The organism is Synechococcus sp. GFB01, assembly GCF_001039265.1.
In the GTDB taxonomy this organism is placed as follows: domain Bacteria; phylum Cyanobacteriota; class Cyanobacteriia; order PCC-6307; family Cyanobiaceae; genus NIES-981.
In genome coordinates this window covers 1-44,735 of record NZ_LFEK01000012.1, presented here as the reverse complement: position 1 = coordinate 44,735, position 44,735 = coordinate 1, and the positions used below count along the sequence as shown (strand labels likewise).

General features: G+C 68.3%; 48 protein-coding genes, 3 tRNA genes and 8 pseudogenes. 16 read left to right on the top strand and 43 right to left on the bottom strand.

Annotated elements, in window-relative coordinates:
• The 3 genes and pseudogenes from SYNGFB01_RS02615 to SYNGFB01_RS02605 form a co-directional block, all read right to left on the bottom strand.
• On the bottom strand, positions 1–998 hold a 998-nt coding region (locus SYNGFB01_RS02615), incomplete at its 3' end, for a histidine kinase (protein WP_048016802.1).
• 25 nt (positions 999–1,023) lie between these two features.
• Complete coding sequence (gene rodA, locus SYNGFB01_RS02610; RefSeq protein WP_048016801.1) at positions 1,024–2,301, bottom strand: rod shape-determining protein RodA; 1,278 nt, start codon at positions 2,299–2,301, stop codon at positions 1,024–1,026.
• A 5-nt stretch (positions 2,302–2,306) separates the two neighbouring features.
• Positions 2,307–3,412 (bottom strand): annotated as a pseudogene (locus tag SYNGFB01_RS02605) (P-loop NTPase).
• Positions 3,413–3,558: 146 nt separating this feature from the next.
• On the opposite strand from SYNGFB01_RS02605, the gene hemF reads away from it, so the two are divergent.
• Positions 3,559–4,596, top strand: coding sequence for an oxygen-dependent coproporphyrinogen oxidase (hemF, locus tag SYNGFB01_RS02600; protein WP_048016800.1), 1,038 nt, complete (start codon positions 3,559–3,561; stop codon positions 4,594–4,596).
• Here the strand turns inward: hemF and SYNGFB01_RS02595 are convergent.
• Together SYNGFB01_RS02595 and SYNGFB01_RS02590 are read right to left on the bottom strand one after the other, a co-directional pair.
• Positions 4,523–5,434, bottom strand: a complete 912-nt coding sequence (locus SYNGFB01_RS02595) for a dehydrogenase (protein ID WP_200900039.1) — start codon at positions 5,432–5,434, stop codon at positions 4,523–4,525. The two genes, hemF and SYNGFB01_RS02595, sit on opposite strands and share 74 nt — an antisense overlap.
• A gap of 4 nt (positions 5,435–5,438) precedes the next feature.
• Positions 5,439–5,990 carry a cofactor assembly of complex C subunit B gene (locus tag SYNGFB01_RS02590; RefSeq protein ID WP_048016810.1) on the bottom strand — a complete coding sequence of 184 codons (552 nt, stop codon included), beginning with the start codon at positions 5,988–5,990 and terminating at the stop codon, positions 5,439–5,441.
• Between the two features lie 48 nt (positions 5,991–6,038).
• Here SYNGFB01_RS02590 and SYNGFB01_RS02585 point away from each other — a divergent pair, with 48 nt between their 5' ends.
• Positions 6,039–6,713, top strand: a complete 675-nt coding sequence (locus SYNGFB01_RS02585) for a ribonuclease D (RefSeq protein WP_048016799.1) — start codon at positions 6,039–6,041, stop codon at positions 6,711–6,713.
• A gap of 25 nt (positions 6,714–6,738) precedes the next feature.
• Here SYNGFB01_RS02585 and SYNGFB01_RS02575 read toward each other — a convergent pair whose 3' ends face one another.
• Positions 6,739–8,286 (bottom strand): lipid-A-disaccharide synthase-related protein, encoded by a 1,548-nt coding sequence (locus SYNGFB01_RS02575; protein WP_369795462.1) that lies wholly within the window; start codon positions 8,284–8,286, stop codon positions 6,739–6,741.
• Positions 8,287–8,330: 44 nt separating this feature from the next.
• Between SYNGFB01_RS02575 and SYNGFB01_RS02570 the strand changes: the two genes are divergently transcribed.
• Positions 8,331–8,401: transfer RNA gene (locus SYNGFB01_RS02570), tRNA-Cys, on the top strand.
• A gap of 57 nt (positions 8,402–8,458) precedes the next feature.
• Here the strand turns inward: SYNGFB01_RS02570 and SYNGFB01_RS02565 are convergent.
• Positions 8,459–8,983 carry a hypothetical protein gene (locus tag SYNGFB01_RS02565; RefSeq protein WP_048016797.1) on the bottom strand — a complete coding sequence of 175 codons (525 nt, stop codon included), beginning with the start codon at positions 8,981–8,983 and terminating at the stop codon, positions 8,459–8,461.
• Between the two features lie 9 nt (positions 8,984–8,992).
• Complete coding sequence (locus SYNGFB01_RS14775; protein ID WP_048016796.1) at positions 8,993–9,184, bottom strand: hypothetical protein; 192 nt, start codon at positions 9,182–9,184, stop codon at positions 8,993–8,995.
• Between the two features lie 32 nt (positions 9,185–9,216).
• Here SYNGFB01_RS14775 and SYNGFB01_RS02555 point away from each other — a divergent pair, with 32 nt between their 5' ends.
• On the top strand, positions 9,217–10,179 hold the full coding sequence (locus SYNGFB01_RS02555; RefSeq protein WP_048016795.1) for an aldo/keto reductase: 963 nt from the start codon (positions 9,217–9,219) through the stop codon (positions 10,177–10,179).
• A gap of 32 nt (positions 10,180–10,211) precedes the next feature.
• Here the strand turns inward: SYNGFB01_RS02555 and SYNGFB01_RS02550 are convergent, their stop codons facing one another.
• A complete protein-coding gene (locus SYNGFB01_RS02550) occupies positions 10,212–10,865 on the bottom strand; it encodes a hypothetical protein (protein WP_048016794.1) in 654 nt (217 codons plus the stop codon).
• A 77-nt stretch (positions 10,866–10,942) separates the two neighbouring features.
• Positions 10,943–11,976 (bottom strand): annotated as a pseudogene (gene purM, locus SYNGFB01_RS02545) (phosphoribosylformylglycinamidine cyclo-ligase).
• A 481-nt stretch (positions 11,977–12,457) separates the two neighbouring features.
• Between purM and SYNGFB01_RS02540 the strand changes: the two are divergent.
• Together SYNGFB01_RS02540 and SYNGFB01_RS02535 are read left to right on the top strand one after the other, a co-directional pair.
• On the top strand, positions 12,458–12,949 hold the full coding sequence (locus SYNGFB01_RS02540) for a septal ring lytic transglycosylase RlpA family protein (protein WP_369795464.1): 492 nt from the start codon (positions 12,458–12,460) through the stop codon (positions 12,947–12,949).
• A gap of 92 nt (positions 12,950–13,041) precedes the next feature.
• Positions 13,042–14,604: a bifunctional pantoate--beta-alanine ligase/(d)CMP kinase gene (locus tag SYNGFB01_RS02535; RefSeq protein WP_048016793.1), complete on the top strand. Its 1,563-nt coding sequence runs from the start codon at positions 13,042–13,044 to the stop codon at positions 14,602–14,604.
• 48 nt (positions 14,605–14,652) lie between these two features.
• On the opposite strand, the gene SYNGFB01_RS02530 is transcribed toward SYNGFB01_RS02535, so the two are convergent.
• The 13 genes and pseudogenes from SYNGFB01_RS02530 to SYNGFB01_RS02465 form a co-directional block, all read right to left on the bottom strand.
• The gene (locus SYNGFB01_RS02530) at positions 14,653–15,165 is read right to left on the bottom strand and encodes a low molecular weight protein-tyrosine-phosphatase (RefSeq protein ID WP_048016792.1); all 513 of its coding nucleotides are present in this window, start codon (positions 15,163–15,165) and stop codon (positions 14,653–14,655) included.
• Entirely contained in the window at positions 15,162–15,818 is a 657-nt protein-coding gene (locus SYNGFB01_RS02525; protein ID WP_048016791.1) for a HEAT repeat domain-containing protein, read from the bottom strand. The genes SYNGFB01_RS02530 and SYNGFB01_RS02525 overlap by 4 nt, the downstream gene beginning before the upstream one ends.
• A 5-nt stretch (positions 15,819–15,823) precedes the next feature.
• A complete protein-coding gene (locus SYNGFB01_RS02520) occupies positions 15,824–16,648 on the bottom strand; it encodes a HEAT repeat domain-containing protein (protein ID WP_048016790.1) in 825 nt (274 codons plus the stop codon).
• Positions 16,649–16,733: 85 nt separating this feature from the next.
• Positions 16,734–17,222 carry a phycocyanin subunit alpha gene (cpcA, locus tag SYNGFB01_RS02515; RefSeq protein WP_048016787.1) on the bottom strand — a complete coding sequence of 163 codons (489 nt, stop codon included), beginning with the start codon at positions 17,220–17,222 and terminating at the stop codon, positions 16,734–16,736.
• A 60-nt stretch (positions 17,223–17,282) separates the two neighbouring features.
• Positions 17,283–17,800, bottom strand: a pseudogene (locus SYNGFB01_RS02510) (phycocyanin subunit beta).
• 253 nt (positions 17,801–18,053) lie between these two features.
• Positions 18,054–18,905 carry a phycobilisome rod-core linker polypeptide gene (locus SYNGFB01_RS02505; protein ID WP_048016788.1) on the bottom strand — a complete coding sequence of 284 codons (852 nt, stop codon included), beginning with the start codon at positions 18,903–18,905 and terminating at the stop codon, positions 18,054–18,056.
• 226 nt (positions 18,906–19,131) lie between these two features.
• Entirely contained in the window at positions 19,132–19,620 is a 489-nt protein-coding gene (cpcA, locus tag SYNGFB01_RS02500) for a phycocyanin subunit alpha (protein WP_048016787.1), read from the bottom strand.
• A 60-nt stretch (positions 19,621–19,680) separates the two neighbouring features.
• Positions 19,681–20,199, bottom strand: a complete 519-nt coding sequence (locus SYNGFB01_RS02495) for a phycocyanin subunit beta (protein ID WP_048016789.1) — start codon at positions 20,197–20,199, stop codon at positions 19,681–19,683.
• 253 nt (positions 20,200–20,452) lie between these two features.
• Positions 20,453–21,304 carry a phycobilisome rod-core linker polypeptide gene (locus SYNGFB01_RS02490; RefSeq protein WP_048016788.1) on the bottom strand — a complete coding sequence of 284 codons (852 nt, stop codon included), beginning with the start codon at positions 21,302–21,304 and terminating at the stop codon, positions 20,453–20,455.
• Positions 21,305–21,531: 227 nt separating this feature from the next.
• A complete protein-coding gene (gene cpcA / locus SYNGFB01_RS02485; RefSeq protein WP_048016787.1) occupies positions 21,532–22,020 on the bottom strand; it encodes a phycocyanin subunit alpha in 489 nt (162 codons plus the stop codon).
• Between the two features lie 60 nt (positions 22,021–22,080).
• Complete coding sequence (locus tag SYNGFB01_RS02480) at positions 22,081–22,599, bottom strand: phycocyanin subunit beta (protein ID WP_048016786.1); 519 nt, start codon at positions 22,597–22,599, stop codon at positions 22,081–22,083.
• A gap of 338 nt (positions 22,600–22,937) precedes the next feature.
• Complete coding sequence (locus tag SYNGFB01_RS02470; RefSeq protein WP_048016784.1) at positions 22,938–23,198, bottom strand: phycobilisome linker polypeptide; 261 nt, start codon at positions 23,196–23,198, stop codon at positions 22,938–22,940.
• Between the two features lie 52 nt (positions 23,199–23,250).
• Entirely contained in the window at positions 23,251–24,096 is an 846-nt protein-coding gene (locus tag SYNGFB01_RS02465) for a phycobilisome rod-core linker polypeptide (RefSeq protein ID WP_048016783.1), read from the bottom strand.
• A 255-nt stretch (positions 24,097–24,351) separates the two neighbouring features.
• On the opposite strand from SYNGFB01_RS02465, the gene SYNGFB01_RS02460 reads away from it, so the two are divergent.
• Positions 24,352–24,840: a hypothetical protein gene (locus SYNGFB01_RS02460; protein WP_152669474.1), complete on the top strand. Its 489-nt coding sequence runs from the start codon at positions 24,352–24,354 to the stop codon at positions 24,838–24,840.
• Here SYNGFB01_RS02460 and SYNGFB01_RS02455 read toward each other — a convergent pair.
• From SYNGFB01_RS02455 to psbB, 12 genes and pseudogenes are all read right to left on the bottom strand, one after another.
• A complete protein-coding gene (locus tag SYNGFB01_RS02455) occupies positions 24,830–25,432 on the bottom strand; it encodes a chromophore lyase CpcT/CpeT (protein WP_048016781.1) in 603 nt (200 codons plus the stop codon). The genes SYNGFB01_RS02460 and SYNGFB01_RS02455 overlap by 11 nt on opposite strands.
• Before the next feature lie 25 nt (positions 25,433–25,457).
• Complete coding sequence (locus tag SYNGFB01_RS02450) at positions 25,458–25,709, bottom strand: hypothetical protein (protein ID WP_048016809.1); 252 nt, start codon at positions 25,707–25,709, stop codon at positions 25,458–25,460.
• Between the two features lie 36 nt (positions 25,710–25,745).
• Positions 25,746–25,818: transfer RNA gene (locus SYNGFB01_RS02445), tRNA-Phe, on the bottom strand.
• A gap of 30 nt (positions 25,819–25,848) precedes the next feature.
• Positions 25,849–26,481 (bottom strand): ComF family protein, encoded by a 633-nt coding sequence (locus SYNGFB01_RS02440; RefSeq protein WP_235299874.1) that lies wholly within the window; start codon positions 26,479–26,481, stop codon positions 25,849–25,851.
• A 94-nt stretch (positions 26,482–26,575) separates the two neighbouring features.
• The gene (locus SYNGFB01_RS02435) at positions 26,576–26,842 is read right to left on the bottom strand and encodes a DUF2470 domain-containing protein (protein ID WP_048016807.1); all 267 of its coding nucleotides are present in this window, start codon (positions 26,840–26,842) and stop codon (positions 26,576–26,578) included.
• 152 nt (positions 26,843–26,994) lie between these two features.
• On the bottom strand, positions 26,995–28,266 hold the full coding sequence (locus SYNGFB01_RS02430) for an FGGY-family carbohydrate kinase (RefSeq protein WP_048016780.1): 1,272 nt from the start codon (positions 28,264–28,266) through the stop codon (positions 26,995–26,997).
• Between the two features lie 36 nt (positions 28,267–28,302).
• A pseudogene (metK, locus tag SYNGFB01_RS02425) lies at positions 28,303–29,552 on the bottom strand (methionine adenosyltransferase).
• A 103-nt stretch (positions 29,553–29,655) separates the two neighbouring features.
• Positions 29,656–30,447: an HAD family hydrolase gene (locus tag SYNGFB01_RS02420; RefSeq protein ID WP_048016779.1), complete on the bottom strand. Its 792-nt coding sequence runs from the start codon at positions 30,445–30,447 to the stop codon at positions 29,656–29,658.
• A gap of 10 nt (positions 30,448–30,457) precedes the next feature.
• Positions 30,458–31,513: a 30S ribosomal protein S1 gene (locus SYNGFB01_RS02415; protein WP_048016778.1), complete on the bottom strand. Its 1,056-nt coding sequence runs from the start codon at positions 31,511–31,513 to the stop codon at positions 30,458–30,460.
• Positions 31,514–31,635: 122 nt separating this feature from the next.
• A complete protein-coding gene (gene nrdR / locus SYNGFB01_RS02410; RefSeq protein WP_048016777.1) occupies positions 31,636–32,133 on the bottom strand; it encodes a transcriptional regulator NrdR in 498 nt (165 codons plus the stop codon).
• 132 nt (positions 32,134–32,265) lie between these two features.
• Positions 32,266–32,361 carry a photosystem II reaction center protein T gene (locus SYNGFB01_RS02405; RefSeq protein ID WP_006042122.1) on the bottom strand — a complete coding sequence of 32 codons (96 nt, stop codon included), beginning with the start codon at positions 32,359–32,361 and terminating at the stop codon, positions 32,266–32,268.
• 15 nt (positions 32,362–32,376) lie between these two features.
• Positions 32,377–33,936, bottom strand: coding sequence for a photosystem II chlorophyll-binding protein CP47 (psbB, locus tag SYNGFB01_RS02400; protein ID WP_048016776.1), 1,560 nt, complete (start codon positions 33,934–33,936; stop codon positions 32,377–32,379).
• Between the two features lie 116 nt (positions 33,937–34,052).
• Between psbB and SYNGFB01_RS02395 the strand changes: the two genes are divergently transcribed.
• On the top strand, positions 34,053–34,562 hold the full coding sequence (locus tag SYNGFB01_RS02395; protein ID WP_048016775.1) for a 2Fe-2S iron-sulfur cluster-binding protein: 510 nt from the start codon (positions 34,053–34,055) through the stop codon (positions 34,560–34,562).
• A 58-nt stretch (positions 34,563–34,620) separates the two neighbouring features.
• On the top strand, positions 34,621–34,728 hold the full coding sequence (psbM, locus tag SYNGFB01_RS02390; protein ID WP_048016774.1) for a photosystem II reaction center protein PsbM: 108 nt from the start codon (positions 34,621–34,623) through the stop codon (positions 34,726–34,728).
• Between the two features lie 10 nt (positions 34,729–34,738).
• Here psbM and SYNGFB01_RS02385 read toward each other — a convergent pair whose 3' ends face one another.
• Positions 34,739–35,587 carry a universal stress protein gene (locus tag SYNGFB01_RS02385; RefSeq protein ID WP_048016773.1) on the bottom strand — a complete coding sequence of 283 codons (849 nt, stop codon included), beginning with the start codon at positions 35,585–35,587 and terminating at the stop codon, positions 34,739–34,741.
• 141 nt (positions 35,588–35,728) lie between these two features.
• Between SYNGFB01_RS02385 and SYNGFB01_RS02380 the strand changes: the two genes are divergently transcribed.
• The 6 genes and pseudogenes from SYNGFB01_RS02380 (at position 35,729) to SYNGFB01_RS12860 (ending at position 39,656) form a co-directional block, all read left to right on the top strand.
• Positions 35,729–36,169: an acyl-CoA thioesterase gene (locus tag SYNGFB01_RS02380; RefSeq protein ID WP_235299873.1), complete on the top strand. Its 441-nt coding sequence runs from the start codon at positions 35,729–35,731 to the stop codon at positions 36,167–36,169.
• Between the two features lie 27 nt (positions 36,170–36,196).
• Positions 36,197–37,360 carry a DNA-processing protein DprA gene (locus tag SYNGFB01_RS02375; protein WP_082325814.1) on the top strand — a complete coding sequence of 388 codons (1,164 nt, stop codon included), beginning with the start codon at positions 36,197–36,199 and terminating at the stop codon, positions 37,358–37,360.
• A gap of 42 nt (positions 37,361–37,402) precedes the next feature.
• Positions 37,403–38,293, top strand: a complete 891-nt coding sequence (prmC, locus tag SYNGFB01_RS02370) for a peptide chain release factor N(5)-glutamine methyltransferase (protein ID WP_369795461.1) — start codon at positions 37,403–37,405, stop codon at positions 38,291–38,293.
• Positions 38,290–38,616 (top strand): annotated as a pseudogene (locus SYNGFB01_RS16110) (L-threonylcarbamoyladenylate synthase); the annotation flags it as partial. The gene prmC and the pseudogene SYNGFB01_RS16110, both read left to right, overlap by 4 nt.
• A 277-nt stretch (positions 38,617–38,893) precedes the next feature.
• Positions 38,894–39,061: a hypothetical protein gene (locus SYNGFB01_RS14770; RefSeq protein ID WP_200900038.1), complete on the top strand. Its 168-nt coding sequence runs from the start codon at positions 38,894–38,896 to the stop codon at positions 39,059–39,061.
• 328 nt (positions 39,062–39,389) lie between these two features.
• Complete coding sequence (locus SYNGFB01_RS12860) at positions 39,390–39,656, top strand: hypothetical protein (protein ID WP_152669473.1); 267 nt, start codon at positions 39,390–39,392, stop codon at positions 39,654–39,656.
• On the opposite strand, the gene SYNGFB01_RS02355 is transcribed toward SYNGFB01_RS12860, so the two are convergent.
• The 7 genes and pseudogenes from SYNGFB01_RS02355 to ctpZ all read right to left on the bottom strand — a co-directional run bounded on the left by SYNGFB01_RS02355 (position 39,647) and on the right by ctpZ (position 44,480).
• Positions 39,647–39,718 (bottom strand) — tRNA-Thr (locus SYNGFB01_RS02355). The two genes, SYNGFB01_RS12860 and SYNGFB01_RS02355, sit on opposite strands and share 10 nt — an antisense overlap.
• Before the next feature lie 13 nt (positions 39,719–39,731).
• The gene (locus SYNGFB01_RS02350; RefSeq protein ID WP_048016771.1) at positions 39,732–39,947 is read right to left on the bottom strand and encodes a response regulator transcription factor; all 216 of its coding nucleotides are present in this window, start codon (positions 39,945–39,947) and stop codon (positions 39,732–39,734) included.
• A gap of 59 nt (positions 39,948–40,006) precedes the next feature.
• On the bottom strand, positions 40,007–40,348 hold the full coding sequence (gene minE / locus SYNGFB01_RS02345; protein ID WP_048016770.1) for a cell division topological specificity factor MinE: 342 nt from the start codon (positions 40,346–40,348) through the stop codon (positions 40,007–40,009).
• Between the two features lie 4 nt (positions 40,349–40,352).
• A pseudogene (gene minD / locus SYNGFB01_RS02340) lies at positions 40,353–41,170 on the bottom strand (septum site-determining protein MinD).
• A 52-nt stretch (positions 41,171–41,222) separates the two neighbouring features.
• Positions 41,223–41,939 carry a septum site-determining protein MinC gene (minC, locus tag SYNGFB01_RS02335; protein WP_053068268.1) on the bottom strand — a complete coding sequence of 239 codons (717 nt, stop codon included), beginning with the start codon at positions 41,937–41,939 and terminating at the stop codon, positions 41,223–41,225.
• A 27-nt stretch (positions 41,940–41,966) separates the two neighbouring features.
• Positions 41,967–43,204 (bottom strand): annotated as a pseudogene (locus SYNGFB01_RS02330) (HD domain-containing protein).
• A 1-nt stretch (position 43,205) separates the two neighbouring features.
• The gene (gene ctpZ, locus SYNGFB01_RS02325) at positions 43,206–44,480 is read right to left on the bottom strand and encodes a carboxyl-terminal processing protease CtpZ (protein WP_048016769.1); all 1,275 of its coding nucleotides are present in this window, start codon (positions 44,478–44,480) and stop codon (positions 43,206–43,208) included.
• Between the two features lie 50 nt (positions 44,481–44,530).
• Between ctpZ and SYNGFB01_RS15140 the strand changes: the two are divergent.
• A pseudogene (locus tag SYNGFB01_RS15140) lies at positions 44,531–44,669 on the top strand (cytochrome b6); the annotation flags it as partial.
• Positions 44,670–44,735: the final 66 nt, after the last annotated feature.

The window sequence follows — 44,735 nt, the reverse complement described above, 5'->3', positions numbered from 1 at the left end:
TCGAAGCGCAGGCCGCGCCGCTCCAGCTGGCGCTGCCAAATGGGCTGCTGCCGGTGCAGCAGGGCACTGAGGTCGGTCTGGGCCAGTTGGCCCGGTGCCCCTCCCCTCGGCTCACCTGGGCGGCGCTGCAGCTCGGTGGCCAGGAAGATCAGACCGAAGCGGTCGATCTGCTCGCTGCACTCGGTATCGATCTGCTCCAGCCTGCTGCGCACCAGGGCCGGCAGATCCGTCCGGCGCAGCAGGGAGCGGATCAGGGTGCGGATCGTGGCCAGGGGGGTGCGGACCTCATGGGTGAGCGCTTCCAGCAGAGCCAGTTCATGGCTCGATGCCTGAGCCCCGGTCGGGGTGATCGGCTGCTCAACGGGCTGGAGGGTGAGGCTCGGGGCCATGGCCGACAGCCGCTCGGCCAGCCGCGGCCAGAACCGCAGCGCCGCGCCGTGGTCGCTGTGCAGGGGGCCGAGACGGGCCAGTTGGCCGCGCAGCCGCTCGGCGGCGGCCGGTGCCTGCGCCTCCAACCGCTCATGCACGAGGGCGAGCAGGTGCGACAGCACCTCGGCATCGAAGCGCACCACCAGGCGACGGCCGCGCGGCGGGCCGTCCAAGCAGAGGCCGACCTGCACGGTGGGGGTAATCACCACCAGCAGCGGGTCGAGGCCATCCTCGGCCTCCAGGGGCAGCCGTTCCAGGGGGGCGAGGTCGGTGGCTGGAGCGGTGAGCTGCTGCCCGGAGGGCAGCAGCGGTGGCGCACTGCGCAGCAGCTCCTCCAGCTCCGCCGGGGCCCAGATCCAGCCCTGCAGCCGGTTGAGCACCTGCGGCTCATGCAGGGCCGGCAGGGGGGCGGCCAGCCAGAGCCCCCGCAGGTTCTCCTGGGGCAGCAGCAGTTCGTTCTGCAGGNTCGACAGAGCTGCCCACCACTGGCGCCGCACGCTGTCGTCATCGCTGTGGCCGGGAGGCACCCCGTCGCTCAGGCAGTGGCGCAGATCATGCAGGCTCCGCATCGGTTGGTGCCTCCCGGGCCCCGCCTCACCAGTGGTTGTGGCGTAGGCGGCCCCGTCGGGCCACGGAGGCGCACAGCCCGATGGCGATCCAGTTCACCAGCATGGCCGAGCGGCCGTAGCTCAGCCAGGGCAGGGGGATGCCGGTGATCGGCCCGAGACCGATCGTCATGTTGATGTTCACCACCACCTGGAACATCACCATCGCGCCGATGCCCACCACCACCAGCGACTCCACATCGCTGCGGGCCCGGCCGGCGATCTGCAGCAGGTGCCAGATCCACACCACGAATGCCGCCACCACGAGCACCGAACCGATGAAGCCGGTCTCCTCGCCCAGGGCGCTGAAGATGAAATCGGTGTGCTGCTCGGGGATGAAGCGCAGCAGGGTGAGGTGGCCGCGCAGCAGGCCGGTGCCGAACACCCCCCCGGAGCCGATCCCCACCGTGCTCTGCAGGAGGTGATAGCCCCCGCCCAGTGGGTCCTTGGCGGGATCGAGAAACAGGGTGAGCCGATCGCGCTGGTGCGGTTGCAGCACGTTGTTCCAGAGCCAGGGGGTGGCCAGGGCGAACAGGCCCTGGATCGCCAGCACCATCGACAGGCCCACGGCTTTCCAGGGCAGGTTCTTCAGAGCCAGCCAGCCCATGGCCGGAATCCAGCCCAGCAGCAACCAGGGCAGCACCCCCGCCAGCACGGCGGTGATCACCGGCGAGATCAGCAGCACCACCCAGGCACCGGGCATCCCCGCCCAGAACAGCATCACCAGCAGAACAGCGCCGAACACCAGGGAGCTGCCCAGATCCGGCTGGATGAAGACCAGCAGCCAGGGCACGCTGATCAGGGCCACCGGACGGATCAGGTCCACAGGGCGCTCAACGGGGTGCCGGGCCAGCACCTGGGCCAGCAGCAGGATGGCCGCCACCTTGCAGAACTCCGACGGCTGCACGTTGAAGCCGGCGATGTTGATCCAGCTCTGGGCCCCGAGGNCGCTCACCCCCACGATCCGGACCGCGATCAGGCTGGCCACCATCGCTCCGTAGATGGGCCATTGCCAGCGGCAGAGCTGCTCCACGGGCAGCCTGGCCAGCAGCAGGGCGATTCCTGTGCCTACCGCAGCCGTGATCCAGTGCTGATACCAGTCGGCGTAGTCAGCCTGCCGCTGGGTGCTGGCGATCAGGATGCCGGCCACCAGCACCAGACCCCAGGGAATTCCCCAGAGCACCAGGTCCACATCGCCCAGCAGCCGGCGGCGGCCTCGACGCCGGCTGGAGAACAGGTTGCTGCGGCGCGGCCCGACCCCCAGCATCGGGATCAGGCCGGCACCCCGACCGGAGCCGCCAGCCGATCCGCCAGAGCCAGGAATGCCTGGGCCGTGAGCGACTCAGGGGCCCCGAGCACCACCGGCGTGCCGCTGTCGCCACCCTCCCGCACCGGCAGCTCCAGGGGCAGTTCGGCAAGCAGGGGCACGCCGGCTTCGGCCGCCAGGCTGGCACCGCCGCCGCTGCCGAAGATCGGATAGCGCTTGTCGGGGGCGTCGGGCGGGATGAAGCCGCTCATGTTCTCCACCACACCCAGCACCGGCACCCCCATCTGCACGAACATCGCCAGACCGCGGCGGGCATCGGCCAGGGAAACCTGCTGCGGCGTGGTCACGATCAGCACCCCGGCCATCGGCACGGCCTGAGCCAGAGTGAGCTGGGCGTCACCGGTGCCGGGGGGCAGATCCACCACCAGCACGTCCCGCTCTCCCCAGTCCACCTGATAGAGGAACTGGCGGATGATCCCGTTCAGCATGGGGCCGCGCCAGATCACGGGCTGGTCGGCATCGATCAGCAGACCCATCGACACCATGGCGATGCCGCAGCTCTCGATCGGGGTGAGCACCTGCTCGGCGCCCTCGCCGCGCACCACGGGGGTGCGATCGGCCACCCCCAGCATGGTGGGGGCATTGGGGCCGTAGATGTCGGCGTCGAGCAGACCCACCCGCAGGCCGCGGCGGGCCAGGCGCAGGCCAGGTTCACGGCGACGGTGCTCTTGCCCACACCGCCCTTGCCGCTGCTCACGGCGATCACCCGTTGCACACCGGCGATCGGCTGACGTGGCGGCAGCTGGCCGCCGGGGCCCGGCGCGGCGCCATGGCCGGCTCCGCCGATCGGCGCACCCTGATGGGCCGCTGCCGGCTGACCCACTTCGATCTGCACGTCGCGGATGCCGTCGATGGCCAGCAGACGCTCACGGGCTTCGGCTGCGATGCGGCTCTGCTGACTCTGCGCGAAGGAGGGCAGGCTGAGCCGGAACACCAGCCGTTCCCCCTGCAGGCGCGGCGGCTCGATCCAGCCCAGGTCGAGAAGGTCGCGACCGCTGCCGGCATCACGGATCGTGGCGAGGGCTGCGGTGGCCTGCTCCAGCGATGCCATCCACTCCGGTGTCGAGGAGGTTTGATCCTAGGGATCGCCCCCGACCCGGCCGGCTTGGCGGTGACAGTGGCTCTCGATCGCTTGTGCGGCGGCACGGCGGCCTGAAAGGGTGAGGGGGTTTCTGGCGTCCACGGGGCGCGGCAGCCATGGTTGAGGCCCTCGAGGCTCCCCCCACCGATTCCCGTCAGCGGGCGCGGGCCCTGCTGATGGGGCTGCAGGACTCGATCTGTGCGGGGCTCGAGCAACTGGATGGCGAGGGGCGTTTCCAGGAGGAGAGCTGGGAGCGGCCCGAGGGGGNTGGAGGCCGTTCGCGCGTGATCAAGGCCGGTCGGGTGTTCGAGCAGGGCGGCGTGAACTTCTCCGAGGTGGAGGGCGCCGAACTGCCTCCTTCGATCCTCGGCCAGAGGCCCGAGGCTCAGGGCCATCGCTGGTTTGCCACGGGCACGTCGATGGTGCTTCACCCGCGCAACCCCTATCTGCCCACGGTGCACCTCAATTACCGCTACTTCGAAGCGGGCCCCGTGTGGTGGTTCGGTGGTGGTGCCGATCTCACCCCCTACTACCCGTTCCTCAGCGACGCCCAGCATTTCCACCGCACCCTCAAGGCCGCCTGCGACAGCGTCCATCCGGCCTACTACGAGGTGTTCAAGCCCTGGTGCGACGAGTACTTCTTCCTGAGGCACCGCGGTGAGACCCGCGGCGTGGGCGGCATCTTCTACGACTACCAGGATCCCGCCGGGGTGCTCTACAAGGGCCAGGATCCCGCTGGTCCGGCGGCCGCGGCGAGCTCACGCATCGGTCCGATCCAGCAGAGCTGGGAGCAGCTGTTCCAGCTGGCCAGTGCCTGCGGCAATGCCTTCCTGCCCAGCTACGTGCCGATCGTGGAGCGGCGTCAGAGCACTGCCTGGGGCGAGCGGGAGCGCCAGTTCCAGCTCTACAGGCGCGGCCGCTATGTGGAGTTCAACCTGGTGTTCGACCGTGGCACGATCTTCGGCCTGCAGACCAATGGCCGCACCGAATCGATCCTGATGTCGCTGCCGCCGCTGGTGCGCTGGGACTACGGCTATCAACCCAAGGCCGGGAGCCGCGAGGCCCTGCTCACCGATCTGTTCACTCGCCCACAGAACTGGCTGGGCGACGAGGCACTCGCAGCCCGCTGCGCGCCACACCAGGCGGTGGACTGAGCGGGCTGAGGATGGCCGGGCCGGTCTCCTCGCCGCTTTCGGCTGCGGACGACTCCTGGGCCACGGCAGGCGTTCCGGCCTCGGGCGTTCGGCCCAGACCCCGCTCCAGAGCCTGCACCACCCGCGCGGCGATCGCGGCGATCGCCGCCTCACTGCGCCGGGGATCCCGCAGGGCTGACTCCAGAGGGCCTTCGAGCTTGCCGATCTCGAGGATGGCGATGCCGCGGCGCGGTGCCCCCAGACCATCGCGGTATTGAAGGGGATAGTCGCCGAAGGCGGCTGCCAGGCTCTCGTCGAGCCGGCTGGGTGGGCGGTGCAGCGGCGGGATGAGGCCCGAGCCCACCCCGTCGGGGCCGTAGGCGTCGTAGTGGATCTCCAGGGCGTAACCACCACCCTCCACATGGGCCTTGCCCACGCTCCAGTTGGTGCGGGGGTCGTCAGCGTCGTGGATGGTGCGCAGCGGCGGCTCGTAGAAGCGGATCGCCAGCCCCCGGCGCCGGCCCTGGTCCACCACGGCCCTGGCTGTGAGCAGGTTCCAGTGGAGCTCGTCGCGGATGCCGGCCTCCATCGGCGCGGCACCGAGCAGGTCCACGGCCTCGCCACCGGTGCCGGCACCGGCGATGCCCTGGGAATCGGCGTGGCCGGCGAGCACCAGGATCTCGGTGTCGGCGGGCAGAGGTCGCAGACCCAGCCAGTCGCGGCTGAGTCGGCTGCGGGGGCCGGTGAGGGGATCGATTCCGCCGGGAGCCGGGGTGCGGGCCGGCACGCCGGGCGTCAGGGTCACAGCGGCGGCCAGGCCGGTCGCTCCGAGCAGTTTCCACCAGAACGACAGGTCCATGGCGTCAGATGGGGGAGGCGAGCAGGTTGGCGTCGCTGAACAGGCCCAGCTGAGGTCCCAGCTCCAGTTCCAGGGCGATGAGCTCGTCGCGATGAGCCCGCAGCTTCACGGCGCTGCCGGTGGCGCTGTCGTGACTGATCAGCCGCAGTTCCACCGCCTCCTCCCGTTGGGCTCGTCGCCGGTAGAGCACACCGGCCAGGGGGCCCAGCAGGGCCAGCAGCAGCGGCCACCAGCTCAGCAGCGGCCAGAGCTGACGGAGCACAAGCCCCAGGCAGGCGGCACCCACGCTGCCCAGCAGCGAAAGCAGCAGGGCCAGGGCCGGGCTGGAGGCCACCGCCGCGCGGTACACCAGATGGCGCCGCTCCGGGTCGCCTCCGGCGGCTCGCCAGCCACGCTGTTCCAGCCAGGAGATCAGGGCCGGCAGCACCTCGAGCGCTGGTCGGGAACTTCGCACCTCCACCGTGGTGGTGCGGTCCTTGCTGGCGGCGCGTAGGAAGAAGAGCAGTCCCACGGCCAGGAGCAGGGTGAGCAGCAGGGTGGAACCGGAGCTGGCCATCGATTCATTCTGGCGGCCGGGCAGCATGGTCGCAGCGCACCCTGGCCGATGACCGCAACCCCCACCAGCAACCTGCCCGCTCCGGCCCGCTTCGCCGTGTTCGACGGCGACCTCGACGCCGAATGGGCCACCCTCTACGCCGGCGCACGCGCCCTGGCTATCGACACCGAGGCGATGGGGTTGATCCATGGTCGCGACCGGCTCTGTCTGGTGCAGATCTGTGATGACAACGACAACGTGTGCTGCATCCGCCTGGCCCGGGGCCAGAGGGAAGCGCCACGCCTGCGGGCGCTGCTGGAGAACCCTGCGATCGAGAAGGTGTTCCATTTCGCCCGCTTCGACGTGGCCGCCCTGGCGGAGAACCTCGGCATCACGGTGGCGCCGATCTTCTGCACCAAGGTGGCCAGCCGCCTGGGGCGCACCTACAGCCCCAGGCACGGTCTCAAGGAGGTGGTGCAGGAGCTTGTGGGAGTGGAGCTCGACAAGCAGGCCCAGAGTTCCGACTGGGGACGGGTTGAGGATCTCAGCGAGGTCCAGCTCGCCTATGCCGCCGGCGATGTGCGCTATCTGCTGCCGGCTCGCGACCGTCTGGAGCAGATGCTGCGGCGGGAGGACCGCTGGGAACTGACCCAGCGGTGCTTCGGCTGCATCCCCGTGATGGCCGAGCTCGACCGCAACCGCTTCCACCTGCTGTTCGAACACTCCAGCGGCGGCAACCGCTGAGGGGTGCTCCCCCTGGCCGCGGCGCTCAGTCTTCGGTCATGAAGTTCTCCTCGCTGCTCACCGCTTCCAGCAGCGAGGTCAGGAGGGCCTGTGTGCCGGCACTGTTGGCCTGGGCCTCGGCGAGCAGCTCCTCGGCCAGGGCGAGCTTGGCGGCGGTGTCACGCAGTCCCGCCTGGGCGGCCTTGATGTCGACCCGGCGGCGGGCTGCGGCCAGGCTCACTCCCAGTGCGGTGGCCAGCCGGCCGCAGGCGGTGTTGTAGGCCCGATCGGGAATGCCCGCCATTGCAGGTGCCATGCAGCTGTGCTGGGCATCATCCCAGCCGTGCTTCCAGCAGGCGCTGCTCCACCAGTGCCGCCAGCCGCTCGCTGCCGCCACACCGGCCCATGCGGCGACGGCCCCGTTCGCCCAGTTGGCGCCGCAGCGCCGGATCCCGCAGCAGCCGCCGCAACCGTTCAATGAGCTCGGCCGGGCTGTGACAAGGCTGCACGGCGCCCCCCAGCAGACGGTTCTGCCGCCGTGCAAAAGCGGCCGTGAACTGGGGCCCGGGCCCGGCAACGACAGGGCCGGGATGCCCAGCCCCACGACCTGTTCGGTGGCGGTGCCCGCGGTGGCCAGGGCCAGCTCGGCCCAGGCGGCCCAGCGGTCGAAGCAACCTGGCCCCAGCAGCAGTTCCAGCTCGCCCACTCCCCAGCAGCCTAGGGCCCCGACCGCCGCCGCGCCAGCGCTGAGGGGGCGAGGCTGCAGCCCGGCCTCCGCGATCAGCGTGCTCCAGCTCTCGACGCCGGGCCGGTGGCCGCAGGCCAGCAGCACGGTGGCGGGATCGTGCCAGCCCATCGCCTGGAGCGTCGCCAGCAGCCGACGGGCATTGCGCAGCAGCTCCGGCTGACGGCTGCCGGGCAGGAGCAGCAGGCGCCGGCGCCGCGCCATCCACTCCGGCACAGGTTCCAGGTGGAAGCCATCGGTCATGGGGTTGCCCGGCGCCAGGGCCGCCACCCCGTGGCGCCGGAGTCCGCGGGCGGTGAGCGGATCGCGCACCGCCACCAGACGGCAGCGGCGGCTGCCCATCAGCGCCCACTCCCATGGATCCCATTCGCTGCCTTTGCAGCGGTGGTAGCCGTCGGCCAGGGGAGTGCGGCCCCATCCGGGCGGTGCCGATGTGGCCCAGGTGTAGTCGCTCTTGGGTGTGCCGATGAAGCCGAAGCGGCTGCCGCTTCCCCAGGCCAGCAGCAGCGGCAGCAGATCGCCCACCGCCAGGAGCGGCAGCCCCTGGCGGCCCCAACGCTGCACCACAGCGGCCTGGCGGCAGCTGAGCCCGGCCACACCGGCAGCGAGATCCTGCAGCAAGCCGGTCAGGCTCTGGTTGCTGAAGCCGCCGCTGGGCAGAGCCCGCGTCGGCCCGATCCGCTGCACAGCCCCCGTCGCGACCGCAGCACTGAAGGCCTGCCCCTCCCCCACCAGCGGCAGCACGCTGATGGCCCGATCCGGCTGTCTGCGCCGCAGCGCCTCGACCACCCGCAGAGCGATCAGATCCTCGCCATGGCCGTTGCTCAGAACCAGCAGACCGGGGCCCATGGCATGGCTGATACGATCCGCTGCAGGGGAGTTTGATCCCCGATGGCGGCATGGCCAAGTGGTAAGGCAGAGGATTGCAAATCCTTTACCCCCAGTTCGAATCTGGGTGCCGCCTCTTCAACCCGCCCCGGCAGCGTCATGCCGACCAGCAGCGACATTCCATCCGGCCCCCTCAGGGTCTGAGTCGGGCCTCGGCAGACCACGGGGCTGCGTTCGGCTGCGGGGGTTCGAGCCGGGCATTGCAGCGGATCGTTTGTCGGTCGAGCAGGCACTGGCCCCGGGCCAGCCTGGCCAGCGGCAGCTCTTCCGCCAGCCCCCGGCCGTCGAAGCGGCTCCAGGCCACGCTTGTCAACCGCAGCTGCAGGGGGTGATCCGGCGGGAGGCAACGTCCGTCGGCGCCGCACCGCATCGGCTGCTGGCCCGCCCCAAGCAGACCCGAGAATGCCAGCTCCCGGCTGGCCAGAGGACCGCCCTGGCCGGGTCCCACGAAGCGGGCTGTAAGCAGACCCTCCTGATTCTGCTCCAGTTCCAGCTCAAGGCAGCGGTGCGTCCGACCGTTGGCCGTCATCGTGCAGTGCCGCACGGGCCCTTCCCAGCGGCCGAAGCCCTGGCCGGCAGCTGCCAGCGCGGCGAAGGCCAGAGTTCCAGCGGCTGCCTGAGCGGCCCGGATCGCAGCGTTGGAGGGGGCCAGGCCCATGCCTGGGTCTCAGTAGCCGGAGTCGGCCACGCAGTACCCCTCGCAGCTGATGCCGTTGCTGGCAGTTCGCCCGCAGTGCGAACACAGCACCGGATCCTGGGGCTGTGCTGCCGCTGCCCCGCTCACGGTGGCCTGGGCAGCTGGCGATGGGGCCGATGGCTCCAGCTGGCCGGGGCCGGGGATCATGGGGGGCTGCAACATGGGGCTGCCACGGCATCGGCAGGGGTTCCACCATGGCGCATCCAGGGATCGGCGTGGGGACGTGGGCCTGGGGCAATCAGCTGATCTGGGGTTATGACCCCCGCGCCGATGACGAGCTGGAGCTCACCTTCAGCCAGGCCGTGGCCTGCGGATTGCAGCTCTTTGACACCGCCGATTCCTATGGCACCGGCCGCTTCACCGGTCGCAGCGAGACCCTGCTCGGCCGTTTCGCAGCCACCCTTCCCAGGGAGCAGCGCCAGCGGCTCTGTCTGGCCACGAAGCTGGCCCCATTCCCCTGGCGCCTCGGACGCCGTGGGTTCGATCGGGCCCTGGCCGCCTCCGAGCAGCGCCTGGGAGGCCGTATCGACCGGGTGCAGCTGCATTGGAGCACCAGCNGTTACGCACCCTGGCAGGAGGGTCCGCTGCTCGATGGCCTGGCCGAGCAGGTGGTCGCTGGTCGGATCGCCGAGCTGGGCCTCTCCAACGTGGGTCCCGCCCGCCTGCGGCAGATCCATCGCCGTCTGCAGGCGCGGGGCATTCGGCTCACCAGCCTGCAGGTTCAGCTCTCGCTGCTGTGCCGCCAGGCCCTGGAGCCCGGCGGGGTGGCCGAGGTGTGCCGCGAGCTCGGGGTGGACCTGATTGCTTACAGCCCGCTGGCCCTGGGTCTGCTGGCCCGGATCGACACGTTGCAGACACTCCCAGTTGTCGGCCCACGACGGTGGCTGTTCCGGCGTCTGGCCCCTGCCCTGCCGCCGCTCCTGCAGCTGATGGCGGAGATCGGATCGGCCCACGGGGCCCCGCTGGCCGCGGTGGCTCTCAACTGGTGCCGCGCCCACGGGGCGATGCCGATCCCGGGGCTGCGTCGACCGGAGCAGGTGGCGGTTGTGGCCCAGGCCCTGACCTGGCAGCTGCAGGAGAGCGAACGCGAAGCCCTCGACCGCCAGGCCGGCCGCATCGCGGCGGCGATGCCGGCCAACCCGTTCCAGAGCGCCTGATCCCCAGCGGCAGGGGTGCCTGAGCCGCTGCGTCAGCAGGCTTCCGGTGCCGGTGTGAGCACCACCGGCATGGTCTGGTGCCGCCCCATCACGGCATGCGGCTCCGCCCCGGTCTCGTCTCCTACTGCCGGGCTGATCGGCGCGCTGTCCGGTCCACAGGCCTGCAAGGCCTCCTGTACCAGGGAATCGAAGGTGGCGCCAGGCAGACGGTGGCGGGCCAGTTCCATGAATGCCCTCGCCAGGGATTCCCCGGCTGCCGCCCGCAGGGCCGGGTTGTTCTGCCGCAGCTCCTGCTCCTCCTCGATCGCCCGGATGAAGCGTTCGGTCACATCGCGTTTCGTGGTCGCCCGGATACGTGTGTCCTGTTCGGCCTGGCTGAGGAAGGGCTGGGCCTCAAGCTCCTCCAGACGACGGATGAGGCTGGCGAGCACCTCATGGGCTTCCCGGCCGATGCGTGCCAGCTGGCCATCGGAGAGACGGGGAAGATCGGCCACATACACCTTGCCGTGATCGCGCAGGGCCAGAAAGGTGGGGCGATGGCCACCGCTGCGCTGGTTGGGCGTGATCACATCGCGGGGNCGCTGGGGACGGATCGGCGGCGTCGGACCGGCGGAACTGCGCCGTCGGGTGATCCGCTGGCTGCTGCNGAGGGGGNATGGACCGGAATTAAGGGGCGAACGATTCATGGATGTCCTCTTGCGTCTACGGATTTGCGCCCTGGTCATCGGAGCGCGCCTGCAATCTGGCAGCGTTCGGGGCAGGTTCAGATCGGTAAACCCGACAGCTGAGCTCCGCCGTCGGAGCCGAGCAGAATCTCGCCGAGCGGCCAGGCCTTGTGGCCGGCTTTGAGGCAGGTCTGCAATGTGGCCTCCAGAGCCGTCGACGGCACCACCAGGCAGAAGCCCACACCGAGGTTGAAGGTCTTCCAGAGGTCGGCCTCCGGGACCTCGCCGGCCTCCTGCAGCCAGCGGAAGATGGGTGGCCGTGTCCAGCTGGTCGCATCCAGCACCGCTTGCACGCCAGCGGGGAGGCAGCGGGGCAGGTTTTCCGGCAACCCCCCGCCGGTGATGTGGGCCATGCCCCGCAGCGGCACAGCGGCCTGCTGCAGCGCCTTCACCAGCCCTCCATAGAGCCGGGTGGGGGCGAGCAGCGCCTCGATCAGGGGGCGCCCATCGCCCGGCAGCGGCGCGGAGGCATCCACCCCGGCCATGGCCAGGATGCGTCGCACCAGGCTGAAACCGTTGCTGTGCACGCCGCTGCTGGCCACCGCCACGATCCGATCCCCCGGTTGGATGCTGCGGCCATCGATCACCGCGTCGGCCTCCACCACCGCCACGCAGAACCCGGCCAGGTCGTAACGGCCGGGTCCATAGAAGCCCGGCATCTCCGCCGTCTCGCCCCCCAGCAGGGCACAGCCGCTCTGGCGGCAGCCGTCGGCGATGCCCTCCACCACCTCGGCCATTGCCTCGGGGCTGAGCTTGCCGGTGGCGATGTAATCAAGAAAGAAGAGCGGCTCGGCGCCGCTGGTGATCACATCGTTGACGCACATCGCCACCAGGTCGATGCCCACGTCATGGTGGCGGCCATGGGCCTGGGCCAGTTCCAGCTTGGTGCCCACTCCGTCACTCCCGGCTACCAGCAGGGGTTGGCGCAGCCTGCCGGCAGGCGGCAGAAGCCGCCGAAGCCCCCCAGTCCGCCCACAACCTCGGGGCGGTGCGTGGCCTCCACGCTGCGGCGGATCCGTTCCACGAAGGCACGGCCCGCCTCCACGTCCACGCCAGCGGTGCGGTAATCCATGGCTTTCGCCGGTTGCTGCTGTGCCGATCCTCCGATGGCGCCGCCCTTGGCGAGTGGACGCCTGGCCAATCGGCACAGGCGACGATCAGCCGGGCTTATGTACTTGATTCGATTCACTGATCAATGGGTGGTTGCCTTGTGCGCCTCGGCCCCCGTGGCAACTTGCCGGTCCCTTTTGATGAACATTCCTGATCGGTATTGAGGGACGATTTGTCGCTCAAAACCGCGGTGATTTGCCCTTAGTTTCTCCCTGCTGTCATTTCTCGATAGGAACTCCACGGCGAATCGCATCCCGAATGGGGTATGGGCATGAGCAACTCGCGAAGCCCCATTACCTCTTCATGCCAGCTCATCTCCTGGCGATGCCGACCCAACGCCTGTGATGCACGGATTCCGTGCCTGCTGCCCTGCAGCGTGTTCCGCTTGTTATGCGACGAACCTTTTCTCTTGGGGCTCTCTCCCTGCTTCTCTCCGGCAGCGCCTGGTGCCTGCCATCTCCGAGCAGGCCCTGGCGACCACCCGCGAGGCCTCGCCCAAAGGCCTGCCCACGGCATCCGACGTCGCGGTGAGGACCGAGCTTGCGATCCGCGAGGTTGACCAACTGTCCCTCCCAGAGCAGCCGGTTGAGCAGCCTGTCCCCGCGCCGATCGCGCCGGCCCCCCCACCGGCACCGCGTGTGCTACAAACCAGCACCGGCAAGGCCAGTTGGTACGGACCGGGGTTCTACGGCAATCGCACCGCCAATGGTGAGGTCTTTCGTCCCGGAACGATGACGGCGGCCCACCGCACGCTGCCCTTCGGCACCCGGGTAAGGGTCACCAACCTCAACAACGGCCGCACCGCCGTGGTGCGCATCAACGATCGCGGCCCCTTCCACGGCAGCCGTGTGATCGATCTGGCCCACGGAGCTGCCACGCAGCTGGGCGTGGTCTCCAGTGGCCTGGCCCGCGTGAAGCTGGAGGTTCTCCAGTGAGGCACCTGGNCTGACGCCCTCTCCAGGTCTGCTCCCGGACGCCNATCCGCCAGCCTGGCGGATGGGTTTTCGATGACTTTGAACGTTTGGCCATGGAGTGTCTGCAGTCGCTGGCCGCCCTGCGTGCCTGGCGGTGCCGCCAGAGCCGACCGGTGCATTTCGTCCCCACCATGGGGGCGCTCCATGACGGGCACGCTCAGCTGATCCGCAGGGCCGCCCGTCCGTTGGCTGACGCTGAGCCCCTTGTTGTGGTCAGCGTGTATGTGAATCCTCTGCAGTTCGGCCCGGCTGAGGATTTCGAGCGCTACCCGCGCAGCCTGGAGGCTGATCAGGCGGTGGCCGCTGCAGCTGGCGCAGCCCTGTTCTGGGCACCCAGCGTGGCGGAGATGCAGCCGGGCGGATCTGAGGAGATCACCCGGCTGAGTCCGCCGGCGTCGCTGCAGGCGGTGCTCTGCGGCCGCAGCCGGCCGGGTCATTTCGACGGGGTGGCCACCGTGGTGGCCCGCCTCCTGGCGCTGGTGCGGCCCCAGCGGCTGTTCCTTGGGGAGAAGGACTGGCAGCAGCTGGTGATCCTGCGTCGTCTGGTCAACGATCTGGGCCTGCCCCTGGTGGTCGAGTCGGTGGCGACCGTGCGCGAGGCCGATGGCCTGGCCTGCAGCTCCCGCAACCGCTACCTCACCGCTGCCGAGCGCCGGCAGGCCCTCAGCCTGCCCCAGGCTCTGGCCGAGGCGCGCCGTCGCTGGCTGCTGGAGCCGCGCCGCCCTGTTCACGAGCTGGTCAGCGGGGTGCAAGGCCAGCTTCAGGGCGCTGGCCTGGTGGTGGATTATGTGGAGCTGGTGTGGGCCCATAGCCTGGTGCCGCTGCCGCCGGCGGAGCCGCTCCCAGCGGGGCTGATCCTGCTGGCGGCTGCTGTGCATTGCGGGGCGACCCGTCTGATCGATCACACCCTGTTGATGAGCCGCTCGCCGATCGTTGCCATTGATGGACCGGCGGGAGCCGGCAAGAGCACCGTCACCAGAGCCTTCGCGCGGCGCCTGGGACTGATCTATCTCGATACCGGTGCCATGTACCGGGCCGTGACCTGGTGGGTGCAGCGCCATGGCGTCGCCCCCGACGACCCCGACGCCGTGGGGTCCCTGCTGGCCGACCTCGACCTGCAGCTCAGCGCCGGCCGCGACGGCGAGCAGCTGGTGCGCATCAACGGCCACGACGTGACCACGGCGATCCGCAGCCCGGAGGTCACGGCCCAGGTGTCGCTGGTGGCGGCCCTCGGCTGCGTGCGGGAGGCTCTCACTGCTCAGCAGCAGGCGATGGGCCGCCGCGGCGGGCTGGTGGCCGAGGGACGGGACATCGGTACGGCCGTGTTCCCTGATGCGGAACTGAAGGTGTTCCTCACGGCCACCACGGCCGAGCGGGCCCGTCGCCGGGCTCTCGATCTCGAGCAGCGCGGCTTTGCGGTGCCGCCGCTGTCGGAGCTGGAGCATCAGATCGCCGAGCGTGACCGGCTGGATTCCAGCCGCGAGGTGGCGCCTCTGCGGATGGCTGCGGATGCGGAGGAGCTCGTCACCGATGGCATGACGATTGCGAGTGTGATTCAGGCGCTGGTGGATCTCTTCCGCCAAAGGGTTCCTGAGGAGGTCTGGCCGTCCCCCTGAGCGGATGGCCGTCCCGGAGGCGGGCCACGGTGGCCTGCCGTTGTGCCGTCAGAGGCCCCGGAGATCGCTCTGCAGCAGCTCCTCCAGCAGCCCGCCGCAGGCGTCCTCCAGCAGATCGAGCACCTGCTCGAACCCCTCGGCCCCGCCGTAGTAGGGGTCCGGCACCTCCCTGGCCTGGAAGCGCCGGCAGTGCCGCACCATCGGCTCGATCCGTGCCAGGCCAGGGGTCGGGCCCAGCTGGCTGGCCAGGGCGCGTACCTGGGCCAGGTTGTCGGCATCCATCGTGAGGATGCGGTCGAAGGCCGTGAGGTCGGCGAGATCGAGCTGCCGGGCCCGGCTGGGCAGGGTGATGCCCCGTCGGGCAGCTGCGGCCCGCATGCGGCTGTCGGCTGGCTTGCCCACGTGCCAGCCTCCGGTGCCCGCCGAATCCACAACGAAGTGAGCATCCAGCCCCTCACGTGCCAGCCGATGCAGAAAGACCCCCTCAGCGGCTGGCGAGCGGCAGATGTTGCCGAGGCAGACGAACAGGATCCGCTGAGGGGGCCGCGGGTGGGTGGTCATGATCGGCGCAGACGGCTGAGGGCCAGGCTGGCTCTGAGCTGAACCACCCGAGGGTTGCCTTCGGCGGCTTGGCTGAGTCTCACCAGGCTTGCCTCGGCCCGTTGCCAGTGCTGCGAGGGCGGATCCAGGTGCGGCGCCAGGCTCTCCAGACCCACCGCCACCGCATAGCGCACCACCCACTCGCCATCCCCGGTGGCCGCCTCCAGGGCCGCCAGGCAGCGCGCGCCGATCGCCTGCCTGAGAGGCGCGGGCAGCGGTGCCAGCTTCAGGCTGCCCAGACCCTTGGCTGCCGCGCGTCTCACGCTGGCAGCCACGTCGCTGCCGAGGGCATCGATCAGGACATCGAGACCACGCACGTCACCGATCCCGGCGAGGGCTCGCACGGCCCAGGCTCGTGCACCGTAATTCTCCGGATCGAGCTCCAGCAGCGCCTCCACGGCTGCCGGCCCCAGGGCGATCAGCCCATCCACGGCGGCCACCGCGGCGCCGGGATTGTTGAAGCCCAGCACCTCCACCAGCACGGGAGCCGCCGCAGCCTCGCCGCAGCAGGCCAGTTGCCGGGTGGCCATCAGCAGCGCTTCGCTGCTGATGGCCTGCTGTACGGCCTCGATCAGGGCGCTGATCGGATGCGTACTCAGGTTCTCCGGCTCCATGTCACTCACAGCAGGGCATCCATGCAGGCCAGCAGGGCTGCTTCGCCCGGTTCGCCGCGGCCCTGCTCCACCAGGCCCCGCAGGGCGATCAGCTTGAGGCTGTTCTCCGCCAGGGTGTGGCGGATCGCCTCGAGCGCCGGTCGCCAGCCGGCGGCACCGAGGTCCATCAGGGCGGCGCGGCGCACCTGCAGCTGGGGGTGCTCCAGCAGCTCCAGCAGCAGCTGGCCCCAGCGCTCCTCGCCGCTGAGCTGCAGCAGGGTGCGGGCGGCGGCGCTGCGGATCAGCGGCCGCTCATGATTCACGAATGGCTCCACTACCCCCACAACCGCCGCGCTGCGGATGCCGATGTCGCCCAGGGCCTCCAGCAGGGCCTCGCAGGGCTCCTTCAGCCGCGGCGTACCGGGTTCGAGTGCTCCGGCTACCCCCGGACCGCTGGCGAGCCGGCGGCACAGCGCTGGCACGGCCGCTTCGGCGCGGAGTTCTCCGAGGGCACGGGCCGCCGCTTCCCGGAGGCCATGGTCGGCATCCTCGAGGGTGGCGAGCAGATCGGGAATGGCGTCGTGAGCGGCCGGCGCCAACTTGCCGAGGGCGCGCGCGGCATTGCGGGCCACGGCGTTCTCCTCGACGCCGGCTCCCGGATCGCGTGGCTTGCGCTGGCGCAGGGCGAGGCGCAGCAGCGGCACGGCCTCCGGGTGTCGGCTCCGCATTCGGCCCAGCCACCAGGCCCCGTAGTACTGCTGTGACGGGTCGCTGGTCTGGCGCAGGCGCTCGATCGCCTCGGCTTCGCTGATCGGCTCACCGGCGCGGGGTTCCTGAGCGGAAGCTGCCATGGACTCGGCAGAACGGAGCTTCGATGATCGCAGGTCAGCAAAAAGGCCCCCATCGGGGGGCCTTGGGAAGCAATCGCTGAGTGAATCAGACGAGAGCGGCGATGGCGTAGTCGATGTAGTTGTTGGCGATCACCCCGGGGTCGCCGGAGATGCCGTGGTTGGCCTTGATGTAGTTCAGGGCCTCGACGTACCAGGAGGGGGAGAGTTCGAAGGCGCGGTTGATCTCGTCGAGACCGGCGATCAGGTACTCATCCATGGGGCCGGTGCCACCAGCCACGAGGCAGTAGGTGACCATGCGGAGGTAGTAGCCGATGTCACGGGCGCACTTGGCCTTGCCGCGGGCGTCGGAGGCGTAGTTGCTCCCCTGCATCTGGGTGGTGTAGGGGAACTTGTTGTAGACGGCCTGGGCGGCGCCGTTCACGAGGGAATCGGCATTGGCGGTGAGCACCTTGGCAGCCTCGAGGGCGTTCTTGGCGCGCTCGAAACGACCGAAGGCGGCGTTGAGCTCAGTGTTGGAGAGGAAGCGGCCCTGGGAATCAGCGGCGGCGACGGCCTCGGTGAGGGGAGTCTTCATTGGAGAGAAAGAAGATGATTTGAACCGTGAATCAGGAAGGATCCCGAGGATTCAGGCCGATCAGCCGACAGCGGCGGCGGCGCGATCGAAGTAGGTGCCGATTTCGCTCATCAGAGCGGAGCAGTCGCCCTGGGTGATGCCGTTGCGATCGTTGGCGATGGCGATGGCGGCGTCCTTCATCTTGCGAACGCCTTCTGCCACGGAGGCACCGGGCACGCCGAGGGCCAGATAGGTTTCACGCAGGCCGTTGAGGCAGCGATCTTCCAGCACGGAAGCGTCGCCGGTGAAGACGGCGTAGGTGACGTAGCGGAGGATGATCTCCATGTCGCGCAGGCAGGCACCATGCGGCGATGGGTGTAGGCGTTACCGCCGGGTGCGATCAGAGCGGGCTGCTGCTCGAAGAGGTCGCGAGCGGCGTTGGTGACGATCTTGGAAGCGTTGGAGGTGATGCGGTTGACGGCATCCATCCGCTTGAAGGAGTCGCCGACCATCGCCGAGAGGGCGTCGATCTGACCAGCGTTGATGAATTCGCCGCGGGCATCAGCCTGCGCAACGACCTTAGTGAAGGCGTCGAACATTGAAGAGCTCCTGTTCTCGACGGGGGAGTCGGGGAGGGTGGACAAGGTGTGCAAAGCACGACACCATTGTTCTGAAAGTCCGTGGCGTGATCGCCATCGCTTCACAAAGGGTCACCGGCTGGTTCGCTCGCCGGCTTTCCCTCTGTCAGCCGGTTTGATGGCAGCAAGCCCGGCTGAACAAAAAGCCCCGGTGCCCAGCATGCAGCTGGACACCGGGGTGCGATTGGATGTGCAGTGTTGCTGGTTCTGCGGCTCAGTTCACCGGCGTCACGCTGGTGACCCTGCCGCCCTGACGGTGGATCGTCTGCTGGGCCTCCAGCATCTTGTCGAAGGTCACGAAGCGCACGGTGTTGGCACGCTTGTGCAGCCGGTAGTTGTTGAGCCCACTCACTTCCACCCGATAGACCCGTGCCTTCTGGCCGATGCCCTGGGCCATGGTGGTGATTGCGGAGGCGGCAATCGAAGCTGGCTGGCTGGCGGCCGTGCCGGCGCTGGGGCTCACCACCGGTACGGCCCGGTCCTGGTGGAGTGCGGCGCCGAGCTTGAACTGGGTGCCGGCTGGATCGCCCTTCACAGAGGCGGCCACACCCCGGGCCAGTTGCATCAGCCAGGAGAACTGCCGGCCTTCATGACCTCTGGAGTAATCCCAGCCATGCAGGTAGGGCACGGTTTCCTCACCGAAGCGCGCCTGATACTCAGCGCTGTCGATGTAGGAATCGATTTCGGCGTCCACACCCTGCTCCTGCAGGATCGTGAAGTGGTGCAGCATCTCGGCCTTGTTCTGTGGCGCGCGACCGAGCAGGTGCTTGTGGTTGAGCTCGATGAAGTGATACGGGTTGCAGTTCTCGAAGAACCGGCTCCGGTAGAGGCCGCTCTTGGCAACACTGCGCACGAACTCGCGCACACTCAGGTAGCCGTTCTTGAACAGTGACTCTGCCTGGGTGAGACGTTCGCTGTCCATCACATATTGGTTGCCGAGCACCTGTCTGTACACGGCCCGGATCAGCATCGCTTTGTCTTCCTGGGAGCTGATGGCCCAGTTCTCCTTGTTGCGGTCATCGGCAAAGCGCTCGATGCCCAGGTAGGAGGCATTGACCAGCGTCATTGGGGTGGGTCTGGCAGGGGAGGAGAGCGGGTCCTTTCAAGTGCGGTGGCAGGGCTGCACTGTCGGACACGTCGTCTTGAGGCTATGGCGAATCCCTCTCGCAGCCGCCAGGAGCTTTGACGATCTTTACACCATCAAGCTCAGGCCGATCTTTTTCCGCGCCGCCGATCCGTGCCCAGCAAAAAGGCCCCCATCGGGGGGCCTTGGGAAGCAATCGCTGAGTGAATCAGACGAGAGCGGCGATGGCGTAGTCGATGTAGTTGTTGGCGATCACCCCGGGGTCGCCGGAGATGCCGTGGTTGGCCTTGATGTAGTTCAGGGCCTCGACGTACCAGGAGGGGGAGAGTTCGAAGGCGCGGTTGATCTCGTCGAGACCGGCGATCAGGTACTCATCCATGGGGCCGGTGCCACCAGCCACGAGGCAGTAGGTGACCATGCGGAGGTAGTAGCCGATGTCACGGGCGCACTTGGCCTTGCCGCGGGCGTCGGAGGCGTAGTTGCTCCCCTGCATCTGGGTGGTGTAGGGGAACTTGTTGTAGACGGCCTGGGCGGCGCCGTTCACGAGGGAATCGGCATTGGCGGTGAGCACCTTGGCAGCCTCGAGGGCGTTCTTGGCGCGCTCGAAACGACCGAAGGCGGCGTTGAGCTCAGTGTTGGAGAGGAAGCGGCCCTGGGAATCAGCGGCGGCGACGGCCTCGGTGAGGGGAGTCTTCATTGGAGAGAAAGAAGATGATTTGAACCGTGAATCAGGAAGGATCCCGAGGATTCAGGCCGATCAGCCGACAGCGGCGGCGGCGCGATCGAAGTAGGTGCCGATTTCGCTCATCAGAGCGGAGCAGTCGCCCTGGGTGATGCCGTTGCGATCGTTGGCGATGGCGATGGCGGCGTCCTTCATCTTGCGAACGCCTTCTGCCACGGAGGCACCGGGCACGCCGAGGGCCAGATAGGTTTCACGCAGGCCGTTGAGGCAGCGATCTTCCAGCACGGAANCGTCGCCGGTGAAGACGGCGTAGGTGACGTAGCGGAGGATGATCTCCATGTCGCGCAGGCAGGCAGCCATGCGGCGATGGGTGTAGGCGTTACCGCCGGGTGCGATCAGAGCGGGCTGCTGCTCGAAGAGGTCGCGAGCGGCGTTGGTGACGATCTTGGAAGCGTTGGAGGTGATGCGGTTGACGGCATCCATCCGCTTGAAGGAGTCGCCGACCATCGCCGAGAGGGCGTCGATCTGACCAGCGTTGATGAATTCGCCGCGGGCATCAGCCTGCGCAACGACCTTAGTGAAGGCGTCGAACATTGAAGAGCTCCTGTTCTCGACGGGGNAGTCGGGGAGGGTGGACAAGGTGTGCAAAGCACGACACCATTGTTCTGAAAGTCCGTGGCGTGATCGCCATCGCTTCACAAAGGGTCACCGGCTGGTTCGCTCGCCGGCTTTCCCTCTGTCAGCCGGTTTGATGGCAGCAAGCCCGGCTGAACAAAAAGCCCCGGTGCCCAGCATGCAGCTGGACACCGGGGTGCGATTGGATGTGCAGTGTTGCTGGTTCTGCGGCTCAGTTCACCGGCGTCACGCTGGTGACCCTGCCGCCCTGACGGTGGATCGTCTGCTGGGCCTCCAGCATCTTGTCGAAGGTCACGAAGCGCACGGTGTTGGCACGCTTGTGCAGCCGGTAGTTGTTGAGCCCACTCACTTCCACCCGATAGACCCGTGCCTTCTGGCCGATGCCCTGGGCCATGGTGGTGATTGCGGAGGCGGCAATCGAAGCTGGCTGGCTGGCGGCCGTGCCGGCGCTGGGGCTCACCACCGGTACGGCCCGGTCCTGGTGGAGTGCGGCGCCGAGCTTGAACTGGGTGCCGGCTGGATCGCCCTTCACAGAGGCGGCCACACCCCGGGCCAGTTGCATCAGCCAGGAGAACTGCCGGCCTTCATGACCTCTGGAGTAATCCCAGCCATGCAGGTAGGGCACGGTTTCCTCACCGAAGCGCGCCTGATACTCAGCGCTGTCGATGTAGGAATCGATTTCGGCGTCCACACCCTGCTCCTGCAGGATCGTGAAGTGGTGCAGCATCTCGGCCTTGTTCTGTGGCGCGCGACCGAGCAGGTGCTTGTGGTTGAGCTCGATGAAGTGATACGGGTTGCAGTTCTCGAAGAACCGGCTCCGGTAGAGGCCGCTCTTGGCAACACTGCGCACGAACTCGCGCACACTCAGGTAGCCGTTCTTGAACAGTGACTCTGCCTGGGTGAGACGTTCGCTGTCCATCACATATTGGTTGCCGAGCACCTGTCTGTACACGGCCCGGATCAGCATCGCTTTGTCTTCCTGGGAGCTGATGGCCCAGTTCTCCTTGTTGCGGTCATCGGCAAAGCGCTCGATGCCCAGGTAGGAGGCATTGACCAGCGTCATTGGGGTGGGTCTGGCAGGGGAGGAGAGCGGGTCCTTTCAAGTGCGGTGGCAGGGCTGCACTGTCGGACACGTCGTCTTGAGGCTATGGCGAATCCCTCTCGCAGCCGCCAGGAGCTTTGACGATCTTTACACCATCAAGGCTCAGGCCGATCTTTTTCCGCGCCGCCGATCCGTGCCCAGCAAAAAGGCCCCCATCGGGGGGCCTTGGGAAGCAATCGCTGAGTGAATCAGACGAGAGCGGCGATGGCGTAGTCGATGTAGTTGTTGGCGATCACCCCGGGGTCGCCGGAGATGCCGTGGTTGGCCTTGATGTAGTTCAGGGCCTCGACGTACCAGGAGGGGGAGAGTTCGAAGGCGCGGTTGATCTCGTCGAGACCGGCGATCAGGTACTCATCCATGGGGCCGGTGCCACCAGCCACGAGGCAGTAGGTGACCATGCGGAGGTAGTAGCCGATGTCACGGGCGCACTTGGCCTTGCCGCGGGCGTCGGAGGCGTAGTTGCTCCCCTGCATCTGGGTGGTGTAGGGGAACTTGTTGTAGACGGCCTGGGCGGCGCCGTTCACGAGGGAATCGGCATTGGCGGTGAGCACCTTGGCAGCCTCGAGGGCGTTCTTGGCGCGCTCGAAACGACCGAAGGCGGCGTTGAGCTCAGTGTTGGAGAGGAAGCGGCCCTGGGAATCAGCGGCGGCGACGGCCTCGGTGAGGGGAGTCTTCATTGGAGAGAAAGAAGATGATTTGAACCGTGAATCAGGAAGGATCCCGAGGATTCAGGCCGATCAGCCGACAGCGGCGGCGGCGCGATCGAAGTAGGTGCCGATTTCGCTCATCAGAGCGGAGCAGTCGCCCTGGGTGATGCCGTTGCGATCGTTGGCGATGGCGATGGCGGCGTCCTTCATCTTGCGAACGCCTTCTGCCACGGAGGCACCGGGCACGCCGAGGGCCAGATAGGTTTCACGCAGGCCGTTGAGGCAGCGATCTTCCAGCACGGAAGCGTCGCCGGTGAAGACGGCGTAGGTGACGTAGCGGAGGATGATCTCCATGTCGCGCAGGCAGGCANCCATGCGGCGATGGGTGTAGGCGTTACCGCCGGGTGCGATCAGAGCGGGCTGCTGCTCGAAGAGGTCGCGAGCGGCGTTGGTGACGATCTTGGAAGCGTTGGAGGTGATGCGGTTGACGGCATCCATCCGCTTGAAGGAGTCGCCGACCATCGCCGAGAGGGCGTCGATCTGACCAGCGTTGATGAATTCGCCGCGGGCATCAGCCTGCGCAACGACCTTAGTGAAGGCGTCGAACATTGAAGAGCTCCTGTTCTCGACGGGGGAGTCGGGGAGGGTGGATAGGGAGTCAGGTTGGCGTCACCCAGAGGCGGCACCGCTTGAGGACATCGGGATGGCCTCGGTGTGCTGCTGCCAGGCACTCGTCAACTTGACGGAGCCATTCTTGGCCCTGATCAGCGCAGGCTGAGAGCTCTTTAACAAACGGTCACCGGCCGAGATTCCCACTGCGGCGGGCCCTCTGCCATGCCGGTGCGGGTCGGGCTCCCCTGCGTGGATGCCATGAAAAAGGCCGTACGCCTTCGCGCACGGCNTTGAGCATCCAGGGGCTGGAAGCTGGTGGAGGGAGACGATGACTTTCAGTCGTCCGACTTCTTGGACGACTTCTTGCGGGCCGGAGCGGCCTTGGCCTCGAGGTCGCCGCCATTCACGCTCACGCCGGTGATCTTGCCACCCATGCGCTGCACCATCTGCATGGCCTCGTTCATGCGGGTGTAGGGCACGTTCATGACCACGTCCGCGGTGCGCGAGTAGGCGATGTTGTTCATGCCGGTCACCGTGAATGTGACCTGGCGGCCACTGTTGAAGCTGGTGCCGCGGGTGCCTGCAGAGACCTTCATGGCTTCAGGGATAATCAGGGCTGAGGTTGATGTGTGTGGCAGAGACCGCGGTTCAGTTCACCGGAGTGATGCTGGCGATGCGCCCACCTTCGCGATGGATCTGCTGCTGATATTGCAGCAACTTGTTGAAGGGGATGAAGCGCACACGGTTGCTGCGCTTGTGGAGGCGGTAGTTGTTGAAGCCGCTGATCTCCACGCGGAATGTCCGGCCCTCTTCGCCGGCTCCCACCCCCTGGCGGGTCACACCGTCGGTGGCCACCTTCCGGAACACGGCACCGGCGGCGTTGGGGCTCACCACCGGCAGGGGCTGCTCGGCATGCACGGCCGGGTTCAGACGCGACTGGGTCTTGAGCAGGTCGCCCCGGACCGAGGCGCCCACCCCCCGGGTGAGCTGCAGCATGTAGGAGAACTGGAGGCCCTGCTGGCCCGCTCCGTAGTTGAAGCCGTGCAGGTAGGGCACCACTTCCTCGCCGAAGCGTTCCTGGTACTCGGCGCTGTCGATGTAGGAATCGATCTCGGCGTCGTAGCCCTGCTCCTGCAGGATCGTGAAGTGATGGAGCATCTCGGCCTTGTTCTGGGGGGCGCGGCCGAGCAGATGCTTGAAATTGAGCTCGATGAAGCGGTAGGGATTGCAGTTCTCGAAGAACTTGCTCTTGTAGAGGCCGCTCTTGGCCACCTGGCGCACGAACTCCCGCACGCTCAGATAACCTCGCTTGAACAGCGACTCAGGCCCCTCCAGTCGCTCGCTGGCCATGACGTACTGATTGCCCAGCACCTGCCTGTACACGGCACGGATCAGGGCCGCTTTGTCGTTCTCGGTGGCGTTGGACCAGTTTTCCGTGGTGCGGCTGTTCTGGAAGCGCTCGATGCCCAGGTAGGCGGCGTTGGCGAGGGTCATGGGCTGGAGGGGCCGGTGGATGGGAGCCGGAGCGGCTGGTGGCAGGCAACTGTGGGCAGGACGTTGCCGGTGGGCAGTTGCTGAGCAGTTGCTGATCGGATTGACAGGCAGGCCAGGGCCATGGCCGGCACTGACTGTTGCCGGATCCTATGGGCCTGCTTCCATCCCAAGAGCAGGCTTTCACAATCGTTACAAGTTGGGCCACTGGCGTCTCGATCCAGCGTCGATACCATCCGCCCATCTGCCGTTTCAGCCATGACTGCGGCGTTGCCGGCTCCCGCCACGCTCAGCCCATCTCTGATGCGCCTCGCCATCCAGATTCAGAGCCTCTCAGAGCTCACCGAATCGCTGGCCTATCGCCTGCTCGAGTTGGAGGAGCGACTGGCGGTTCAGGAGCTGAAACTGCAGCCGCTCCTGCAGACAGGCAGCAGTGCCCAGAACGGTGAGTCGGCCGACACCGAGCTGCGCCTGGAGGATACCGAGGAACGGCTTGCACGGCTCGAGGCCCTGCTGAGCGGCCTGGCAGGCTCCGCCCCGACCGCACTCCGCCAGGAGGCCGCGGTGCTGCCGCTGCAGCAGAACGGCGACGCGACCTTCTTCGAGGAGGGCGAGCAGCTGTTCATGGATGAGCTGCCCGACGAGCTGGACTGCCTGGATTCTGAACTGGATGGCGAGCCCGACGCCCCGTACGCGCTCGTGGATGAGCCGGAACTCGATCCCTATTCCGATCGCCTCACGGCCTGAGTGCCTGTAGCCAGCTCTCTGGGATCTCACTGCTGTAGTCAGCCACCCGTTCGAACTCGAATTCGCCTGCCAGCGAGCCCCACACGAGCTCATGCGATGCGGGGTCATGCCCCCGGTCCAGCGTGCGCATGCCGCTGCTGCTCAGTTCGAGCCGGCTGACCAGATAGGTCGTCTGCCCCTTGCGCTCCACCAGGCAGCGGCAGCCTGGCTCCACCTCGCCCACGAAGCCGTCGCCATGCTCGCGCACCACGTAGGCGCAGCCNTCGAGGGGTTGGAGATCGGCCGGCTGGATGCGGCTGCGCAGCTCTGCATCATCGATGGCGCCCCAGAAGCGCTGGTCATCCACCATGNCCTGGTTGTGGATCACCAGNCCGTTGGGGCCCAGTTCGGGCCGCAGCACGCGTAGTCGATAGGGGGTGGCAGGACTGATCGCGTAGCTCTGGTCGAGCAGCAACGAACCCGGCGCCAGCTGCGGCAGCGGCCTGAACTTCACCAGGATGTGGGCGTAGAGAGGCGGATTCTCGAAAGCCTGCTGCTGGTTGCTGAAACCGGCGCTGAGCAGGCGCACCAGGCGGAGAAGGGGGGTGTCCAAGGGGCGGCTCGGGTGTCGACGGGGCTCAGAGACCGAGCAGGCGGAGGCGGAAATCGGCCACCTGGCGAGCCCTCTCCGGGGCAGTCTGCTGGAAGGGATGGTCCTCCAGCTGGGCCAGGATCAGATCCCGCTTCTCCTGGCGCTCGAGCCCGTGGCCGGGCTGGCGGCGCTCATGCTGCTGCCAGGCTTCGTCAAACGCCTGGGCGAAGCTGTCGGCGTTGTTGAAGACCCGGGGGCCGGATTCTGTAGATGCGAAGGGATCGAAGGGCCGAGCCACGGCGTGGATCCGTTTCTGGAACGAAGAGGATGGGAATGCCAGGACCNAGATTTGAACTGGGGACACGGCGATTTTCAGTCGCCTGCTCTACCAACTGAGCTATCCCGGCGCGTCGCTCCGGCGACCCGAGGATCCTAGATCACGGCCCAGCCAGGGGAGTGCGGCCCAGGCAAGCCATCCCCGCCACCCGCCAGCCGGCGGCCTGCAGGGCTGCGGCTGCGGCGATGGCGGTCGCGCCTGTGGTGAGGATGTCGTCCACAAGGAGCAGCGTCGGCCTTGGTCCCGATCGGCCGGCCGTGGGGGGGTCGGCGCGGAAGGCGCCGGCCTGGTTGGCCCAGCGCAGCTCCCGTCCCAGGTGGTGCTGCCCGAGCACCGGACGGCTGCGATGCAGCCCCCCGCTGACGCGCCAGCCGAGCTGTCTGGCCAGCAGCCGGCCCAGCAGCGGCGGCAGCGGATTGCCGCGTTGCTTCCAGCTGGGTATCGGAACCAGCAGCGGCCGCGTGGCGCGCCCGGCGAAATCCCGCCGCAGCCCCGCCACCAGGCCTGGGGTCAGCTCTGCCATGGCCCGTGGGTCAGGACTGCGGCGCAGCCGCAGGAGCCGGCAGCGCAGCTCGCCGGCATAGCTGCCGGCGGCCCACCAGGGCAGAGGGTCGGGATCGCTGAGGCCTTCCCCGGAAAGCTCCGGGCAGAGGCCGTTCGCTGGGCTGGCAGCCAGCAACCAGTCGAGGGCCAGACCATCGGCCAGAGCCCTGCGAAGGGCAGGGGCGAACACCGCCAACACCGACACACCCGCGCGAGGCCGTTGCCAGGGTTCCCACGGCGCTGCGCCGGGGTCTCGGCCGCTCTTGGTGAGGGCTCGGTGAGGCTCAGCCGGGCAGGGCCCGCAGCATCGCCACAAGGGTGCGGTGGGCGTCTTCGCTGTCGCTGAGGTGGTGATCGAAGCGGATCAGCAGCGATGTGCCATCCACCTCCAACTCCATCGCCTCGGGTGTCACGGCCACCATGCGGGCCTGCCCTGCCTCGGCGATGCCGCCGTAGTGGCGGGCGTAGGCCAGCACCGCTTCGGCGTGGTCGCTGTTCATGTGTCTGCAGATGCGGTCGCTCACGGCGGCGGTGAGGGGGTCGGCGGCCATGGCGGACAACGCGGCTGTTGCAGATTCTGGAGCCGGGGCGTCAGCCGGCGCGACCCGCTGCCAGAGCAGCAGGCCGAGGCGGATGGCGCTGAACCCCACGTAGCCAGCCAGCACCACGAAGAGGGCGATGGCCAGCCAGTCGCGCAGTTTCGTCATGGCGGGGGCAGGGCGGATGCCGCCAGTCTGGCCATTCCCAGGGCCGCGCTCAGCCCCGGCCGGTTGAGCACCGGCAGGCTCAGCAGCCGCTGTCGGATGGCGCGCCACTGGGGGTTGCGGGCACCGCCACCGATCGTGATCAGCCGCCGGATCGGGGGGGCTCCCAGCCGCTCCAGCTGTGCCCAGCCGGCAGCCTCATGGCGGGCCAGCCCCTCCAGGAGAGCCTGAAGAAAACGTGCATCGCTCACCGGCCGGGGGCCCAGAATCGGTTCAAGGTCGGGATCATCGATCGGGAAACGCTCGCCTCGGCCCGGCAGCGGCCGCAACTGCAGGCCACTGGGCTGGCTGGGATCGATCTGACGGCTCAGCTCTGCGAGCTGGTCGTCGCTGAAGAACTGCCGCAGCACCCCGGCCCCGGCATTGGCGGCACCACCCACCAGCCAGCGACCGCCGATCCGGTGGCTGCTCACGCCAGGGCCGCGGAGGGGCGCGGGGCTCCATTGCTTGAGCACAAGGGTGGTGCCGAGCACCGTCACCCCGTCACCGGGCCGTGGATCGGCGGCCAGCACCCCCGCATTGGCATCGGTGCTGCCCGCCACGACCCGGCAGCCAGCCGGCAGGCCGAGCATGGCGGCGGCCGCAGCGGTGAGCCTGCCCAGGATGGTGCCGCTGGCCGCGATCCGGGGCAGGCCTGCAGCCCAGGGCTGAGCGGTGATCCCGCCGAGCCAGCGTTGGCTGGATGGATCCCAGCCCAGCCGCAGGTTGTTGCCCTCCTCCCCCCAGCTCCAGTCGCCCAGCAGCCAGCCCATCAGCCAGTCGGCCTGGTGGCGCAGCAGCCACGGGCCCGTTTCACCGGCCTGGTCGGCGGCCTCCAGCAGATGCAGAGCCCGGGCCAGGCTGCCGCTGCCGCCGGCTGCGGGCCCGCAGCCGGCGATGCTGTGGGCCTGCACGGCCTGCTCCGGGTAGGCCTGGTGGTAGGGCAGGGCCCGGCCCAGGAGGCCATCAGGCCGCGACCCATCCTGCCGGCAGAGCAGCAGGGTGCCCGAGGTGCCGTCGAGAGCGAGGGCGGCGATGCTCTGGCGAAGCTCGCCTGGCAGCCGGGAGACCAGGCCGATCAGGCCCTCCTGCCAGCCGGCTGGGTCGTTGAACGGGCGCGGGTATGGACTGACCGACTCGGCGAGCCGCTCGCCGCAGCGCGCAACCACGGCAAGCCGTAGGCCACTGCTGCCCAGATCCACACCCAGAGCCAGAGGACCTGCCGGTGGCATGGTGGTCGCGGCGAGGTGTCTCCTCCCGCCTGCCGATCAGACAGCCAGACGGTCTGCCGTGGCCTGTTTCAGGCTGGCCGCGATCGCGGCCACGTCTTCCCAGGGCAGATTCAGGTCACTGCGCCCGAAGTGGCCGTAGGCGGCCACGTCCTGGTAGAAGCGGCCGCCGCGCTGCTGGGGCAGCTGACGCAGGCCGAAGGTTTCGATGATCGCGCCGGGGCGCAGGTCGAAATGCTCCTGCACCAGGGCGGTGAGATCGGCGTTGCTGATCGCGCCGGTGCCGAAGCTCTCCACCAGGATGCTCACAGGCTTGGCCACACCGATGGCATAGCTGAGCTGCACCTCGGCCTTGCGGGCCAGGCCGGCGGCCACCAGGGCCTTGGCCACATAGCGGGCCGCGTAGCGGCGGAGCGATCCACCTTGGTGGGGTCCTTGCCGGAGAAGGCACCGCCGCCATGGCGGGCGTAGCCTCCGTAGGTGTCCACGATGATCTTGCGTCCGGTGAGACCGGCGTCGCCCTGGGGCCCGCCCACCACGAATTTGCCGGTGGGATTCACCAGGAAGCGGGTGCTGCTCCTGGCGGGCTTGAGGCTGAGATCTGCGGTGGCTGGCTCCACCACATGCTCCCAGAGGTCGGTGGCGATGCGCTCGCGCAGAGCCTTCTCCTCGGCGATGCCATCGATCTCGGCGGTGTGCTGGGTGGAGATCAGGATCGTGTCGATCGCCACGGGCTGGTCGTTCTCGTAGACGACGCTCACCTGGGTTTTGCCGTCAGGCAGGAGATAGCCCAGCGTGCCGCTGTGACGCACCTCGGCCAGCCGGCGTGCCAGCCGGTGGGCCAGGCTGATCGGCAGCGGCATCAGCTCCGGGGTTTCGTCGCAGGCGTAGCCGAACATGATCCCCTGATCACCGGCACCCACCCGATCGAGCGGATCGCCGGCGTGGTCGTCGGCCTCATCCACCCCCTGGGCGATGTCGGGCGACTGCTGATCGAGGGCCACCAGCACCGCGCAGCTGTTGGCATCGAAGCCGCCGGCCCTGGCGCCGCTGTAGCCGATCCGCTCGATCACGCCGCGCACCAGGGTGTTGAAGTCGACCCGGGCGTTGGTGGTGACCTCACCGGTGATCAGGCAGAGGCCGGTGTTCACCACGGTCTCGCAGGCCACTCGGGAGGCCGGATCCTGGGCCAGCAGGGCGTCGAGCACCGCATCGCTCACCTGATCACAGATCTTGTCGGGATGGCCCTCGGTCACCGACTCGGAGGTGAACACGTAACGGCTGGCCATGGACGGCTCCAGAGGCGTTGGGGNCNACCTTATCGGCAGGGTCCCGGGGGCTGCGCTCTGTCCCGAGCTGTCCGGTCGGGATTGCAGGATGGCCTTGCTGATCTCAGTGGTGGAGTGCCAACTCGCTCCAGTGCTGCAGCTGGGGNAAGCTGGCGTCCAATGGCGGTCGACGCCTCCAGGCGGCCGTGTAGCCCAGCACCGCCGCCACCCCGGCCGCCCGGGCCATGCGCAGATCGCTGTTGGCATCCCCGATCAGGNCGCATTCGCAGGNCTGCACCCCCAGCTCCCGGCAGAGGGCATGCACGGCCTGGGGATCCGGCTTCCGTGGGGTGTGATCGGCGCTCCAGCAGGCCCGGAAGTGCCGGGCGATGCCCTGGCCGTTGAGGAACGACGCGATTCCGGCCATGTCGTCGTTGCTGATCACCGCGCACAGCAGACCGGCTGCGGTGAGCTGCTCCACCAGTTCATGCAATCCCTCGGTGGCTTTCGGCCTGTGGCTGCTGTCAATGCCATGCAGCCCATCGGTGCGGGCGAACACAGCCTCGCTGAGGGCCAGGGCTTCCGGCCAGCCCAGCCCTACCTGGGCCAGCGCGGTGGCGGTGGAGATCAGGTTGTGGTGTCGGCTGGCCACGGCAGTGGTGCCAGCCGGATCCACCCCGTCTGCTGCCAGTCCATAGGCCCGTCTGAGCAGGTCATCGAGCTCCGCGAGCAGCCTCGGCCCCAGTTCGGGGTGCCGTTCGCCGAGCATCCGCTGGCAATGAAAAACCCTGGCCTCCGCCAGGGCATGAAGCATGGGCTCACTGATCGAAAGGGTGCCGTCCTTGTCGAAGAGCACCGCCCGGATCGGTTGATCGGGAGCCCCGATCGGCAGACCCCGCAGCAGAAACCGCGCCACCTGAGCCCGTTCAGTCGAGAGTCACTCCCATGGGCTCAGTGTCCTCGGCCTGCTCGAGGAGCATCTGCTTGTAGCGCGCCGCCATCTCCTCGGCGCGGTCGAACACCTTCTGCGGATCGGTGAGCATGTCGCCCGGCTCCGGCTCGAGCGCNTTGGTGGAGAGGGAGATCCTGCCACGCTCGGCATCGAGGTCGATGATCATCACCTTCATCTGGTCATTCACATTGAGCACCGTGTGGGGTGTCTCGATATGTTCGTGACTGATCTCGGAGATGTGCAGCAGGCCACTCACCCCGCCGATGTCGATGAAGGCGCCATAGGGCTTGATGCCGCGAACGGTGCCCAGCACCACCTCGCCCACCTCGAGCCGATTCATCTTCCGCTCCACCAGGNCGCGGCGGTGGCTGAGCACCAGACGGTTGCGCTCCTCATCCACCTCGAGGAATTTCAGCGGCAGGAAGTCGGCCACCAACTCCTCCTTGGCCTTGCGCGTGCTGATGTGACTGCCGGGAATGAAGCCGCGCAGTCCCTCCACTCGTACCAGGGCGCCGCCACGGTTGGTGGCAAAGACTTCGCTGTAGATCGTGGCGTCCTCCTTCTGCAGCTGACGCACGCGCTCCCAGGCACGCTGGTATTCGATGCGGCGGATCGAGAGGGAGAGCTGTCCGTCCTCGTTCTCCTCACTCATGATGAAGAACTCACGGATCTCGCCGGGCTGAAGCACATCGCTCAGCCCCTCGACCCGGTTGATCGACACCTCCTGGAGCGGCATGAAGGCGGCGGTCTTGGCCCCGATGTCGATCATGGCGCCCTTCGATTCGAGGGCGAACACGGTGCCATTGACGACGTCGCCGGGCTTGAAGTTGTAGTCGTACTTGCTCAGCAGGGAGGCGAACTCATCGAGCGTGAAGCCGACACCGTCGGCATCGCCGGAGCGCGGGCGACTGCTGGGATCGTCGGCCGTGGGGACCTCTTCCGGTATGGCGAGGTCGAGATCGGCGGCCGCTTCAGCGGCGAGATCCAGGTCGGCCTCGGTGGTGCTGATGTCGGAAGGGGTTACGGTCATGGAGGATCTGGCGGCCTGCTGACAGCAGGGCGATGGGAAGGTCGTGGCTGCCCGCCAGCAGCGCAGACCAAACACAGATCCTACCAACGCAGGGCGACCCAGGAACTGGATGACCGGATTGTTCAGCTGATCGCAGCTAGCTCAGGCCGGGGCTGCTGTTCTCCCTTCTGGTGCCTGTTCAGCCGCTCAAGGGTGGCCACGAAGTCGCTGATTCCCTGGAACTGGCGGTACACGGAGGCGAAGCGCACATAGGCCACTTCGCTCAGGCCGCTGAGGTGCTGGAGCACGAGCTCGCCGATCTCGGTGCTGCTCACCTCGCGGCCGCTGCGCTGCTGGAGCTGCAGCTCGATTNCATCCACCAGGCACTCCAGTCGGGCGGGGTCCAGTCCGGTCTTCTCGCAGGCCCTCAGCAGGCCGTGCAGCAGCTTGGAGCGATTGAAGGTTTCCCGGTTGCCGTTGCGCTTCACCACCGTGATCGGAACGGTCTCCACCCGCTCGTAGGTGGTGAAGCGGAATTCACAGTTGAGGCACTCGCGACGGCGACGCACACTGCGGCCTCCGTCGGCAGCCCTGGATTCGAGCACCCGGCTATCCGTGTGTTGACAGGAGGGGCATTGCATGCCCGCGGATCCGGGTGAACTTTTTGAAGTGTAGAGAGCCGTTTGGCTGTTGAGAACCCCTGTGCGGCAGTGCGGGGCCATGAAAAAGGCCCCCGCATTGAAGGCGGGGGCCCCAGGCATCGATCGATCAGCTCACTTGCCGATTTTCGGGGGATCGCGGAAGGCGATGGCGAAGAAGAGGGTGGCGATCGCNAGCGTGAGGATCAGGATGTAGGCAAAGCTCTCCATGGGATCTCCTCCGGATCAGCTGAGTGTGGAGCCGGCCGGCGGCACGTAGCCGGGAGGCAGGCGGCGGGTTGACCGGTCTCCCAGTTTCTGGAAGAGGCCGAATTCCACCTGCTCACCCAGGTCGGNATCGATCCNGGCGAACACATCGCGGTACAGGGTGCGGGCCCCGTGCCAGATGTGGCCGAAGAAGAAGAGCAGGGCGAAGGTGGCATGACCGAAGGTGAACCAGCCGCGGGGTGAGCTGCGGAAGGTGCCGTCGGAATGGTAGGTCTCCCGATCGAATTCGAACGCTTCACCGAGCTGGGCCTTGCGGGCCAGACGCTTCACGTCGGCAGGATCGCTGAAGCTTTGACCGCTGAGAGCACCGCCATAGACGGTGGCGGTCACACCCTGCTGCTCGAAGGAGTACTTCGCCTCGGCCCGGCGGAAGGGGATGTCGGCGCGCACGATGCCGTCCTGGTCTGCGAGAACCACGGGGAAGTTCTCGAAGAAGTTGGGAAGGCGCCGGACCTCGAGCTCACGGCCCTCCCTGTCGGTGAAGGAGATGTGCCCCAGCCATCCGGTGGGCAGACCATCGCCGTTGACCATGGGACCCACCCGGAACAGACCACCCTTGGCGGGACTGTTGCCCACGTAGTCGTAAAAGGCGAGTTTCTCGGGAATCGATGCCCAGGCCTGTTCCCTGGTGGCGCCGTTGTCGAGCGCGGTCTGGACGCGACGGTTGATCTCGGTCTTGAAGTAGCTCTGATCCCACTGATAGCGGGTGGGCCCGAACAGCTCCACGGGAGTGGCCGCAGCGCCGTACCACATGGTGCCCGCCACGACGAAGGCGGCGAAGAACACCGCAGCGATTGCCGAGGCGAGCACGGTTTCGATGTTTCCCATCCGCAGGGCCTTGTAGAGACGCTCGGGCGGACGGGTGGTGATGTGGAAGATGCCGGCGATGATGCCGACGATGCCGGCGGCAATGTGGTGAGCCACGATGCCGCCAGGATTGAAGGGATTGAATCCTTCGGGGCCCCAGGCCGGCTGTACGGGTTCGAGGTGACCGGTAAGGCCGTAGGGATCGCTCACCCACATGCCGGGGCCGAACACCCCGGTGAGATGGAAGGCACCGAAGCCGAAGCAGCCCAGGCCGGCGAGCAGCAGGTGAATGCCGAAGATCTTGGGAAGATCGAGCGCAGGTTCACCGGTGCGGGGGTCCTGCCAGATCTCGAGATCCCAGTAGGTCCAGTGCCAGATCGCAGCCAGGAAGAGCAGGCCGCTGAGAATGATGTGGGCTGCGGCGACGCCCTCGAAGCTCCAGAAGCCCGGGTCGACACCGGTCTCGCCGGTGATGCTCCAGCCGCCCCAACTGCCGGTCACACCCAGGCGGGCCATGAACGGCATCACAAACATGCCCTGGCGCCACATGGGGTTGAGCACCGGGTCGGAGGGATCGAAGATCGCAAGCTCGTAAAGCGCCATGGAGCCGGCCCAGCCGGCCACCAGGGCGGTGTGCATGAGGTGCACGGCGAGCAGACGGCCCGGGTCGTTGATCACGACCGTGTGCACCCGATACCAGGGCAATCCCATAGGGAGACGTTCCGGGGTGGGTGGGGCGATCGTANGGGTCGCGCTGCTCCCGCCGCGGCGGTGGTAACGGTCCGCAACGGGGCGGCTCAGAATGGCCACATCTGCCCGCTCCTGCCATGCCTGTGATCCGCTTCGTGCGTGAGGGGCGAGACGTGGAGTGCTACCCCGGTGAAAACCTGCGTGAAGTCGCCNTGCGGGAGGGGATTCAGCTCTACGGCCTGAAGGGAACCCTGGGCAACTGCGGCGGCTGCGGCCAGTGCATCACCTGCTTCGTGGAGATTCCGGAGGGCACCTCCCCACAGGCCCTCAGCCCCCGTACCTCGGTGGAGGAGCAGAAGCTGCGGCGCCGTCCCCAGCAGTGGCGGCTGGCCTGCCAGGCGCTCGTTCAGCAGTCGCTCCTGGTGATCAGCCGGCCTCAGATCGGTCTTGCCGATCAGGAGGCCCAGGTGGCGCGGGCCCTGGCCAGTCCGTTGCCCGCCGGCCCCACCAGCTGGCCCGAGCCGCCGGCTCGCGAGCCTGACGATGCCGAGACCGATTCCCGGCCTGACATCGATTCCCTCCCCGATCTGGAAGCGGTTCAGGAACGCGATGACGACCCCGGCCGTCCCCATCACAACGAGGGATGAAGCGGCCGGGAACCGTGCCGAATCGCGGTGATACCNTCCCAGCACCTCCCCCACAGCCATGCAGACCAACGATCTCGNCTTCGTCGCCAGCCTCCTGTTCGTTCTGGTTCCGGCCGTGTTCCTGATCGTTCTCTACATCCAGACCAGCAGCCGTCAGGGAGGTTGAGGCGCCAGCCTCAGCCCCGTCCCTCCGGTTCCCGCACCAGCAGCACCGGAGCAGGTGCGTGCACCCGGATGTAGTCGCTCACGGAGCTCCCCAGAAGACGATCCAGGTCCACCAGAGCCTTGGCCACCACAGGGCGGCGGTCCTGCGAGGCGATCACCACCAGGTCGGCCTTGCACTCCTCGGCGGCGTCGCAGACGCTCCGGGCGGTGTCGCCGGTGCGATGCATCGGCTTCATCTCGACCCCGAATCCCCGCGCTCGCTGAACGGCCTTTTCCAGCACCTCATCGGCCGGAGATCTGCCGCCGCGCGACGGTGTGATGTCCTGACGGCTGACATGCACGCCGGTGAGGCTGCCGCCGGGGATCTCGCGAACCAGTTCGCAGGCGAGCCGGATGGCGTCATCACCCACGCCGGTGCCATCCACGGTCACCATCACCCGGTTGATGCGGCGGATGTAGAGGTCGTCCCGCACCAGCAGCATCGGCCTGGTGGAGAGCTGGAACACGTACTGGCTGGCGCTGTTGCTCAGGATCGCCTGCAGTCGGTTCAGCCCGCGCGAGCCCATGATGATCAAGTCGCTGTCGAGCTCCTCGGCCACCTTCAGCACGGTCTGCTTGGCGTCGCCCTGGCGGATGATCGTGTTCACCTCGCTGGGGTTCAGTCCGAGTCGGTCCACGGCCTCGGCCACCATGGCGGCCGCTTTCTGCGAATGTTCCGCGTAACTCTCGCCGGCCTGCTCCGGCACAACGTGCAGCAGATTCATCCGGGCCTTCTTCACGNCAGGGATCTCGCGGAGCATGCGCACCATCTCCTCCACGTGGCCCTTGCCGGAATCGGCGATCAGAACGTTGCGAAACACTTGTCGGGATCGTTCAGGCGCTGAGGCAGCCTATGGCCGATTGGCTGGGCAGATGGCATCGCCCATGCAGACCGTGATCATCCACCTCGCATCGCTGCGCATTGCTGTTCCGATCATGCCGCCAGGGCAGGTGGGGCCCTGGTGAGCCTGACGTCCGGCTGGCTGCTGCAACGCCGTGTGCTTCCCCAGCACACCGACCATGCCGGCGTGATGTGGCATGGCGCCTATCTCGCCTGGTTGGAGGAGGCACGGGTGGAGGCCCTTGCGGCGGTGGGGCTGGCCTACAGCGATCTTTCGGCGCGGGGCCTGGAGCTGCCGGTGGTGAGTCTCAGCATCGACTACAGCCAGTCGTTGCTGCATGGCGAAGCCGTGCAGCTCTGGAGCCAGATCCTGCCCAGGCGGGGCCTGAGGTGGCCCTGGCGCAGTCAATTCGTGAAGGGCGATGGGATGGTGGCGGCGGAGGCCCTGGTCGAGCTGGTGCTGATTGAGCGCGGCGGCAGCGGCCGGCCTCCAAGGCCGCTGCGCCGCCCGCCGGCCGATCTGGCCGATGCGCTGGCGGCCCTGGCACGCGGCCCGGGCTAGGCTGATGGTACATCTGTACTGTCAGCCATGCTGGAGGATTCAGCGGGCGCCCCTCCCAGTCGGCGCCGCGGCGCCGGGGCTGTTGCCCGATGGAGCCGGCAGCGCCGTGCCTGGTGGCTTCTGTGGGCGGCATGCCCTGGCCTCGGCTGGGCGCTGCTCGGCCGGATCGAGGCGGGCTGTGGCGGCCTGGCGGCAGCCTGGGCGGCTCCCCTGCCCGCCCTGGCCACGCTCTTCGGGATCGGTCCGGCGCTGAGCCGGCGGATCGATGCTCATCGGCGCCACTGGGGCCCCGACCCCCTGCCGGCGTTCCTGGCCAGCTCGGGGTTTCCGCGGCGGGTGCTGGTGCCCGGCGATCCGGCTCTCCCACCGGCCGTTCACAACCTGGCTCGCCCACCCCTCGGGCTTTACTGGCACGGACATGGTGCGCTCTGGCCGCTCCTGAGCCGGCGCCAGGCGGTGGCGGTGGTGGGCACGCGCCGGGCGTCACCGCATGGCCTGGCGATGGCCGAGGCGATCGGCGCTGCGCTGGCCCAGGCGGGTTGGCCTGTGGTCAGCGGCCTGGCGGAGGGGATCGATGCCGCCGCTCACCAAGGTTGCCTCGACCGCTCGGGCCGTCCGGTGGCGGTGCTCGGCACCCCGCTGGAGCGGGTGTATCCCCGCCACCACCAGTCGCTCCAGGCCGCCGTGGGCCAGGCCGGTCTGCTGATCAGCGAACTGCCCGCCGGCACGGGGGTGCGGGCCGGCCACTTCGCGGCGCGCAATCGCTTGCAGGTGGCCCTGGCACGGGCTGTGGTGGTCGTGGAGTGCCCCCTGGGCAGCGGGGCTCTGCATTCCGCCCGGCTTGCCTGGCAGGAGCAGCTGCCGCTCTGGGTGGTGCCAGCCGACACCTCGCGCCAGTCGGCGGTGGGCAGCAACCGGTTGCTGGCTCAGGGAGCCACAGCGCTGCTCGACCCCCTCGATCTGGTGCGTCAGCTCGGCCCGGGCCCGCTGGCCCACCGCCGCCAGCAAGGCCCGGAAGAGCAAGCCGACATCGATCCACAGTTGCTGGCGGCAGTGGGGCGCGGAGCCACGCTCGAGACGCTGTGTCAGAGGCTGGAGTTGCCGGCGGCTGCCCTCGCGCAGCGGTTGCTGGCCCTGGAGCTGGCCGGGCAGGTGCGCGCTGAGTCGGGCCTCAGCTGGCGGGCCCTCTAGCCTGCCTGCATGCCACGCCCGCTTCTCTGCCGATCCAGCTTGGTGGGCGTCGAGCTGATGGCCTGGCGCCGTGAACAGCTCCGGCTCGGGGGTCGCAGCGCTGATCTCGACTGGCTGCTGGATCTGGCTGGAGGTGTGTCCTGGCAGGAGCTCCAGGCGCTCCGCCTCCAGCCTCAGCGGATCGTGCAGCTCGCTAGGCCTCTCGAGCACCTCGCAGGGCTCTGGCAGCGACACCTCCAGGGTCATGAGCCCCTGCAGTATCTGGTGGGGCGATGCCCCTGGCGGGATCTGGAGCTGCAGGTCGGGCCAGGGGTGCTGATCCCCNGTCAGGAGACCGAGTGCCTGATCGAACTGGCGCTGTCCCTGGCGCCGTCGCTGCCGCATGATCAGCACTGGGCCGACCTGGGCACAGGCTCCGGCTGTCTGGCGCTGGCGCTGGCTCAGGCTTGGCCGGTCCGCCAGGGGCTCGCCGTGGATCTCAGTGAGCCGGCCCTGGCGTTGGCCGCCGCGAATCTGCAATCGGCCGGGATGGCTGATCGCGTCGCTCTCCTGCAGGGCAGCTGGTGGGAGCCGCTGCGCCCCTGGTGGGGCGGGCTGGCTCTGGTGGTGGCCAACCCTCCCTATATCCCCACGGCTGTCTGGGCCGAGCTCGCGCCTGTCGTTCGCTGCCATGAGCCGGCTCTCGCCCTGGATGGCGGACCGGATGGCCTCGATCCCATCCGGCGGATCCTCACGGGCGCCCACCAGGCCCTCGCCCCTGGCGGCGTGCTGCTGCTGGAGCATCACCATGACCAGAGCCCCCAGGTGATGGCACTGCTGGAGGCCGCCGGTCTGCAGCAGCCCACGGCGCACCCGGATCTGGAGGGGCGTTTCCGCTTCGCCTCGGCCCTTCGCCCCCCAGCCCCGACCGTCCTGGCCTCCTCCCCCGCATGACAGCTGCTCAACCCCATCTCGAGCTGCCGGCGCACGACCTGGCCGAGCGCCTGACGAGCGGCTCGGCGGCGTTGATTCCCACCGATACCGTGCCCGCCCTGGCCTGCCTGCCGCGCCACGCCAGCCAGATCTGGACGATCAAGCGCCGTCCGCCCGACAAGCCGCTCATCCTGATGGCGGCAGACCTGGAAGCTTTCCAGCCGCTGCTGGGGGTGGCCTGGCAGCCGGCGTGGCTGGCCATGGCGGCACGCGGCTGGCCTGGCGCCGTCACCCTGGTGCTGCCAGCCCGTGGCGAGCTGGTGGACTGGCTCAATCCCGGTGGAACCACCCTCGGTCTGCGGATTCCTGCCTGCGAACAGGCCCGGACTCTGCTGCGTCTGTCAGGCCCCTGGCCACGACCAGCGCCAATCGATCCGCCGAGCCCCCGGCCACCACCGCCGCCGAGGCTGCCGCGATCTTCCCGGACCTGCCCCTGCTGGCGCCGCTCCCCTGGCCTGAGGGCAGCGGCCAGGCCAGCACCGTGCTGGCCTGGCAGGCCTCCGGGGGTTGGCAGCTGCTGCGGGCCGGTGCTTTCCTGCCCCCGGAGCTGCAGGTTTCGTGATGGCGGCCCTGGGTCTGCTGCTGCTGATCACGAGCGCTCTCTGCCACTGGCTGCTGGAGCCGCTGCTGGCCATCGGAACCGCCCTGGTCAACCTGAACGCTCTGCCCTGGCTGGCTCTGGCCGTTGGGGTGTGGCTGCTGGCCGGCCGGCCGCTGTCCGATTCCTGAGCCGCTTCTCAGNCCGCGAGCCCAGAGCGGGCCGGGTGCCTCGCCTCTGCACCTGTCGGCAGGCTGCCGGAATCGCGGTCTAATGTCGGCAGCAGTGACAGCAGCAGTGCAGCACTGCTTCGCACGTGGACGGTTCTGCGCAGCAGTGTGCTCAACGTTCGTCGGCTTGCCTCAGCCGCGATCCGCTCCCATGAGCGGTCGCTTGCGACCTGCCTGGAGGCATCACCGCCTCCGCCGGCTCTGGCTTGGCCTGATCAGTGCTCCCCAGTTCAGCGCGGGGATGGTGCTGGGCCAGACGCTGCCGCCCCAGCCTGTCCCCCCCCCCCCGGTGAGCGAGTGCGTACGGCGCTATGGCTACACCGGCTGTGCCGCCCGTCTGTATGCCCAGGTGCTGTGCGAGATCGTGGGCTCCAGTGTTGACCTCCATGCCACCCAGCAGCAGCTTCAGCAGCGCTTCACCGAGGAGCAGATCAATTTCAAGGGGATCGCTGTGGAGCAGGTGGAGGCGGCGGCGGTTCGTTATTACGTGCCCCAGCTGTGCCCTGCCAAGAAGGCCGCCATCTGGAGTCTGATGCTGCCTGGTGAAGCCGGCTAACGGATTTGAACCGATGGCCTTCGCTTTACAAAAGCGCTGCTCTACCGCTGAGCTAAGCCGGCTGGCCCGCTGATGCTATCGCTCTCCCAGGGCCCAGAGCAGCAGCTGGATGCGGTTGGCGCTGCCGGTCTTGGCGAGCAGATTGGAGATGTGGCTCTCCACGGTTCGGGGACTCAGCACAAGCGAGGCCGCGATGCCCTTGTTGCTGTGGCCCCTGCACAGCTCAGCCAGCACACGCTGCTCGGCTGATGTGAGGGCCTCCACGGGGGGCTGGCCGGAGGCTGAGGCCATGGCGAGGGAAGGCAACTGCCGCCAGGGTTCCCACGCGGTGCCCGATTGGGGCCTAGGGCTCAGGAGCGCAGACGTGCAGCGATCTGCTGATCCGTGCTGCCAACGCCGGTTCGGACGTCGTCGAGTCCCGGTCGGGGGAGGGCCCGTCGGATCGGCAGGTTGGCCACCAGCGCGGTGACCCGGTCTTCGGTTTCCAGGCTCACATCGCCCTCATCGAGATCGATTTCCACGTAGCGGCTCACCACTTCCAGGATCTCCCGCCGCATCTGTTCGAGCAGTTCGGGGTTGAGATCGCTGCGGTCGTGCGCCAGCACCAGCACCAGCTGCAGCCGCTCCCTCGCGGTTGTGGCACTGGCTGGCTGCCGGCCCAGCAGCCGATTGATCATCTCGCGCAGGGTCATGGCCTCAGAAGATCTTGGTTTGGATCAGCCGGCCGATCCTGGCTCTCAGCCCCTGCCGCTCGGCGCTCGGGTCGTTCAGGGGGACCTCCTCGCCCAGGAGCCGTCGCGCCACGTTCATGTAGGCGCGGGCCGCCGGGGAGCCATTGCCGTTGAGGGTGAGCGGCTCTCCCCTGTTGGTGCTCACGATCACCTGCTCATCCTCCACAACGAGACCCAGCAGCGGCAGCGCGAGAATCTCGGTGACATCGTTCACCGCCAGCATCTCCTGATTGGCCATCATCTTCGGCCGCACCCGGTTGAGCACAAGCTGAATGGGCTTGACCCCNTCGCTGTTGAGCAACCCGATCACCCGGTCGCGTCGCGCACCGCCGAGACCTCGGGTGTCGTGACCACGATCGCTTCCCGGGCCGCGGCCATGGCGTTGCGGAATCCCCCCTCGATGCCCGCCGGAGCATCGATCAGGACATAGTCGAACTGCTCGCCCACCATCGCGACGATCCTGCGCATGTCGTCGGGGGTGAGCCACTCGAGCATGCGGGGATTGCCCGCCGGCAGCAGGGCCAGGTTGGGCTCCTGCTTGTGCTTCACCAGGGCCTGCTCGAGGCGGCAGCTACCGGCGAGCACCTCCTGGGCGGTGTACACGATCCGGTTCTCGAGGCCCAGCAGCAGGTCGAGGTTGCGCAGGCCGAAATCGGCATCGAGCACGGCGGTGCGGGCCCCAAGCCTGGCCAGGGCGATGCCCAGGTTGGCAGTGAGGGTGGTCTTGCCGACCCCCCCCTTGCCTGAGCAGATCAGGATCGTGCGTGCGGGCGCGGCTGTCACGGCGGCAGCTGGGGTCGGGGCAGGCTAAGGCCAAATCGCCGGCAGAACCCGATCAGGCTGACAATCCCTCATGGCTTCCGGATTCAGCGCTGACCGGCCAGCCCGCCGGCGCCAGCTCGATCCGGATCGTGTCATCTTCCAGCCTGGCCTGCTCCGCCAGGCCCGCCGGGGGAAGGTCAGTGGGCCCGCGGGCCACGATCTCAGCAATCCGAAGCTGCAGCGGCCGCAGTTGCAGCGCCACGATCCGTGCCGACCGGTCCCCCCGGCTGCCGGCGTGGGCCACACCGCGCAACTGGCCCCACACCAGCACGTGACCGGCCGCGCTGATGCGGGCTCCAGGATTGACATCCCCCAGCACCAGCAGCGAGCCCCCCACCTCGAGGTGGTCGCCGGCGCGCAGGGTGCCTTCATGAATGGTGAGGCGCCGATTCTGGCCGCGGTCATCCCGCCCAGACGGCGGCATCTGGGACTCCCAGCCCAACCCGAGAGCGGCGGCCGCCACCCGGGTGCGTGGGTTGCTCGAAGCCACGCTCACCAGATCAAACCCCGCCTCGGCGAGGGTTTCCGCCAGCTGCTGCAGCTCTGCAACCCTGAGGAAGCGTTCCCCCGCCACAAGCTGCAGCGGGCCGGCTGGGGGCAGGCTTCCCTGCAGGGTGGCATCGGCCAGCATCGCGCTCACGGCGGCCTGTGCTGGGGTCTCCCCGCCTGGCACCAGCAGGCGATGGGGCAGCCCGGCGTCCGGCCGCGCGGATTCGAGGGGGGTACTCATCGGGCTGGGCAGCTGCACCGCTGACAGTCAACCCAGCCTGGCGCGCAAGCTGTCGCTCACCTCACGGGGATGGATCAGCCAGGCCAGCTGCGTGGGCTCGGCGAGGCTGCGCACGAGGGCCGAACGCTGCTCGAGAGCCTGGAGCTGGCGGCCATCCCACAGGCGAAGGCCGCCCTTGTAGGGCTGATAGCCATGGCTCTGGCGCTGCTGCAGGCCGCAGCAGCGTTCCGGATCCAGGCCGGCGGCCGCAGTCAGCGACCGGGCCAGGGCCAGCAGCTCGAGTCGCTGGCCGGGGTCGAGGTGGCTCACGTCGATGGCCCGGGGGAGCCGCCGCTCCAGCAGGCGGCGACACGGTTCTGCCAGCTCCGGCGGCCCATCCTCGGCCCAGCGCTGCAGGTGATAGCCCGTGCGCAGATCGTCGTTGGCGAGGAAGGCCGGTAGATCCAGCGCCTCGATCTGCCAGAGCCAGCGGGTCATCACGGCATCGGCCCAGACCCGCTCCGGTCCCAGTTGCCGTGCCGTGCGCACCGCCTGGCAGAGCAGCCAGTTGCACACCACGTTGAGCCGGTGGTTGTACACGCTGCGGTACATCAGGTTGCGCACCACCAGGTAGTGCTCCACCGCCATCAGTCCCTTGGGGTGGATGGCCAGACTGCNGTCCGGGGCCAGGCAGAGGGCCGCCAGGATCCGCTGCAGATCGAGGCTGCCGTAGCTGGTGCCGGTGCTGTAGCTGTCGCGCAGCAGGTAGTCGAGCCGGTCGCAGTCGAGCTGGCTGCTCACCAGGGCCTTGATGGCGCCATGGCGGCAGCGGCCATGCTCCAGTAGGTCGGCCACGGCGGCGGCTGTGCCGGAGGCATAGGCCTCCAGCCGATCCCGCAGGGCCGGGTGCTCCCGGATCAACCGGCCTGACCAGGCTTCATGCTGCAGCCCGAACATCTCCTCGCCGGTGTGGCTGAACGGGGCGTGGCCGAGATCGTGCAGCAGGGCAGCGGCCCAGCACACGCCGCGATGCTCGGCCAGCTCGGGCGCTGTGTCTCCAGTTGCGCCAGCGCCCGGAGGGCCAGGTGCAGCACGCCCAGGGAATGGGTGAAACGGCTCGACTCGGCGCCGTGGAAGGTGAGGAAGGCTGGACCCAGCTGGCGGATCCGCCGCAGCCGCTGAANGGGCGCGGTGTCGATCAGATCGATCGCCAGGGCTTCGGCTGGGTGACCGCGTTCCAGCCGGATCGCGCCATGCAGCGGATCGTGGTAGGTACGGCCGCCCATGTCAGCCGGCGGGACCATTGGGCAACCGCGAGGCTTGCTGCTGCTCGATCTGCTGCATCAGCAGCCTGCCGGCCTGGTCCAGCCAGATGTCGCCCTCGCCGCCGGGGTTGAGCGGCTCCGGCAGGGACAGTTCGACATCAGGGTCGAGTCCCTGCCCCTGGATCGCCCGGCCATTGGGGGTCACGTAGCGCGCCACCGTGACGGCCAGGCCGCTGTTGTCGCCGAGGGAGATCAGGGTCTGGATCAGGCCCTTGCCGAAACTGCGGCTGCCCACCAGCCGGCTGCGGCCATCGTCCTGGAGGGCTCCCGCCAGGATCTCGCTGGCGCTGGCGGTACCACCGTTGATCAGCGTGAGCAGCGGGCCGCTGTAGAGACTGCNGGGGTTCGACTGCTGCGGTGCGCTGATCCCTTCGCGGCCCTCCGTTTCCACCACAGGCCGGGCATCGAGCAGTTGGTCGGCCACGGCCAGACCGGCGCTCACCAGGCCGCCGGAGTTGTTGCGCAGGTCGAGAATCAGCCCCTCGATGCCCTGGTCGGTCAGGTCAGCGAGGGCCTCCTTCACCCCCGCCGGCACCGGTTCGGCGAACTGGGTGATGCGCAGATAGCCCAGGGTGTGTTCCCCGGTTCGCAGCCGCCGGCTGCGAACCGGCCGCAGGTCCACCTGGCGTCGCTCCAGCTCCAGCTCACGCACCCGGTCGGCAGCTCTCACGGTCACCAGCACCCGGCTGCCGCTGCTGCCGCGCAGGGCCGCGGCGGTCTGCTCCAGCCCCAGCTCCGCCGTGGATCGCCCGTTCACGGTGAGCAGCTCGGTGCCGGAAGCGATGCCGGCCTCCGCGGCCGGAGACCCATCGAGGGGAGCGATCACCACGATTGCCTGGTCGTCCGACCTGAGCCCCAGCTGCAGGCCCACGCCGCTCACCGTGCCCTCGGTGCTGGAGCGCAGGGCGGCGTAATCGGCCGGCCTCAGCAGCCGGGTGTAGGGATCGTTGAGAGGCGCCAGCATCGCCTCGATGGCGTCGTAGGCGTCGGCCGAGCTTTCGATCGGACGCTCCAGCGCCTTCTGGCGCAGGCGCTTCCAGTGCACCGCTTCGAAGCGCGCCGGGTCGACGTAGCTCTGATTGACCAGCCGCCAGGCCTCCACCACCAGCTGCTGGGCATCGTTGAGGGCCGCTGCGGGCGCGGACACCGCCAGCAGCGACAGGCCTGCCAGCAGCAGGGCAAGCAGCCGTATTGCAAACGGTTGAGGAGGCCGGTGGGATGGGCGCTGGGCGCTCACGGGGGCTTCGAGGCAGTGCGTAGACTCTCGCAACCCAATCACCCAGCTGCATGGCCAACACTCCTGCTGGAAGCCCCGGGGGGTCCTCCAACCCCGTCTACGACTGGTTCGAGGAGCGTCTTGAGATCCAGGCCATCGCCGATGACATCTCGGCCAAGTATGTGCCCCCCTCACGTCAATATTWGGTTCGGCACCAGGTCGGCGCGGCGCGATACTGGTTTTCCACATCGGCCATTTCGCTTGGCATTTTCTTCC

Excerpts from the sequence above, each read along its gene's own strand:
- SYNGFB01_RS02595 (WP_200900039.1), bottom strand. The coding sequence starts at position 5,434 with ATGGACCTGTCGTTCTGGTGGAAACTGCTCGGAGCGACCGGCCTGGCC.
- SYNGFB01_RS02590 (WP_048016810.1), bottom strand. The coding sequence starts at position 5,990 with ATGGCCAGCTCCGGTTCCACCCTGCTGCTCACCCTGCTCCTGGCCGTG.
- SYNGFB01_RS02585 (WP_048016799.1), top strand. The coding sequence starts at position 6,039 with ATGACCGCAACCCCCACCAGCAACCTGCCCGCTCCGGCCCGCTTCGCC.
- SYNGFB01_RS02575 (WP_369795462.1), bottom strand. The coding sequence starts at position 8,286 with ATGGGCCCCGGTCTGCTGGTTCTGAGCAACGGCCATGGCGAGGATCTG.
- SYNGFB01_RS02565 (WP_048016797.1), bottom strand. The coding sequence starts at position 8,983 with ATGGGCCTGGCCCCCTCCAACGCTGCGATCCGGGCCGCTCAGGCAGCC.
- SYNGFB01_RS14775 (WP_048016796.1), bottom strand. The coding sequence starts at position 9,184 with ATGTTGCAGCCCCCCATGATCCCCGGCCCCGGCCAGCTGGAGCCATCG.
- SYNGFB01_RS02535 (WP_048016793.1), top strand. The coding sequence starts at position 13,042 with ATGGAGTGTCTGCAGTCGCTGGCCGCCCTGCGTGCCTGGCGGTGCCGC.
- SYNGFB01_RS02530 (WP_048016792.1), bottom strand. The coding sequence starts at position 15,165 with ATGACCACCCACCCGCGGCCCCCTCAGCGGATCCTGTTCGTCTGCCTC.
- SYNGFB01_RS02525 (WP_048016791.1), bottom strand. The coding sequence starts at position 15,818 with ATGGAGCCGGAGAACCTGAGTACGCATCCGATCAGCGCCCTGATCGAG.
- SYNGFB01_RS02520 (WP_048016790.1), bottom strand. The coding sequence starts at position 16,648 with ATGGCAGCTTCCGCTCAGGAACCCCGCGCCGGTGAGCCGATCAGCGAA.
- cpcA (WP_048016787.1), bottom strand. The coding sequence starts at position 17,222 with ATGAAGACTCCCCTCACCGAGGCCGTCGCCGCCGCTGATTCCCAGGGC.
- SYNGFB01_RS02505 (WP_048016788.1), bottom strand. The coding sequence starts at position 18,905 with ATGACGCTGGTCAATGCCTCCTACCTGGGCATCGAGCGCTTTGCCGAT.
- cpcA (WP_048016787.1), bottom strand. The coding sequence starts at position 19,620 with ATGAAGACTCCCCTCACCGAGGCCGTCGCCGCCGCTGATTCCCAGGGC.
- SYNGFB01_RS02490 (WP_048016788.1), bottom strand. The coding sequence starts at position 21,304 with ATGACGCTGGTCAATGCCTCCTACCTGGGCATCGAGCGCTTTGCCGAT.
- cpcA (WP_048016787.1), bottom strand. The coding sequence starts at position 22,020 with ATGAAGACTCCCCTCACCGAGGCCGTCGCCGCCGCTGATTCCCAGGGC.
- SYNGFB01_RS02470 (WP_048016784.1), bottom strand. The coding sequence starts at position 23,198 with ATGAAGGTCTCTGCAGGCACCCGCGGCACCAGCTTCAACAGTGGCCGC.
- SYNGFB01_RS02465 (WP_048016783.1), bottom strand. The coding sequence starts at position 24,096 with ATGACCCTCGCCAACGCCGCCTACCTGGGCATCGAGCGCTTCCAGAAC.
- SYNGFB01_RS02460 (WP_152669474.1), top strand. The coding sequence starts at position 24,352 with ATGACTGCGGCGTTGCCGGCTCCCGCCACGCTCAGCCCATCTCTGATG.
- SYNGFB01_RS02435 (WP_048016807.1), bottom strand. The coding sequence starts at position 26,842 with ATGGCCGCCGACCCCCTCACCGCCGCCGTGAGCGACCGCATCTGCAGA.
- SYNGFB01_RS02430 (WP_048016780.1), bottom strand. The coding sequence starts at position 28,266 with ATGCCACCGGCAGGTCCTCTGGCTCTGGGTGTGGATCTGGGCAGCAGT.
- SYNGFB01_RS02375 (WP_082325814.1), top strand. The coding sequence starts at position 36,197 with ATGCTGGAGGATTCAGCGGGCGCCCCTCCCAGTCGGCGCCGCGGCGCC.
- SYNGFB01_RS14770 (WP_200900038.1), top strand. The coding sequence starts at position 38,894 with ATGGCGGCCCTGGGTCTGCTGCTGCTGATCACGAGCGCTCTCTGCCAC.
- SYNGFB01_RS02350 (WP_048016771.1), bottom strand. The coding sequence starts at position 39,947 with ATGGCCTCAGCCTCCGGCCAGCCCCCCGTGGAGGCCCTCACATCAGCC.
- minE (WP_048016770.1), bottom strand. The coding sequence starts at position 40,348 with ATGACCCTGCGCGAGATGATCAATCGGCTGCTGGGCCGGCAGCCAGCC.
- minC (WP_053068268.1), bottom strand. The coding sequence starts at position 41,939 with ATGAGTACCCCCCTCGAATCCGCGCGGCCGGACGCCGGGCTGCCCCAT.